Annotated in this window: 47 protein-coding genes (1 of these 47 running past the window's edge); 27 read left to right on the top strand and 20 right to left on the bottom strand. The window is 62.1% G+C overall.

Annotation, left to right across the window (positions count from 1 at the left end):
• A protein-coding gene (locus DES43_RS08700; protein ID WP_035026129.1) for a universal stress protein crosses the window boundary here: on the bottom strand, nucleotides 1–634 show its 5' portion. Its footprint begins 200 nt before the window's first position; 634 of the gene's 834 nt are visible here — the first part of the coding sequence; the start codon lies at nucleotides 632–634; the stop codon falls past the left edge of the window.
• 72 nt (nucleotides 635–706) lie between these two features.
• Nucleotides 707–1,447, bottom strand: coding sequence for a competence/damage-inducible protein A (locus DES43_RS08695; protein ID WP_035026230.1), 741 nt, complete (start codon nucleotides 1,445–1,447; stop codon nucleotides 707–709).
• A gap of 186 nt (nucleotides 1,448–1,633) precedes the next feature.
• Here DES43_RS08695 and wrbA point away from each other — a divergent pair, with 186 nt between their 5' ends.
• On the top strand, nucleotides 1,634–2,233 hold the full coding sequence (gene wrbA, locus DES43_RS08690) for an NAD(P)H:quinone oxidoreductase type IV (RefSeq protein ID WP_035026231.1): 600 nt from the start codon (nucleotides 1,634–1,636) through the stop codon (nucleotides 2,231–2,233).
• A gap of 81 nt (nucleotides 2,234–2,314) precedes the next feature.
• Here the strand turns inward: wrbA and DES43_RS08685 are convergent, their stop codons facing one another.
• From DES43_RS08685 to DES43_RS08665, 5 genes are all read right to left on the bottom strand, one after another.
• On the bottom strand, nucleotides 2,315–2,554 hold the full coding sequence (locus tag DES43_RS08685) for a DUF2188 domain-containing protein (RefSeq protein WP_035026131.1): 240 nt from the start codon (nucleotides 2,552–2,554) through the stop codon (nucleotides 2,315–2,317).
• A 75-nt stretch (nucleotides 2,555–2,629) separates the two neighbouring features.
• The gene (locus tag DES43_RS08680) at nucleotides 2,630–3,730 is read right to left on the bottom strand and encodes an NADH:flavin oxidoreductase/NADH oxidase (protein WP_035026133.1); all 1,101 of its coding nucleotides are present in this window, start codon (nucleotides 3,728–3,730) and stop codon (nucleotides 2,630–2,632) included.
• Between the two features lie 136 nt (nucleotides 3,731–3,866).
• Nucleotides 3,867–4,445 (bottom strand): DoxX family protein, encoded by a 579-nt coding sequence (locus tag DES43_RS08675; RefSeq protein WP_035026135.1) that lies wholly within the window; start codon nucleotides 4,443–4,445, stop codon nucleotides 3,867–3,869.
• A 606-nt stretch (nucleotides 4,446–5,051) separates the two neighbouring features.
• Entirely contained in the window at nucleotides 5,052–6,218 is a 1,167-nt protein-coding gene (locus DES43_RS08670; RefSeq protein WP_035026137.1) for an alpha/beta hydrolase, read from the bottom strand.
• A 122-nt stretch (nucleotides 6,219–6,340) separates the two neighbouring features.
• Complete coding sequence (locus DES43_RS08665; RefSeq protein ID WP_425352078.1) at nucleotides 6,341–7,429, bottom strand: alpha/beta hydrolase; 1,089 nt, start codon at nucleotides 7,427–7,429, stop codon at nucleotides 6,341–6,343.
• A 203-nt stretch (nucleotides 7,430–7,632) separates the two neighbouring features.
• On the opposite strand from DES43_RS08665, the gene ilvA reads away from it, so the two are divergent.
• Together ilvA and DES43_RS08655 are read left to right on the top strand one after the other, a co-directional pair.
• Nucleotides 7,633–8,889, top strand: a complete 1,257-nt coding sequence (ilvA, locus tag DES43_RS08660) for a threonine ammonia-lyase IlvA (protein ID WP_035026142.1) — start codon at nucleotides 7,633–7,635, stop codon at nucleotides 8,887–8,889.
• Entirely contained in the window at nucleotides 8,886–9,443 is a 558-nt protein-coding gene (locus DES43_RS08655) for a DUF1697 domain-containing protein (protein ID WP_245264686.1), read from the top strand. The genes ilvA and DES43_RS08655 overlap by 4 nt, the downstream gene beginning before the upstream one ends.
• A 27-nt stretch (nucleotides 9,444–9,470) precedes the next feature.
• Here DES43_RS08655 and DES43_RS08650 read toward each other — a convergent pair whose 3' ends face one another.
• The 8 genes from DES43_RS08650 to DES43_RS08620 form a co-directional block, all read right to left on the bottom strand.
• The gene (locus DES43_RS08650) at nucleotides 9,471–9,761 is read right to left on the bottom strand and encodes a Dabb family protein (RefSeq protein ID WP_035026144.1); all 291 of its coding nucleotides are present in this window, start codon (nucleotides 9,759–9,761) and stop codon (nucleotides 9,471–9,473) included.
• A gap of 131 nt (nucleotides 9,762–9,892) precedes the next feature.
• Nucleotides 9,893–10,021 (bottom strand): hypothetical protein, encoded by a 129-nt coding sequence (locus tag DES43_RS23160; protein ID WP_280940160.1) that lies wholly within the window; start codon nucleotides 10,019–10,021, stop codon nucleotides 9,893–9,895.
• Nucleotides 10,022–10,062: 41 nt separating this feature from the next.
• Nucleotides 10,063–11,460 (bottom strand): class II fumarate hydratase, encoded by a 1,398-nt coding sequence (fumC, locus tag DES43_RS08645; RefSeq protein WP_035026147.1) that lies wholly within the window; start codon nucleotides 11,458–11,460, stop codon nucleotides 10,063–10,065.
• A 208-nt stretch (nucleotides 11,461–11,668) separates the two neighbouring features.
• Nucleotides 11,669–11,848: a CsbD family protein gene (locus DES43_RS08640; RefSeq protein ID WP_035026149.1), complete on the bottom strand. Its 180-nt coding sequence runs from the start codon at nucleotides 11,846–11,848 to the stop codon at nucleotides 11,669–11,671.
• A 116-nt stretch (nucleotides 11,849–11,964) separates the two neighbouring features.
• A complete protein-coding gene (groL, locus tag DES43_RS08635; protein WP_035026151.1) occupies nucleotides 11,965–13,605 on the bottom strand; it encodes a chaperonin GroEL in 1,641 nt (546 codons plus the stop codon).
• 68 nt (nucleotides 13,606–13,673) lie between these two features.
• Nucleotides 13,674–13,970 (bottom strand): co-chaperone GroES, encoded by a 297-nt coding sequence (groES, locus tag DES43_RS08630; RefSeq protein ID WP_035026152.1) that lies wholly within the window; start codon nucleotides 13,968–13,970, stop codon nucleotides 13,674–13,676.
• 169 nt (nucleotides 13,971–14,139) lie between these two features.
• A complete protein-coding gene (locus DES43_RS08625) occupies nucleotides 14,140–14,652 on the bottom strand; it encodes a CAP domain-containing protein (RefSeq protein ID WP_342585383.1) in 513 nt (170 codons plus the stop codon).
• A 335-nt stretch (nucleotides 14,653–14,987) separates the two neighbouring features.
• The gene (locus DES43_RS08620; RefSeq protein ID WP_035026156.1) at nucleotides 14,988–16,913 is read right to left on the bottom strand and encodes a TadE/TadG family type IV pilus assembly protein; all 1,926 of its coding nucleotides are present in this window, start codon (nucleotides 16,911–16,913) and stop codon (nucleotides 14,988–14,990) included.
• A gap of 231 nt (nucleotides 16,914–17,144) precedes the next feature.
• Between DES43_RS08620 and DES43_RS08615 the strand changes: the two genes are divergently transcribed.
• Together DES43_RS08615 and DES43_RS08610 are read left to right on the top strand one after the other, a co-directional pair.
• Nucleotides 17,145–18,005, top strand: coding sequence for a TIGR01459 family HAD-type hydrolase (locus tag DES43_RS08615; protein ID WP_035026158.1), 861 nt, complete (start codon nucleotides 17,145–17,147; stop codon nucleotides 18,003–18,005).
• A 9-nt stretch (nucleotides 18,006–18,014) separates the two neighbouring features.
• Nucleotides 18,015–18,989, top strand: coding sequence for a bifunctional riboflavin kinase/FAD synthetase (locus DES43_RS08610; RefSeq protein WP_035026161.1), 975 nt, complete (start codon nucleotides 18,015–18,017; stop codon nucleotides 18,987–18,989).
• Between the two features lie 8 nt (nucleotides 18,990–18,997).
• Here the strand turns inward: DES43_RS08610 and DES43_RS08605 are convergent, their stop codons facing one another.
• Nucleotides 18,998–19,552 (bottom strand): HdeD family acid-resistance protein, encoded by a 555-nt coding sequence (locus tag DES43_RS08605; protein WP_035026163.1) that lies wholly within the window; start codon nucleotides 19,550–19,552, stop codon nucleotides 18,998–19,000.
• Nucleotides 19,553–19,718: 166 nt separating this feature from the next.
• Here DES43_RS08605 and DES43_RS08600 point away from each other — a divergent pair, with 166 nt between their 5' ends.
• The 3 genes from DES43_RS08600 (at nucleotide 19,719) to DES43_RS08590 (ending at nucleotide 24,558) form a co-directional block, all read left to right on the top strand.
• On the top strand, nucleotides 19,719–20,528 hold the full coding sequence (locus DES43_RS08600) for a MipA/OmpV family protein (protein ID WP_035026165.1): 810 nt from the start codon (nucleotides 19,719–19,721) through the stop codon (nucleotides 20,526–20,528).
• Between the two features lie 232 nt (nucleotides 20,529–20,760).
• On the top strand, nucleotides 20,761–23,715 hold the full coding sequence (gene ileS / locus DES43_RS08595; RefSeq protein ID WP_035026167.1) for an isoleucine--tRNA ligase: 2,955 nt from the start codon (nucleotides 20,761–20,763) through the stop codon (nucleotides 23,713–23,715).
• A 177-nt stretch (nucleotides 23,716–23,892) separates the two neighbouring features.
• Nucleotides 23,893–24,558: a hypothetical protein gene (locus DES43_RS08590; protein ID WP_035026236.1), complete on the top strand. Its 666-nt coding sequence runs from the start codon at nucleotides 23,893–23,895 to the stop codon at nucleotides 24,556–24,558.
• 24 nt (nucleotides 24,559–24,582) lie between these two features.
• Here DES43_RS08590 and DES43_RS08585 read toward each other — a convergent pair whose 3' ends face one another.
• Nucleotides 24,583–25,029: a nucleoside deaminase gene (locus DES43_RS08585; protein ID WP_035026169.1), complete on the bottom strand. Its 447-nt coding sequence runs from the start codon at nucleotides 25,027–25,029 to the stop codon at nucleotides 24,583–24,585.
• Between the two features lie 77 nt (nucleotides 25,030–25,106).
• On the opposite strand from DES43_RS08585, the gene DES43_RS08580 reads away from it, so the two are divergent.
• The 11 genes from DES43_RS08580 (at nucleotide 25,107) to lpxK (ending at nucleotide 36,852) form a co-directional block, all read left to right on the top strand.
• Nucleotides 25,107–26,951, top strand: coding sequence for a pseudouridine synthase (locus DES43_RS08580; RefSeq protein WP_035026171.1), 1,845 nt, complete (start codon nucleotides 25,107–25,109; stop codon nucleotides 26,949–26,951).
• A gap of 1 nt (nucleotide 26,952) precedes the next feature.
• Complete coding sequence (gene rsmD, locus DES43_RS08575; RefSeq protein WP_035026174.1) at nucleotides 26,953–27,504, top strand: 16S rRNA (guanine(966)-N(2))-methyltransferase RsmD; 552 nt, start codon at nucleotides 26,953–26,955, stop codon at nucleotides 27,502–27,504.
• 68 nt (nucleotides 27,505–27,572) lie between these two features.
• The gene (locus tag DES43_RS08570; RefSeq protein WP_035026176.1) at nucleotides 27,573–28,943 is read left to right on the top strand and encodes a M16 family metallopeptidase; all 1,371 of its coding nucleotides are present in this window, start codon (nucleotides 27,573–27,575) and stop codon (nucleotides 28,941–28,943) included.
• Between the two features lie 3 nt (nucleotides 28,944–28,946).
• On the top strand, nucleotides 28,947–30,293 hold the full coding sequence (locus DES43_RS08565; RefSeq protein ID WP_084496470.1) for a M16 family metallopeptidase: 1,347 nt from the start codon (nucleotides 28,947–28,949) through the stop codon (nucleotides 30,291–30,293).
• On the top strand, nucleotides 30,290–31,135 hold the full coding sequence (locus DES43_RS08560) for a patatin-like phospholipase family protein (RefSeq protein WP_035026178.1): 846 nt from the start codon (nucleotides 30,290–30,292) through the stop codon (nucleotides 31,133–31,135). The genes DES43_RS08565 and DES43_RS08560 overlap by 4 nt, the downstream gene beginning before the upstream one ends.
• A 109-nt stretch (nucleotides 31,136–31,244) precedes the next feature.
• Complete coding sequence (locus DES43_RS08555) at nucleotides 31,245–32,588, top strand: TldD/PmbA family protein (protein ID WP_035026241.1); 1,344 nt, start codon at nucleotides 31,245–31,247, stop codon at nucleotides 32,586–32,588.
• Nucleotides 32,575–33,402 carry a 3'(2'),5'-bisphosphate nucleotidase CysQ gene (locus tag DES43_RS08550; RefSeq protein ID WP_035026181.1) on the top strand — a complete coding sequence of 276 codons (828 nt, stop codon included), beginning with the start codon at nucleotides 32,575–32,577 and terminating at the stop codon, nucleotides 33,400–33,402. The genes DES43_RS08555 and DES43_RS08550 overlap by 14 nt, the downstream gene beginning before the upstream one ends.
• Before the next feature lie 73 nt (nucleotides 33,403–33,475).
• The gene (locus DES43_RS08545; protein WP_035026184.1) at nucleotides 33,476–33,718 is read left to right on the top strand and encodes a DUF4170 domain-containing protein; all 243 of its coding nucleotides are present in this window, start codon (nucleotides 33,476–33,478) and stop codon (nucleotides 33,716–33,718) included.
• A gap of 2 nt (nucleotides 33,719–33,720) precedes the next feature.
• A complete protein-coding gene (locus DES43_RS08540) occupies nucleotides 33,721–34,509 on the top strand; it encodes a lysophospholipid acyltransferase family protein (RefSeq protein ID WP_035026187.1) in 789 nt (262 codons plus the stop codon).
• The gene (gene waaA / locus DES43_RS08535) at nucleotides 34,506–35,822 is read left to right on the top strand and encodes a lipid IV(A) 3-deoxy-D-manno-octulosonic acid transferase (protein WP_035026190.1); all 1,317 of its coding nucleotides are present in this window, start codon (nucleotides 34,506–34,508) and stop codon (nucleotides 35,820–35,822) included. Before DES43_RS08540 ends, waaA begins: the two co-directional genes overlap by 4 nt.
• 1 nt (nucleotide 35,823) lies before the next feature.
• Nucleotides 35,824–36,852 carry a tetraacyldisaccharide 4'-kinase gene (lpxK, locus tag DES43_RS08530; RefSeq protein WP_035026194.1) on the top strand — a complete coding sequence of 343 codons (1,029 nt, stop codon included), beginning with the start codon at nucleotides 35,824–35,826 and terminating at the stop codon, nucleotides 36,850–36,852.
• A gap of 5 nt (nucleotides 36,853–36,857) precedes the next feature.
• On the opposite strand, the gene DES43_RS08525 is transcribed toward lpxK, so the two are convergent.
• Both DES43_RS08525 and mutL read right to left on the bottom strand, forming a co-directional pair.
• A complete protein-coding gene (locus tag DES43_RS08525; RefSeq protein ID WP_035026196.1) occupies nucleotides 36,858–37,094 on the bottom strand; it encodes a DUF2093 domain-containing protein in 237 nt (78 codons plus the stop codon).
• A gap of 62 nt (nucleotides 37,095–37,156) precedes the next feature.
• Complete coding sequence (mutL, locus tag DES43_RS08520) at nucleotides 37,157–39,010, bottom strand: DNA mismatch repair endonuclease MutL (protein WP_035026199.1); 1,854 nt, start codon at nucleotides 39,008–39,010, stop codon at nucleotides 37,157–37,159.
• Nucleotides 39,011–39,217: 207 nt separating this feature from the next.
• Here mutL and DES43_RS08515 point away from each other — a divergent pair, with 207 nt between their 5' ends.
• The 3 genes from DES43_RS08515 (at nucleotide 39,218) to DES43_RS08500 (ending at nucleotide 43,496) form a co-directional block, all read left to right on the top strand.
• The gene (locus DES43_RS08515; RefSeq protein WP_051520518.1) at nucleotides 39,218–40,786 is read left to right on the top strand and encodes a trimethylamine methyltransferase family protein; all 1,569 of its coding nucleotides are present in this window, start codon (nucleotides 39,218–39,220) and stop codon (nucleotides 40,784–40,786) included.
• 28 nt (nucleotides 40,787–40,814) lie between these two features.
• Nucleotides 40,815–41,288, top strand: coding sequence for a DUF3828 domain-containing protein (locus DES43_RS08510; RefSeq protein ID WP_035026201.1), 474 nt, complete (start codon nucleotides 40,815–40,817; stop codon nucleotides 41,286–41,288).
• Nucleotides 41,289–41,447: 159 nt separating this feature from the next.
• A complete protein-coding gene (locus DES43_RS08500) occupies nucleotides 41,448–43,496 on the top strand; it encodes an NADH:flavin oxidoreductase (protein WP_035026248.1) in 2,049 nt (682 codons plus the stop codon).
• Between the two features lie 27 nt (nucleotides 43,497–43,523).
• On the opposite strand, the gene DES43_RS08495 is transcribed toward DES43_RS08500, so the two are convergent.
• A complete protein-coding gene (locus DES43_RS08495) occupies nucleotides 43,524–43,862 on the bottom strand; it encodes a protein tyrosine phosphatase family protein (RefSeq protein WP_035026204.1) in 339 nt (112 codons plus the stop codon).
• 214 nt (nucleotides 43,863–44,076) lie between these two features.
• On the opposite strand from DES43_RS08495, the gene DES43_RS08490 reads away from it, so the two are divergent.
• From DES43_RS08490 to DES43_RS08470, 5 genes are all read left to right on the top strand, one after another.
• Entirely contained in the window at nucleotides 44,077–44,418 is a 342-nt protein-coding gene (locus DES43_RS08490) for a RidA family protein (protein ID WP_035026207.1), read from the top strand.
• A 346-nt stretch (nucleotides 44,419–44,764) separates the two neighbouring features.
• Nucleotides 44,765–53,353 carry a glycoside hydrolase family 94 protein gene (locus DES43_RS08485; RefSeq protein ID WP_133674988.1) on the top strand — a complete coding sequence of 2,863 codons (8,589 nt, stop codon included), beginning with the start codon at nucleotides 44,765–44,767 and terminating at the stop codon, nucleotides 53,351–53,353.
• A gap of 274 nt (nucleotides 53,354–53,627) precedes the next feature.
• Nucleotides 53,628–55,409 (top strand): glucan ABC transporter ATP-binding protein/ permease, encoded by a 1,782-nt coding sequence (locus DES43_RS08480; RefSeq protein ID WP_035026209.1) that lies wholly within the window; start codon nucleotides 53,628–53,630, stop codon nucleotides 55,407–55,409.
• A gap of 65 nt (nucleotides 55,410–55,474) precedes the next feature.
• Nucleotides 55,475–56,227 carry a heme ABC transporter permease gene (locus DES43_RS08475; RefSeq protein ID WP_035026210.1) on the top strand — a complete coding sequence of 251 codons (753 nt, stop codon included), beginning with the start codon at nucleotides 55,475–55,477 and terminating at the stop codon, nucleotides 56,225–56,227.
• 42 nt (nucleotides 56,228–56,269) lie between these two features.
• On the top strand, nucleotides 56,270–56,959 hold the full coding sequence (locus DES43_RS08470) for a D-lyxose/D-mannose family sugar isomerase (protein ID WP_035026212.1): 690 nt from the start codon (nucleotides 56,270–56,272) through the stop codon (nucleotides 56,957–56,959).
• Nucleotides 56,960–57,671: the final 712 nt, after the last annotated feature.

Below are 57,671 nucleotides of genomic sequence, written 5' to 3'. Positions count from 1 at the left end.
CATGTCGCGCCAGCGCGGCGGCGATACGCGCGCCCGCCGCGTCGGGGCTGTCGTCGGCATTGGCGGGCGGGTCGATCACCAGTATATCGGTCTGATCGGCTTCGATAAGGAAGGGCAGGGCATCGAAGGTGGCCCGCGATGCTTCCTTGCTGCCGTTCCAGGCAAGAAGAACCCTTCGGAACGATGAACTGACCGGCCCGGAATGCGGCACCATGAGAACGGGCCGCCCGGCTTCGTAGACAAGGCTCTCGACGTCGGTCCCATCGTCGCTTTCCACGTCGCGCTGGGCCGCGACGACCAGATCGGCGGCACGGATGCTCGGCATGCCCGCCAGCGTTCCATCGCCTGAGAAGCTTTCCAGCGTGCGCCATTCGAAGGAGAGACCGGCCTCGTCGGCGCGATCGTTGAACGAGCCGCGAAGTTTCAGCGTCGTTTCCTTGTTCAGTTCGGTGGAGACCTGAATGAAGTCGGTATCGGGAAAGCCCGCTGCCGCTGTGTAGGGCACCGGGAGCACTTCGGCATGCACACCAACGAGATGTGCCTCAAGGCGAACGGCAAGCGGTATCGCGCAATCGAGGACGCGCGCGAACTCCTGCTCCCCCTGCAATATGGCAGCGATGGTCCTGAACGGCATGGCCTAACCCTTTCCGGCAAGGAATTGGCCGATACAAACGCGCCGAGCCAGTTTCCGGTTCCGTTTCAGCCTTCAGTTCGTTGCATTGAGCCCGGCCACCATGGCCTCGACATCCTTTCGCGCTGCATCCAGCGCATCCTGTGAGCGTGCGCGAACGACCAGTTCGGTCCAGAACTTGCCTTCGCCGAATTTCGGGTAGGAGCCGATGATGGTGAGCGGATGCTCTTCCTGTATTTGCGCAAGCGGCTCTCCGATGACTCCCTCGCCAAGCGGGCATGGCACCGTTGCCGAAAGCATCCTTGTCCCCGTCCTGAGCGTGGGCACAACCTGGTCGAGCATGGCTTGAAAGATGGACGGAACGCCGGCCATGACATAAACATTGCCGATGCGGAAACCGGGAGCGACCGAGACAGGGTTTTCGATATGCGCCGCGCCGCGCGGCATTCTGGCCATCCGCTTGCGGGCCTCGGTGAACTCCATGCCGCGTTTCGCATAGTGGGCGCCGAGCATGGCATAAGCCTTGTCGTCGTACTCGCATGGCACGCCGAATGCCCTGGCGACGGAATCGGCGGTTATATCGTCATGTGTCGGACCGATGCCACCGGAGGTGAACACATAGGTATAGCGCGCGCGAACGGCGTTCAGCGCCGAGACGATTTCCTCCTCCTCGTCCGGCACGATCCGCACTTCCTTCAGATCGATGCCGACGGCCGTCATGATGTCGGCAAGATGGCCGATGTTCCTGTCCCTGGTGCGGCCCGACAAGATCTCGTCACCAATCACAAGCATGGCGGCGGTGACGATCCGGGGCATGAGCGACTCCTGCATCAGTGTTTCATGGATCAATACCTCTTTGCCCGCGAGCGCGCAAAGGTACAGAAACAGTGAACGGTGTGTCGGCTTTGCTGTGCTTTTCCGTGAACGAAAGCTGCCCTAGGTTCCTTTTGCTATTTCAGGCGGGCAAGGTGTCCGTATGTCGCAATGGTGGAGATGAAGAAAATGGCGAAGGTGCTTGTCCTCTATTATTCGAGCTGGGGTCACATGGAGCAGATGGCCAAAGCCGCTGCCGAAGGCGCGCGGGAAGCCGGCGCCGATGTGACCATAAAGAGGGTTCCCGAACTCGTCCCGCTGGAGGTTGCGAAGGCGGCTCATTACAAGCTCGATCAGGACGCGCCGATTGCCAAGCCTCTCGAACTGGAGAACTATGACGCCATCATCTTCGGCGCCTCCACCCGTTACGGTGCGATGGCCTCGCAGATGAAGAATTTCCTCGATCAGACCGGCCCGCTCTGGGCGAAGGGCGCGCTCGTCGACAAGGTCGCTTCCGTTATGGTGTCGACCGCCACGCAGCATGGCGGGGCCGAGATCGCGCTTCTGAGCACGCAGGCATCGCTCCAGCATCACGGCATGATCATCGTGCCGCTCTCCTATGCCTATCAGGGCCAGATGGGCAATGACGTGGTTCGCGGCGGAGCGCCTTACGGCATGACCACGACCACCGAAGGTGACGGGTCGCGCCAGCCTTCCGCACAGGAGCTGGAAGGGGCCCGCTTCCAGGGCAAGCGTGTGGCGGAAATCACAGCCAGGCTCCACGGCTGAAGCCAGGGCCCGGCTGAAAATTGGAACGGGCGGCCGATGGCCGCTCTTTTTTAGAGGAAGATGCCGCGGAAGCGGCAATGATTACTCCGAAACTTCGGTTTCCGGCCTGTCGCGACCGTCGGACAGTTCCTCATGCCATTTCCCGGAACTGTCCTCATACTGGATGCCGTCTGATGTACCGGCAATCTGCTGTTCCTCGGCGGCACGCGCGGCAGCCCTGACAGCCGCCTCGCGGCTTGGGAAAGTTTCCGAATAGGTGGAGCCGACCTGATAGGCCCAGCCTCCGTCGTGCTCCACGATGTTGTAGACGACCCTGGTCATCCCCGTTCTCCGTATAGCGCCTGTTGAAGGGACCGATGGAAAACGCGGATGGCAGCCGTTGGTTGCCTCGTTTCGTCAGGAGGGGACCATCCAGTGCCGCATCGTGGTGACGGAGCGCTGTAGCTGCGGTGCCGCCGGTATTTTGGCACCCAGCGCAGCGGCGGCGCGCCAGCCCCAGCGCGGATCGGCAAGGAAGGCGCGACCGAGCGCGACAATGTCCGCGCGGCCTTCGGCAATCACCCTTTCCGCCTGTTTCGGCTCCGTTATGAGGCCAACGGCGCGAACGGGAATGCCGGCTCCCCTGCGCACGGCTTCTGCCAGATCAACCTGATACAGGGGGCCGGAAGGAAGTTTCTGCAATGGCGAATTGCCGCCGCTCGAGCAGCAGATGTAGGAAATCCCTTCTGCCTTGAGCGCTTTCGCCACCTCGACCGCCTCGTCGACGTCGAAACCGCCATCCACCCACTCCTTCACCGACAGGCGCATGCCCAGCATGAGCGTCGGGGCAGCTTCGCGTACGGCGCGCGTGACCTCCAGCGCCAACCGCATGCGGTTTTCCAGGGAGCCTCCCCAGCGATCCTCGCGCCTGTTCGAAAGCGGCGACAGAAACTGGAAGATCAGATAGCCATGCGCGCCATGGAGCTCGATGAAGTCGAAACCGGAACGTTCGGCTCGCTTTGCCGCTTGCGCAAACCGTTCCACAACTTCCCGGATTTCCTCTTCCGTCAGCGCGTGAGGCGTCTGCCAGCCCTCGTCGTAGGCAAGGGCGGAGGCCGACACGACCGGCCAGGCATCCTCTCCCGGCTGTAGCGGGCCGCCGCCTTCCCATGGCCTGCGGCATGACGCCTTGCGGCCGGCATGGGCAATCTGCGTACCGAACTTCGTTCCGGGCACAGCGACGCGTCTGGCAGCGTCCAGAGCGCGTTTGGCAGCCGCTTCGTTCGCTTCCGTATAAAGCCCCATGCAGCCGTGGCTGATGCGTCCGCGCCGTTCGACATTGGTCATCTCAACGGTGACCATGCCGGCGCCGGACATGGCTAGGTTCATCCAGTGCTGGAGATGCCAATCCGTAGCGCATCCGTCGATGGCCGAATACTGGCACATGGGCGCCACGGCGATGCGGTTGGGCAGATCGAGATCCCCGAGGCTTATGGGCTGGAAAAGAGCTGCTGTCATGAAGGGCTCCGGGGAAACTCCTGAGTTTTGTATGCGTTTGGCGCGGCTGCGCAATCGGGATGCAGGTTCACAGACCTGTCAGGTGGCCACGTCCGGCCACAACGAACTCCTGGCATCCGGAAATCGGAATATTCGATCAGAACTCGCGTTTGATGAAGAGCCGGTCCACCGAAATCCTCCCGCCGCCAAAAGCGGCAATCAGGGCGGCTCCCGCGGCCCAGAACGTCGAATTGAACTCTGCCTTCGACTGGACCTGGTGCAGGAATGCGGCTCCGCCATCCGACAGCAGCCGCGATTGTCCTTCTGCCGTCAGATAGTGGAGATTGTCTTTCAGGAAACTCACGCCTTCTGCGGTGAGAAAGGCGTCACCGTAGGGATGGGTGATATGAAACCATATGGTCACAAGCAGCATGACGGCATTGGCAAGGGCGATCGGGCGGGTGAAAAGGCCGATGGCAATCATGGCCCCGCCTACGAACTGCATGATGGCCAGCAGGGGCGAAAAGAACCAGCCCGGATACATGCCGATGCTTTCCACAAAACCCGTCTGGGCCATCGGCGAGATGATTTTCGGCCAGCCTTCGACCATCAGAAGACCGCCGATGACAAGCCGGAATGCCGCCCATCCATAGGGCTGCGCGAAACCGCGATAAAAAGGCCCCATGAAGGGCAGAAACAGGCTGTTGTCATCGGGAAAGGTGGATGTAGTGGACATGGTGCGCAGGTTCCTGAGGCGCAAAGCGTAAGGCTTTGGCAGTTTCTTTGACAACTGGGCCGGGGCTGTCGCCTCGCCAAACGCAGACAGATTGACCAAGACCAGCCGCAACAGTCAACCTGTCGCCGTGACGGCACTCCAATGAAATTCGCTGTTCCAGCAGACGAGGGTGCGCTCCCGCATTGTCTGCGTGACCGGGCTGGCGAAGCGGATTTATCCAGCTCAACAGATTAGTGGTGCAACACGGTTGACGAAAGCCGAATAAGCCGTGAGAAACGTCACGTGCGGACGTGGCGAAATCGGTAGACGCAGCAGACTTTAATTTGGAGTGCCCGCAGGGAAACCTGCGGAGTAGAGCCGCTCAAAGTCGGGGAACGCTAACGGGCAAATGCCCCAAGCCAATCCCGAGCCAAGCCCTCCTCAGAGGGAAGGTGTAGAGACTGGACGGGTGGCGCCTAAAGCCTTTGGGCCATGGCGAAGGGACAGTCCAGACCACGAACGCCGAACGGCGGCGGCGAAAGCCGAAGTGGTACGAAAATCTGCTTCTCTTTGAGAGTACGGGTTCGAGTCCCGTCGTCCGCACCATCGAGACGGCCCTGTCGCGCTCTAACCCCCGGTCGCTATCGACAGGACCTTGAACGGCGTGGTGATGACGATGTCCGCCACGGACCCCACCGCCTGTCCGATATCCTTGCCGATCGTGCTCATCGGACTGCCGAAATCGCCGCTGTCCGCGGCCGACAGGCCGGCGTTCATCCGCAAGCCTTCACCCAGCAATTCGACGAGGAACGGATTGTCGGCGAATTTGGCGTGGTTGAGCCTGTCGCCGGAACCCGCCTGGGTCAGATCAGCCACGATGACACCGAGGCTGGCGAGGTCGGCGGCGTCGCTATAGTCGCCCACGCGCGGCTTGTCGCCCGAAATGAAGGTCGAAAGCTGGAGAGCGCGATCGTCATCGGACAAAAGGATCGCGAACGGCTTGTCGGGCTTGCCGTAGCGCTCCATCTGCTTCTTGAACACATCGACATCGATGTCGGGAGAGGCCAGAATGACATTGCCGAGCTTGCCGCCCAGATCGCGGTCGCCGCTGATGGCCAGCTGGCGCAGCGTCTCCATCGTCACCCAGGTTCCCATGGAGTGCGCGATGATATCGATGCTTTTCGCCTTGCTGCCGGCCAGCATTCTCAGCGTCGCCTCCAGATCGTCGCGGGCTGCGTTGGCGCTTTCCTTGTCATAGAGATAACCGGTGGTCTTGGCCGCAGAGGCCCACGAGAACAGAACTGGCGTGCCGACATATTTGGTATCGTGAACGATCTGCGTGATACGGTAGATGCCGTCATCGAAGCCATTGTTGAAGCCATGCACGAAGACCAGAACACGCTGACCTTCATGGCGCACAACATCGGCGTTGACGGCTTGCGCGAATTGTTGGCGCTCCTTGAAGAAGCTCACACGGCGGGCGGTGAAATGTTTGGCCGGATCGGCCTGGGCGCGCCCCTTGGCGCGTTCGATCCTGCCGGTCTCGTGAATCTTCGGAACCGTGATGTCGACCGATGCGTAGGCGATGTTGGGCGAGCGGTCGCCGCCATAGACGATGCGCGGCTGGTCTACAGACTGGCGGCGGGTGGTGGCGACGAAGATATCGAGCTCGGCCGAAATGTCCGCGGGATTGGCCGGGAAAGACGATACATTGAGCAGTTCATGACGGCCGGGGCTGGCGCATCCGGTGATCAGAACGGCAAATGCTATCGCGAACAAAGCCTTGAAGCGCACTTTACCATTGCTCCTGAAACCGGTTCCGGAGGCAGCGCACGCCGCCGCCTGGCATCGGTAATCGAATATAGGCAGAAGCCGGGCCGGTCCAGCCCCGCCGGTTTCCCGCGAGGCTTGCGCCGCTAAAGCCCCGTGGCGGCCTGCCGGGTCACCAGCCTGATACGGTCGGTGATTTCCCGATCACTGGCAAAGCCGTCATCCTCGCGCAGGCGCTGGCCGAGCATCCGCACCATCACCGGATTGTCTGCGAACTTGGTGTGGTTGAACGAATCTGCGCCCTTTGCCGTCGACAGGTCGACAACCGTCACGCCATAGTCGGCCAGCTCCTTGCCGGCATCGGCATAGTCGCCCACGCGCGGACGCGAGCCCGCGATCATCCCGGACAGGCGCAATGCCCTGTCATCCTTGGAGAGAAGCAGGATGAACGGCTTTTCCGGCTTGCCATAACGGCGCATCTGGCTCTTGAACACATCCACATCGATGTCGGGCGATGCCAGAACCACGTCTCCCAGCTTGCCGCCGAGATTGCGGTCGCCGGTGATGGCGAGCTGGCGCAACGCTTCCATGGTCACCCATGTTCCCATGGAGTGAGCGACGACATCGATGCGTCGCGCGCCGCTCTGGGCCAGCAGGCGCAGCGTGACTTCCAGCTGGTCGCGGGCAACGCTGGCGCTTTCCTTGTCGTAGACATAGCTGGTGGTGGAGCCGCCGGACGCCCAGGAAAACAGCACGGGCGTGCCGGGATAGCCGGAATCATGCGCGATCTGCGTGGCGCGGTAGACGCCAGCATCGAAGCCGGTGTTGTAGCCGTGGACGAAGACCATGACACGGCCGCCGCGGGCAGCGACGTCGGCGTTCAGTGCCTGCGAGAATTGCGGCCCCGTATCGTAGCCAACCGCCCCGGAAGCCATGAAGTATTTGGACGGATCGTCGGATTTTCCGCGCTTTCGACGCTCGATCTGGCCCACCTTGTGCTCGCGCGGAACGGTTACGTTGATGCGTGCGAAATTGAGGGTGCTCGAACGCTCGCCCTCGAAAACCCTGGAAGGATCGTCCGAACGCTTGCGCGTCGAGGCGATAAAGATCGAGTGATTGCCGGCAATATCGGTCACCGACACGGGCACGCGGGCGCTGCCGAGAATTTCGTCGGTCCTGTTGGAGGTGCAGCCGGCGATGGCCAGCGAAAGCACTATGGCAAGCAGGGGCTTCAGATTCACTTTGGTTTTCCGTCAGCATGCGGCGTACGGCTGATGTTCGCCTGACCGCGAGCTACTCCTCCACCCGCAGAGTACGGCGGAAGTAAGTCAATGCCCGCATTGATGAATGCATTGTCTGTTTGCGACAGCTTCGGTGTTGCCAAAAAGCCAAATTCGCGGCAGGAACACATGCGCATTCACGACATCGGGATCACGCCATGACAAGCTTCGCCGACAGGGTTGCAACCGCTGCGGAAGCGATAAGGGAGATTTTTCCCCAGACTCCCCTGCAAAAGAACGACTACCTGTCGCAGAAGTATGGCGCGCGCATTTTCCTGAAGCGCGAGGATCTGACACCGGTGCGGTCCTACAAGATCAGGGGGGCGCTGAATTTCTTCAGAAAAACCCTTGCGGCCGGAAACAGGGCCGACCTGTTCGTGTGTGCGTCGGCAGGCAACCATGCGCAGGGATTCGCTTTCGTATGCCAGCATTTCGGGCGCAGGGGCGTCGTCTTCATGCCGGTGACGACACCCCAGCAGAAGATCGACAAGACCCGGATGTTCGGTGGCGAGTTCGTCGAGATAAGGCTGGTGGGCGACTTTTTCGACGATTGCTACCATGCAGCTCTGGAGTTCACCGAAACCGCCGGCGCTCACATGGTGCCTCCCTTCGACCACAAGGACATCATCGAGGGGCAGGCGACCGTCGCTCAGGAGATCATCGAGCAGACGGGCAAGGGCAGGGCGCCCGATATCGTCATGCTGCCGGTAGGCGGTGGCGGGCTGGCCGCCGGCGTGAGCCAGTATTTCCAGACGATCGGCCAGGTGCCGCAGTTCATCTTCTGTGAGCCGGCAGGCGCGCCGAGCCTTTCCCGCAGCCTCTCGGAGGGCAAGCGGGTGAAGCTGGCCTCGGTTGACAATTTCGTCGACGGCGCGGCGGTGGCCGAGATCGGCCGTGAGAATTTTCGTCTGCTCAAGGATTTTTCCGCAGGGGCGACCCGCCTTGTGCCGGAGAACCGCCTGTGCGCGACAATGATCGAAATGCTCAATGTGGAGGGCGTCGTTCTCGAACCCGCTGGAGCGCTCACCATCGATGCACTGAAGGATTTCACGAAGAAGGACATTCGCGGCAAGACCATCGTAGCCGTGGTGTCGGGCGGCAATTTCGATTTCGAACGCCTGCCGGACGTGAAGGAGCGTGCGCTGCGCTTTGAGGGGTTGAAAAAGTATTTTATCATCCGCCTGCCGCAACGTCCCGGCGCGTTGCGGGACTTCCTGCAGATGCTCGGGCCCGACGACGACATTTCCCGCTTCGAGTACCTGAAGAAGTCGGCTCGCAATTTCGGTTCGGTACTGATCGGCATCGAGACGAAAGACAAGCGCAATTTCGCCCTGCTCAAGGCGAAGTTCGATGCGGAGGGCGTGCAATGTCAGGACATAACCGACGACGAAACCCTGGCGAACTTCATCATATGAACGACAACATGGATGGCGACGTTTTCGTCGTCCTGTTTCGAGGTGTCGGCGGCGCAACGCAGTTGCCTGTTGCAAAACTGCGTGATGCCCTTGCCAGGGCGGGGTTTCGCAACGTCTCGACCTACATCAACAGCGGCAACGCGGTGCTGGCTTCAGAGACGGGAAAGGCGCAGACGCAGGAACTTGTCGCGGAAGTTGTGCGGAACGATCTGGGGTTCGAGAAGGACATCATGCTGGTCAGCCGCAGCGAGTGGCAACGGATCATCGACGACAATCCGTTTCCCGAAGCGGCCGGACGGCCAACGACACTTCATGTGTTCGTGCTGAGAGACACGCCCGGACAGGAATCCGTTGCAGCCCTGAAATCGCGCGCTGTCGGGGAGGGTGTCCACGTTTCCGGAAACATCCTCTATCTGCATGTTCCCGACGGTTTCAGCGCTTCCAGATTGCCGCCCATGATCGACCGCACCCTGAAAACGGCGTCGACCGCCCGGAACTGGCGAACGGTTCTCGCTCTGGGAAAAATGGCGTCCGAAACCGGGACATCGGAATGACTGCTGGGAAATGGCTGCGGAGCGGGATCAGCCCGCCGCGACCACATCGGCGGAAAAGCGCAGTTCGCGCATGGGCCGCACCATGGCGGTCGTCTCGGAGTAGATGGGGTCGGCCTTGAAGGCGTGCAGCGCGGCCTCGTCCTCGAATTCGGCATAAACGACGATATCGATCTCGTTCCCGAACAGATCGACCTTGCGGTTCACCGTCACTTCGAAGTGGCTGGAATGCGGAATCCGGCCAAGATTCATCAACCCTTCGCGCACGGTGTCGACGTCCATATCGGGCTTGACGGTGAAGAACACGATGTGCCGGATCAATTCGGCCTCCTGAAGGGTGATATGGAAAAGGCTGAGGCTGCGAAAAGCAGCCGTCTGGCACGCCCTTTTGTTCCGGAAGCCCTCGCCGCGTCAACCGGCAGGATGTCGCGCCGTCTGCCTGAAGCTGCGACTCAGCCGGTGACCATGCGAACCACGTCGTTCATGCCCCTGACCCCCATGTCGATGTAACGGCCTCCATTGTAGAGGCCGTCCCAGATCAGGAAGCAGGCAATGATCACGATCACGATGACGTAGCGCATGGCGTCACACTAGTCGAAACCGTGATCTCCCGCCAGAGCGCTCAGCCGGGATGCGTCATGTCCTCGGGCCGCACGATGCGGTCATAGTCCTCGGCGCTCACCAGACCGGTTGCAAGAGCTTCCTCGCGCAACGTGGTGCCGTTCTTGTGCGCGGTCTTGGCGATTTTCGCGGCCGCGTCGTAGCCGATGGTCGGGGCGAGCGCGGTGACCAGCATCAGCGAACGCTCCAGCGACGCCCTGATGTTGTCCTCGCGCGCCTCGATACCCGCCACGCAATTGTCGGTGAACGAGACGGAGGCATCCGCCAGCAGCTTGACCGACTGGAGGAAATTGTAAGCCATCAGCGGATTGTAGACGTTCAGCTCGAAATGACCCTGGCTGCCGGCGAAGGTCAGCGCCGCATTGTTGCCGAACACCTGCACGCAAACCTGCGTCAGCGCCTCGCACTGTGTCGGGTTCACCTTGCCGGGCATGATGGATGAACCGGGCTCGTTCTCGGGCAGGGCGAGCTCGCCAAGGCCGGCGCGCGGGCCGGAGCCGAGGAAGCGGATGTCGTTAGCGATCTTGAACAGCGAGGCGGCCACGGTGTTGATGGCGCCATGCGAGAACACCATGGCGTCGTGGGCGGCAAGCGCCTCGAACTTGTTGGGGGCCGAGGTGAAGCCGAGCCCGGTGATGGCCGCGATCTTTTCCGCCACCTTCTCGGCAAAGCCGACCGGCGCATTCAGCCCGGTGCCGACGGCGGTGCCACCCTGCGCAAGCTGCATCAGCGCGGGCAGAGTCGTCTCGATACGCTCGATCCCGTTCTTCACCTGCTGGGCATAACCGGAAAATTCTTGACCGAGGGTGAGGGGGGTTGCATCCTGCGTGTGGGTGCGGCCGATCTTGACGATATGGTCGAATGCCCTGACCTTGGCCTCAAGGGCGGTGTGCAGGTGTTTCAGCGCGGGCAGCAGATCGTGAACGATACGCTCGGCGCACGCAATGTGCATGGCCGTCGGATAGGTGTCGTTCGACGACTGGCTCATGTTGACGTGGTCGTTCGGGTGAACGGGCTTCTTGGAGCCCATTTCGCCGCCGAGCTTTTCGATGGCCCGGTTGGAGATCACCTCGTTGGCGTTCATGTTGGACTGGGTGCCCGAACCCGTCTGCCAGACCACCAGCGGGAAGTGGTCGTCGAGCTTGCCGTCGATGACTTCCTGAGCGGCCTCCACGACCACAGCGCCGAGCTTGGGGTCGAGCCTGCCCAGTTCCATGTTGGCTTCCGCGGCGGCGCGCTTGACGATGCCGAGCGCCCGCACGATGGAGGCCGGCTGCTTTTCCCAGCCGATCCGGAAATTGCCGAGAGACCGCTGCGCCTGCGCACCCCAGTAACGATCGGAAGCCACCTCGATCGCGCCGAACGTATCGGTTTCGGTTCTGGTGTTCTTTGTGCTCACGGGCCGGTCTCCTGAACAAGCGAATTGAGATGGCACCGGCCTAACGCTTTGCCCTTCCTGCTTCAAGGGAAGATTGCGGAAGCCCCACGCCCTAATCGTTTGAACTTTCAGCCGATGGCCGAGGCTATTTCGCCGCGACCTGCCGAATGAGGAAAAGGCGGCTCGTTCAGCCGCCTTTTCCTGCTTCCAAGCCTGTGTTCGACCTGCCTCAATTGGCTTTGCGGACCTTTTCCTTGACGTCGCCGGCGGCCTTCTGGATCTTGCCCGCCACTTTTTCCGCCTTGCCCTTCAGTTCGGTCTTCTTGCTGCCCGTCACTTTGCCTGCCGCTTCCTTGACTGCGCCCTTGGCCTGCTTGGCAACGCCTGACACCTGATCCTTGTTCACCATGTTCGCATCTCCCGGGTTGAACTTGCCCGCATCAACGGCAGTTCGGCGACTTGGTTCCGGAGGCAAAAAGAAAAGGGCGGCCGAAGCCGCCCTTTCCAATCCGGTGCGGAGACTTCTTAGAAGTCCATGCCGCCCATGCCGCCCATGCCGCCGGGCATTGCCGGAGCAGCAGCTTCCTTCTTCGGAGCGTCGGCGATCATGGCCTCGGTGGTGACCAGCAGGCCGGCAACCGAAGCGGCGTCCTGCAGGGCGGTGCGAACGACCTTGACCGGGTCGACGATGCCGAGCTGGATCAGATCGCCATACTCGTCGGTGGCTGCGTTGTAGCCGTAGGTCGCGCTCTTGTTCTCGAGGATCTTGCCGACGATGATCGAGGCTTCGGCGCCCGCATTGTTGGCGATCTGGCGAGCCGGAGCCTGAAGGGCGCGGCGAACGATGGCGATGCCGGCGGCCTGGTCGGCGTTGGCGCCTTCGGCCTTGATCGCCTGGGTGGCGCGCAGCAGGGCGACGCCGCCGCCGGGGACGATGCCTTCCTCAACCGCAGCGCGGGTGGCGTTCAGGGCGTCGTCAACGCGATCCTTCTTCTCCTTGACCTCGACCTCGGTGGAGCCGCCGACGCGGATGACGGCAACGCCGCCGGCCAGCTTGGCCAGACGCTCCTGGAGCTTCTCGCGGTCGTAGTCGGAGGTGGTCTCCTCGATCTGGGCCTTGATCTGGCCAACGCGGCCCTGAATCTCGGCCTTCTTGCCGGCGCCGTCGACGATGGTGGTGTTTTCCTTCTCGATGCGGACCTTCTTGGCGCGGCCGAGCATGTTGATGCCGACGTTCTCAAGCTTGATGCCGAGGTCTTCGGAGATGACCTGACCGCCGGTGAGGATGGCGATGTCTTCCAGCATCGCCTTGCGACGGTCGCCGAAGCCCGGGGCCTTGACCGCAGCGATCTTCAGGCCGCCGCGCAGCTTGTTGACCACCAGCGTGGCCAGAGCCTCGCCTTCGACGTCCTCGGCGATGATGAGCAGCGGCTTGGAGGTCTGAACGACAGCCTCGAGAACCGGCAGCATGGCCTGGAGGTTGGAGAGCTTCTTCTCGTGAAGCAGGATGTAGGCATCCTCGAGCTCGGCAACCATCTTGTCGGGGTTGGTGATGAAGTAGGGCGACAGGTAGCCGCGGTCGAACTGCATGCCTTCGACGACTTCCAGCTCGGTCTCGGCGGTCTTGGCTTCCTCGACGGTGATGACACCCTCGTTGCCGACCTTCTGCATGGCCTCGGCGATCATCTCGCCGATTTCCTTCTCGCCGTTGGCCGAGATGGTGCCGACCTGAGCGACTTCCTCGGAAGTCTTGATCTTCTTGGCCTTCTTGACGAGGTCGGCGACGATTTCGGTCACGGCCAGATCGATGCCGCGCTTCAGGTCCATCGGGTTCATGCCGGCGGCAACGGCCTTATGGCCTTCCTGAACGATGGCCTGCGCCAGAACGGTCGCGGTGGTGGTGCCGTCACCGGCCTTGTCGTTGGTCTTGGAAGCGACTTCGCGAACGAGCTGGGCGCCCATGTTCTCGAACTTGTCTTCGAGTTCGATTTCCTTGGCGACGGAAACGCCGTCCTTGGTGATGCGCGGCGCGCCGAACGACTTGTCGATGACGACGTTGCGGCCCTTGGGACCGAGGGTGACCTTCACCGCGTCGGCGAGGATGTTGACACCACGCAGCATGCGCTCGCGGGCATCACGGGAGAACTTTACGTCTTTGGCAGCCATTGCTTACTCCTGGGCCTGTGGCCCGAAATTCGGATTGCAGTGATTGTTTGAGAATGGGACCGGCAGGATCAGCCGATGATGCCCATGATGTCGGATTCCTTCATGATCAGAAGGTCTTCGCCATTGAGCTTGACTTCGGTGCCCGACCACTTGCCGAACAGGACGCGATCGCCGGCCTTGACGTCGAGGGCAACGAGCTTGCCGCTTTCGTCGCGGGCGCCTGAGCCCACAGCCACGATTTCGCCTTCCTGCGGCTTTTCCTTGGCGGTGTCGGGGATGATGATGCCGCCAGCCGTCTTCTCTTCGGACTCGACCCGGCGAACGACCACGCGGTCATGAAGCGGGCGGAACTTCGTCTTTGCCATTTGATTTCCTCGGTCACAATGATGAGAAAGAATTCCCTCCGTCCGGCGCTGCCGGACCTGTTAGCACTCCGTAAGGCAGAGTGCTAACGAGGCATGAGATAATCAGCCCCCTGCACCGTGTCAAGGAGGGAGGACCGTTTCATGTTCGGGCCGGAAAATAACGTCTGGTCTAGCTGGCGAGAATCATCGCCCAGTATCGCCATTCGGGCCGGTCGGGGTGGCTTGCCCAGGCAAGGCCGAAGCGATTGAAACGGGCGTCCAGCATATTGCGGCGATGCGGAGGCGAATTCATCCACATATCGATGGCGCGCGCGGCGTCCATGCGGCCTTCCGCGATGTTTTCAGCCGCCGCGCCCCCGATGCCGTTGCCTTTCACCCTTGCAGTGAAACTTTTGCCGATCCCGGTCGTATGGTTCATCTTGCCCGATGCCGCCATGTAATGGGCCTGCTGGAGCGCGGCCTGCTCGAGCTGGCGATCGGCTGACAGCATGGACAATCCCTGGGCCTTGCGGATTTCAGCCATGGAACGGCTTGCAGAGGCCGTGGCACCGCCGCCGGCGCCCTGCCGGGGCAGGGAACCGCATCCGGCCAGTCCCGCCAGCGCCAGCGCGCCCGCGCCGGTGATGAGATTTCGGCGCGTGGGGCAGGGAAGTCTGGGGGCGGAAAAAGCGGAACGGGACATGCTCATGGTGCCTGATAGGCTTCTGATCGTGGCTTTTAGCGGGCAATGGGCAAAATTCGGTCCGGATGCCGCCTCGTGCCCCGCAGGCTTTGATGGGAATTGCCCATTTGCCAGCCGCAGCGCACGGCACACTGAACCTGACCGTCCTGCGTTGCTGCGATCAGGGACGTGCCGATATTGTCCGGACGGCCATGGCGATGCCGGTGTCCGGCCATTGGACATGGCATCTGTGTCGTAAACCGCCGAGGTGCTGTCAAGCGATGCGTTGACTGTTCCAAAACAACGCAACAGGCCCGGAGCGTTGCAGCATCCGGGCCTTGCTTCATCGATGACGATCAGCTTGTGATACGCAGGTTGGACAGCTCGTCGGCGATTTCGCGGAACGCGTTCGACAGATCGTTGCCGGAAGCATTCCAGAACAGCTTGGCCGGTTTGGACGGATCGTCCGGATCGCGCCGGTTGCGCGAGTCGGAGGAGCAATTCTTCAAGCCGGCGATCTGATCCCGCACCTTGGAATCCTTCTTTGCCTCGGCTTCGAGGTCGAGCCCCACAGTCATGATCATTACGCCCGAGGATTTGGCGTTCTGGCACAGGACCTGAAGCTTGTCGTTCATGGCCTTCGAATAGTTTTCGTTCGTGTACAACGTCTTGTTGAAGCTGCTGCTCAGGCCCAGGAACAGGCGGCCATAATCATACGGTTTACTGTAGGGAAGGAGGAACCCGTAATCGCCGTAAATCGATCTGACGCTGTTGTTGTCGACGGCGGCGGAGGTCGATCCGTTGAGCCTGCGGACGCTGTTTGGTGTGTAGTAGGTGTTCGCGCCATCGGTCAGCACGATCACCACCTTGTCGTTACCGCGGTCCGTCTCGGGCCTTCCTTCGGTGAAAGGCTCTCCGCTGGAGAGCACGCGCCAGCCCCATGCAAGGCCGCTGCCCACGCTGGTGCCGCCGAGCGGTTCCATGGCGGAGATGGCATCCTTGATCTGCTTCATGCCGGCTGAATTGGTGACGTCGACCAGAGGCGTGATCGGCTGGGTGGTGCAGTTGGCGTTGGGTCCGTTACCCTGTCCCATCTTGTGCGAGCCATAGGGCGCAACATAGCCATATTGCGTGCCGGCCGTATTGCGCATGTCGAAGTACTTGCGCATATCGTGCGGTGCGCGATTGCTGTTGCTGTTGTTTTTTTCCGATGGATCCCAGAACAGCGTGTTTTTCGACGAATCCGAACTGCTGACGATTTTCGTGATCCAGTCGTTATAACCGCTGCTGGAATCGTCGGGATAGAACATCGGAACAAACAGCGTTGCAGGGTTTCCTTCGCGCGGACGTTCGTCGGTGAGGTCGTAGGGATGCGGCCTCTGCTCAACGCAACCTTCCCACTCCGCATAGGGCAGCGTCTCCTTCCTGGCGCTGTCCTTATAGTATTTCAGCTCGTTGAAGAGGCTGAAGCGGGTAACGATCTGGTTTTCCTGCTCTTTCCAGTCACTGCCGCTTTTGATGTAAACGTCGTCCTTCCTGACTATTTTCCGGTTCGTCCAGCTGAACGTGAAAGACGACCAGTTAAAATTCTCATGATGGATGGGCGACACTCCCCGCGTATCCATCCAGGACGAATCCTTGTTGGATTTGCCGACATTGACCGAGGAGGCGAAAGGTATCACCGCGAACTGGATGGGCTTTTCCAGCTGCCTCACGCTGTCAGCCTGATTGACCATCGTGGTGATCAGCTCGTCAGCGGCCTTTTTCAGCAGCTCCATGCGCGTCAGGGGTGAACCGCTGCCCTTTTCCTTCATCGAACCGGAGTTATCGAGCACCAGTGCGACTTCCAGCGTGTTCTTCAGGCGCACCTCGGAGCAGGTCCTGAAGTCGAAGTCATGAGATTCCCTGCCCATAAGCATCGCTGAAACGGGCAGGAAATAGGGTGAATAGTTCAGAGTGGCGCACATCTCCATGGTGCCGCCGCCGACCACCTGGCTCGGAAGCCGGACGCTGAGACTGCTCCTGGCGGGAGACACATGGCGCAGATTGGCGAAATAGAAGTCGTTCGCGTAGGCGATTGCCTGTGCGTCGGTTATTCCTGTCTGAAGTTCGCGGGCCGTGGCGATGTTGGCCGTATCGAGCGCGTTTTGCGTGTCGAGCCGTTGACGCGACATTTCTGAGTAGTCGACGGCAAGCGCCACCGCACCCATCAAAGGCGCCATGATCAGGCCCGTAATCATGGCATAGTTGCCGCGCCTGTCGGACAGGAATTTCTGCAACATCTGGCTATAGCCCCCGCTGCCAAATCAACGTATCGGGATGACCATCGCAGAAACGGTTAAATTTCGCGTTTGCAGAATCGACCAAAAATGAAGCCGGTTTTTCAGGCGGCATTAACCAGTCATGCCGGCGCCGTAACAGGAATGCTGATGACAGCACGCGGCGCATCGGCTAATCCGGGCGCTCGAAGCCATCACCCGACGATCTCCCAAGCCACGGACGTGCCAGCCGACATGACGGTTCCATTTCCCATCATTTCCTCGCTCGAAGTCATATCGGGCCGCTACGCCGCGCTGCTTTGCGATGTATGGGGCGTGGTTCACAACGGCGTCGAGCACTTTCCGCAAGCCGCCGCGGCGCTTGCGGCCGCGCGTGCACGCGGCGTGGCGGTCGTGATGATCACCAATTCGCCGCGGCTGGGAGCGGACGTCGCCACGCAGATGCGGGCCATCGGAGTTCCGGAGGGAACTTATGACAGGCTGGTCAGCTCCGGCGATGTCACCCGGGATCTGATCGCTGAAGCCCCCCGCCGGATTTTCCATATAGGACCGGATCGGGACACCAATATCTATGACGGCCTCGACGTCGAACTGGTGGAGGATTTCGAGGCGCAGGCCGTGGTCTGCACCGGGCCGTTCGACGACGAAACCGAGACCCCGGAAGATTACCATGAACTGCTCGTGCGGCTGCGTTCACGCAACCTGCCGTTCATCTGTGCCAACCCGGACATCGTGGTGGAGCGCGGCGACAGGCTGATCTGGTGCGCAGGCGCGATCGCGCGTGACTATGGACAGATGGGCGGGCGTACGCTGATTGCCGGAAAACCCCATGCGCCGATCTACAAGGCGGCGCTGCGGGCTGCCGCCGAGGTTGCCGGGCGCGATCTTGAGCGCGGCGAGGTTCTTGCGATCGGCGACGGCATGATGACCGACATCAAGGGCGCGGCCGACAATGGCATCGATGCGCTTTACATTTCCGGGGGCATCCACGCCCGCGATTATGGCGACCCGCTCGCACCCGACCCGCGCAAGCTTAAGGAATTTCTGGAAAAGCATGGCTACGCCCCGGTGGCGGTCATGCCCCGGCTGCAATAGGGCCTGCACATGCTTGCGCGTATTGCCGGAGATGTGCCGCTGCCCGCCCACCTGCGCGGCGGCGTTGTGGCGATCGGAAACTTCGATGGCGTTCACCGGGGGCATCAGGCCGTGCTCGAACGTGCGCTTCAGGAAGCGCAAAAGCGCGGTGTTCCGGCGCTCGTTCTTACATTCCATCCCCATCCCCGGAAGTTTTTTCGCCCGCAGGTGCCGCTGTTCGTCCTGACGCCATCGCAAATGAAGGCGAAGCTGCTGGACAGGCTCGGCTTCGCAGCAGTGGTCGAGCAGGAATTCACATCCGGATTTTCCACCAAGTCGGCAGAGGATTTCGTTGCATCGATCCTCCGGGACAATCTCGGCATTTGTCACGCCGTGACCGGCTTCAATTTCCATTTCGGCAAAAACCGCCAGGGCGGGCCGGCTTTCCTGATGGATGCCGGCGAGAGATATGGGTTTGGAGTGACGCTGGTCGATGCGTTCCGCGATGAAGGCGCGCAAATCATATCGTCGAGCCGCATTCGCGAATTGCTGGCGCAGGGCGACGTGGAGCAGGCAGCCGGGCTGCTCGGCTATCGCTTTACCGTATGCGGAAAAGTCATCGACGGACAGAAGCTCGGTCGAACGCTGGGCTTTCCCACCGCGAACATGTGCCTGCCGTCAGAGGTCGAACTGCGCGAGGGCATTTATGCCGTGAGATTTCGCCGCGCCGACGGAAGTCTGCATGACGGTGTCGCCAGTTTCGGCCGCCGTCCGACCGTTGACGACAACGGGGCGCCGCTGCTCGAAACATTCGTGTTCGATTTCTCGGGCAATCTCTATGGAGAGGTCTGTGAAGTTTCGTTCTTCAGCTATCTGCGCGGTGAAGAAAAATTCGACGGTCTCGAATCGCTCGTCGCGCAGATGAAGCGCGACGAGCAGGAGGCCAGGGCGGTTCTGGCAGCTGTACGGCCGCTATCGGAGCTCGACGCGGCCATAAGCTTCTGAGCTTGCCGCTACTTCTTGATGGCTAGACCGAAGGCGATGAAGGCCCAGCCCTGGAAGATCAGGTCAACGGCCAGGAACAGGCCAAGCACCCACAGGCTGTTCACCGGCCAGCCGAAGGCAATGACCAGACCTGCAAGGATGGTGACCACACCGGCGGTGACGATCCAGCCGGAACCCTTCTGTTCCCAGTTCTGATAGCCGACCCAGGCGCGCAAAGCTCCCGATGCGACCAGCGAAACCGCCAGCAGGAAGGTAAGTGCGGCGGAGGCAAGGACGGGATTGTAGAAGGCGAAGATGCCGGCCAGCGCGTAGAGCAGACCGCTGGCGAGCCACAGGAAGAACCGGCCCCAGGTTTTCACGCCAAAGGCATGTATGATCTCCACAATGCCCGAAAACAGCATCAGCCAGCCGACGACATAGACCGATGCCACCGTCGCGACAAACAGGTTGGCGAACGCGATGCCGCCGAGAATGAGGAGCAGCACGCCAAGCGCCACGAACCATCCCCATTTGCCGCGAACCTCGTCGGTAATCTCGTTAAGTGTCTTGCTTTCCAAACTCATGGTAACTCTCCTGATTGAGAACCCGTCCGTGCCGGTAAGCTAGTGTAGCCGATGCATAGCGTCCAGCGTGTTGTGTCATTATAAGGTCGGGAATTTAAAGCAAATTTTACCAAACTTCGCGCAACAGTTGTCTCAACTCCCATATGTATTGCGTTGACGGTGAGACATGCGTGCGTTGAAATCCACATCCGCCCTGGCGGTTTTGATCGCTTTCGGCATTCCCGCAACTGCCATGGCAGGGGAAGGCATCCGCGGATGGCTCTCCGGCGACTGGTACCTGACGGTCGGGGCGACCATCCTGACCGCACCCGACTTCGAGGGCAGCAAGAAATACATGCTCAGCGCCACGCCGATTATTTCGCTGGGCAAGGCCGGGAATCCGGTGCGCTTTTCCTCGCGCAACGACAATATCTCGCTGGCGCTGGTCGATCAGGGTGACCTGCGGGCCGGTGTCGCCGGAAAATTCCTGTGGAAGCGCGACAATGACGAGGATGCCATTCGCGGACTGGATCCGATACGCTGGGGCGGCGAGATTGGCGGCTTCTTCGAATTCTATCCGCTGGACTGGGTGCGTATGCGCGCAGAAGTGCGTCAGGGGGTCCGTGCCCACAAGGGCGTCGTTGCCGATATCGCGGTCGATGCATTTCACGATGTGACACCGGAAGTGCGCATCTCGGGCGGGCCGCGCGCATCCTTCGCGTCCTCGAAATATTTCGACGCCTATTATGGCGTCAGCGCGGATGAGCACGACAGAACGGGTATCAGCGAATACGATCCGGGCGGCGGAGTCCGTTCGCTCGGCATAGGTGGCGCGGTAACATGGAAGGTGTCCGATCCTGTCACCACCAGCGTCTTCGGTGAATACTCACGTCTCATGGGACCGGCGGCCGATTCCAGCATCGTGCGCGAGCGCGGTTCCCGCAATCAGTTCACGATGGGTGTTTCGGCCACCTATCGCTTCGACTTTACGATGTAGCGGCTTTATTCCTGGCCGTTCATGAGTTAGAAGCGCGGCCATGACACGCCAGCCGCGCCAGGTCGCGTTCGCGATACGAATTACCAGCCCGGTGTTCCGGGCAGGGTGAGGTGAAACTTGCCTGCCGGAGCCGCCGGGAACTGTGGCGCGCGCAACCCGCGCATTTTCCAGAAGAAATTGTGAATTTCAGCCCCGGAGTCCATTACGACCGGGCAACCGATATGGCGAACCGATGACCGATACAGTCGATACGATCGATTATTCCAGGACACTCTATCTGCCGCGGACGAATTTCCCGATGCGCGGCGGACTGCCCGAGAAGGAGCCGCAGATCGTGGCCCGCTGGCAGGAAATGGACCTTTACAGGCTGCTGCGCGAGGATGCCGCCGGCCGGCCGAAATATGTGCTGCATGACGGCCCGCCCTACGCCAACGGCACCATCCACATCGGCCACGCGCTGAACAAGATCCTCAAGGACGTCATCACCCGCTCGTTCCAGATGCGTGGCTACGATTCCAACTATGTTCCGGGCTGGGACTGCCACGGCCTGCCGATCGAATGGAAGATCGAGGAGAAATACCGCGCCGCCGGCAAGAACAAGGACGAGGTGCCGATCAACGAGTTCCGGCAGGAATGCCGCGAGTTCGCTCAAGCATGGATCGACGTGCAGACGCAGGAGTTCCTGCGACTCGGCGTCATCGGCGACTTCAAGAAGCCCTATACGACGATGAATTTCCACGCCGAGGCGCGCATAGCCGGCGAGCTGCTGAAATTCGCCATGTCAGGCCAGCTCTATCGCGGCTCCAAGCCGGTGATGTGGTCCGTGGTCGAGCGCACCGCGCTGGCCGAGGCCGAGGTCGAGTATCAGGATTATGAGAGCGACACGATCTGGGTGAAATTCCCGGTGATTGCGGCAGCGGGGGTTGGCGGCGAAACAGGCGATAAGAAGCTGGCTAAACTCATGGGGACCTCTGTCGTCATCTGGACGACCACGCCATGGACTATCCCCGGAAACCGCGCGGTTTCATATTCACCGCGTGTGGCCTACGGCCTCTATGAGGTCACGACGGCAGAGAATGACTTTGGTCCGCAGCCTGGCGAAAAACTAATTTTCGCTGACGCGTTAGCCGAGGAATGCTTTGCCAAAGCGAAGCTTGGATACAAACGACTTCACGATGTTTCCGCAGACGAATTGTATGAGCTTGAGCTCTCCCACCCGCTTCGCGGGCTTGGTGGTGGGTATGAATTCACCGTTCCGATGATTCCCGGCGACCACGTCACCGACGATGCCGGTACGGGCTTCGTGCATACCGCGCCGGGGCACGGCCGCGAGGACTTCGATGCATGGATGGACGCGGCGCGCGACTTGGCTGCGCGCGGCATCGACACCGCCATCCCCTTCGCGGTTGACGATGCCGGCTTCTTCACCAGGGATGCGCCGGGCTTCGGGCCGGACCGCGAAGGTGGGGCTGCGCGCGTCATCGACGACAACGGCAAGAAGGGCGATGCCAACAAGGCCGTGATCGAGGCACTGATCGCCAAGAACATGCTGTTCGCGCGCGGGCGGCTCAAGCACTCCTATCCGCATTCGTGGCGTTCGAAGAAGCCGGTGATCTTCCGCAACACGCCGCAATGGTTTGTCTATATGGACAAGGACCTCGGCGACGATACCACGCTGCGCTCAAGGGCTCTGGCTGCCATCGACGCCACGCGCTTCGTGCCGGCGGCAGGGCAGACTCGCCTGCGCGCCATGATCGAGGACCGGCCCGACTGGGTGCTTTCGCGCCAGCGCGCATGGGGCGTGCCGATCTGCGTGTTCGCCGACGAAGACGGCAATATCCTGAAGGACGAGGCCGTCAACGCCCGCATTCTCGAAGCCTTCGAGAGGGAAGGGGCCGATGCCTGGTTCGCAGAAGGCGCACGCGAGCGCTTCCTCGGCCCGCGCGCCAACGAGCCATGGCGGATGGTGACCGACATTCTCGATGTCTGGTTCGATTCCGGCTCCACCCACACCTTCACGCTGGAGGACCGCCCCGACCTCAAATGGCCGGCCGACGTGTATCTGGAGGGTTCGGACCAGCATCGCGGCTGGTTCCATTCCTCGCTGCTGGAAAGCTGCGGCACGCGGGGCAGGGCGCCATACGACACGGTCGTCACCCATGGCTTCACCATGGATGAGGACGGCCGCAAGATGTCGAAGTCGCTCGGCAATGTCGTCGTTCCGCAGGAGGTGATGGCGAAGTCGGGCGCCGACATCCTGCGCCTGTGGGTGATGACGACCGACTACTGGGAAGACCAGCGGCTCGGCAAGAACGTGCTGCAAACCAACATCGATGCCTATCGCAAGCTGCGCAACACGGTCCGCTGGATGCTGGGCACGCTTGCCCATGACGAGGGCGAGGACGTGCCGCTGGCCGAGATGCCGGAACTGGAACGGCTGATGCTGCACCGGCTCGCCGAACTCGATGAGGTCGTGCGCTCCGGCTACGACGGCTTCGAGTTCAAGCGAATCACCCGCGCGCTGCTCGACTTCATGGTGGTCGAACTGTCAGCCTTCTATTTCGATATCCGCAAGGATTCGCTCTATTGCGATGCGCCTTCCAGCCCGAAGCGGAAGGCGGCCGTGCAGGTTGTGCGCCATCTGTTCGACTGTCTGGTGACGTGGCTGGCTCCTATGCTGCCATTCACCATGGAAGAGGCGTGGGGCGAACGCTATCCGCAGGCGCGTTCGGTGCATCTTGCACAGTTCCCGGAAATTCCGGCTGGCTGGCGCGACGATGAACTGGCCGCCAAATGGCGCAAGGTGCGGCAGGTGCGCAGCGTCATCACCGGTGCGCTCGAACTGGAGCGGGCCAACAAGACGATCGGTTCGTCGCTGGAGGCGGTCCCCGTCGTCTATGTAACCGACGAAGCGCTTCGGCAGGTTGTGCGCGACATCGACCTTGCGGAGATCAGCATCACCAGCGATCTGGTGGTTTCGGGTGAAGACGCGCCTGCCGGTGCTTTCACCTTGCGCGAGGTTCCCCGTGTCGCAGTGGTGATCGAAAAGGCCGTCGACCGGAATTTGCGCAAATGCGCGCGTTCCTGGCGCTATACGGACGATGTCGGCAGCGATTCCGCGTTCCCGGATGTGTCGGCGCGGGATGCCAGCGTGCTGCGGGAACTGCAGGCGCTCGGGCGTATCTGATCGTGGCACAGGGCAGCGCGTAGCCGCTACGCGTTGCCCTCGCATCAAGGTTAAGGTAAAGACCACGGTTCCGGCCGACAAATTGTCGCCGGATTTACCATTACAAGGGCATGTTGGAATTCCGACAATGTCCGGCCGGCATCAATCAGGGGGCCGCTCTAAGTGAGTTTTTTCGGCATGACTGACAAAAACCGTGGCCGCGCGGCGTTGCTGGCTTCGCTTTCCGCTTCCGGTCTCCTGCTCGCCGGCTGTGTCTCGTCGCCGACCTACGGCACCGACAAGACAGCCACGGAGCAGCTTGCGACGGACCTGAGCAGCGCGCTGACCTTTGCGCCCCCGAAGCGCGAGCAGATCGACTACAAGCCGCGTCCCGAGCTCGTGAAGCCCGCCGCCGGTCAGAAGGGCAATCTGCCGGCGCCGCAGGACAGCGTCGTTCAGACGGCCAGCGGACAGTGGCCGGAATCGCCCGAGCAGCGGCGGGCCCGCATCCGTGCGAATGCAACCGCCAATCAGGACAATCGCTTCTACGAGCCGGAGATCATCGATGACCTGCCGTCACAGGCCGCATCTGCCTCCGTGCCTGTCGCGTCGGACAAGTTCGACGTTCGCGAGAATGCCAATGCGCATGTGACGAAGCGCGCCGATGTGCAGAAGCGGCTTGCCCAGTCCCGTCAGGGCAATCCCACCACGCGTCGCTATCTGAGCGAGCCGCCGCTGGATTACCGCGTGGCATCCAACACCGCCCCGCAGGACGAACTGGGCGAGGACGAATATGTCAAGGAACGCCGCCTGAAGCGGGCCGCCTCCAAGAAGGGCGGCATGTTCGACTGGCTGCCCTGGTAGCGGTTTCGTTCAGGATACGGCAGTTTAGCGTCGTGTCCTGAAGAATTCCTTCAACAAGGACGACGCTTCGGATTCTGCCAGTCCCGAATAGATGTCGGGCGTATGATGGCATGTCGGTTGCGAGAAGAACCGCACGCCCGACACGACCGCTCCTCCCTTCTCATCGGTTGCGCCGAAATACAGCCTGCGCAACCGCGCAAAGGAGATCGCCGCCGCGCACATGGTGCAGGGCTCAAGCGTCACATAGAGATCGCAGCCGCACAGCCGCTCGGCCGTCAGATTCGCCGCTGCCTCGCGAATGACGAGCATCTCGGCATGGGCTGTGGGATCGGAGCATTCGCGGGTACGATTGCCGGCGGCGGCTATGACAGCGCCCTCGCAAACGAGCACCGCACCGATCGGTACCTCACCGCGCTTTTGCGCTTCCTGTGCCTGCTCAAGCGCAAGGCCCATGAAGTCCGTCCGCCTCATTCAAGCTGCTCTCCGATTATCCCCTCGCAAGCCGGGGTCTCTCCTGCTATCTAGCGCGCCAAACGAGCAAACACCACATGACCGAAGACGACAGAAAAAAACGCAAGCCCGGTGCGAAATCCGCGGGCAACCGCGAGCGCAGGCCGGGCGCCGGCAAGCCTGCGGGCAAGGGCTTCGCCAAGCGGCCGGACGGGGAATTCCGCCTGAAGCGCAAATTCGACGCCGCCGGGCGCAGCGATGAACCCGGAAAATCCGGGGGCAGGGAACGGCCCAAACGGGATTTCGACCGGGATGACCGGCCCAAGCGCGATTTCAGCCGTTCCGACCGGCCGCAGCAGGCCGAAGCCGGAGCCGAACGGCCGTTCCGCAAGGGGCCCCGGCCCGAGGGCAAACCGTTCCGCAAGCGCGAGGGCGACGATCGCCAGTTCCGCCCACGGGACGGAGATGCCCGTCAAGCCGAGCCGGGCGACAGGCCGCAACGCGATTTCCGGCAGGACAGACGCCCGCGCGGGGATGGAGACTCACCGCGGGGCGAAAGCAGGTTTGGCAAGGGGCCGAAGCCCGGCGGCAAGCCGTTCGCGAAGCGGGAGGATGGCGACAGGCCGTTCGCGCCGCGCGCGGAACGTGGGTTCGCTCCACGCAAGGACGAGCGCGGGGAGCGCCCGAAACGCGACTTCGCAGGCTCGGGCAAGCCCGCCGGCCAGTTCAAGCCGCGTCCGCGTCCTGCGGTCGCGGAACAGCAGGATGGCGAGCGCATCGCCAAAAGGCTGGCGCGCGCAGGCATTGCCTCGCGCCGCGATGCAGAGGAACTGATTGCCGCCGGCCGCGTTCGCGTCAATGGCGCGGTTCTCGAGTCGCCTGCCTTCAACGTGCAGCCGAACGACGTGATCCTCGTCGATGGCGTCGAGATACCACCCATCGAACGCACGCGCCTGTTCCTGTTCCACAAGCCGGCAGGTGTCGTAACCACCAACCGGGATCCCGAAGGGCGCAAGACCGTTTTCGACGTGCTGCCCGCCGATCTGCCACGCCTGATGACGGTCGGGCGTCTCGACATCAACACCGAGGGCCTGCTTCTGCTTACCAATGACGGCGGGCTGGCGCGCGTTCTGGAACTGCCTGCCACCGGATGGCTTCGGCGTTACCGTGTACGCGTTCATGGCAAGGTGGATGAGCAGGCGCTGGCCGATCTCAAGAACGGCATTGCGGTGGACGGTGTTTTCTATGGTGGGGCGGAAGCTTCGCTGGAACGTGTCCAGGGCACCAATGCATGGGTGAACATAGGCTTGCGCGAGGGCAAGAACCGCGAGGTGCGCAATATTCTGGGCGCGCTCGGCCTTGAGGTCACGCGCCTCATCCGGATCTCCTATGGCCCGTTCCAGCTCGGCGAGCTGCCGGAAGGCCATGTGCTCGAAATCAAGGGCCGCACGCTGCGCGAGCAGCTTGGCGAGCGGCTGATCGAGGAATCGGGCGCCAATTTCGATGCGGAAATCGCCAGGCCGTTTTCCAACAAGCCGGTACGGCAGCAACCTCGCTCCGACGACAATTCCGCTGAAGCACGGACACCTGCACGGAAATCGTCGCGGCTCGATATAGGCGAAGGCGGCCTCATCAAACGGCGAAAAATGCGCGAGAACAGCCGGGATGAGGCCCTTGGCAAGCTTTCCACGCGTCCGAAACCCGGGTTCGGCGGCAAGCCGGCACGCAAGGACGAAGGTGGCAGGGAGGGCCTGCGCAAAAAGGAGCATCCTCCGCTCGAGCCGCCGGGCCAGCGCAAGACCAATGTATGGATGGCGCCGGGCGCGCGCCCTGCGCGCGAGCGCGAAGCCGGCACCGATAAGCGCGATGCCAGCCCGCCGCGCAAGCCGACAGGTCGCGCAGGCCCCCGGGGTGGCACGGGCAAGGGACCGAAGAGGTCGTAGAATGCGGATCGTGGGTGGCGAGTTTCGCGGCAGGCCACTGGCGACGCCGCGCTCCGATTCCATCAGGCCGACCACGGACCGCACGCGTGAGGCCGTGTTCAACGTGCTGGCCCATCGCTTTCCCGACAGGCTGGAAGGCGCGCGGGTGCTGGACCTGTTCGCCGGCACCGGCGCTCTGGGGCTGGAAGCCTTGTCGCGTGGCGCGGCGCACGCCGTCTTCATCGAGGAATCGGCGGAAGGGCGAGGGCTGATACGCTCCAATGTCGAAACTTTCGGGCTCACCGGCCGCACCAGAATCTTTCGCCGCGATGCGACGGCGATCGGCGATATCGGCACGTTGTCTCCATTCGGGCTGGTCTTTGCCGATCCGCCTTATGGGAAATGCCTGGGCGAGCGCGCGCTGCAAAGCGCCCGCGCGGGCGGGTGGCTGGAACCGGGGGCCTTGTGCGTCGTCGAAGAAATCGCGTCCGTTCCCTTCGATCCGGGTCCGGACTTCTCCGTCCTCGATGAACGCGGCTATGGCGATACGGTGATCCGCTTCATCGCCGCCTGACTTCCGCCGCGTTCAGCCTCCACACCCGCAATCCCTGTGATTTGGATCGTCATCAACCGGAGCCTGCAATGACACCCACCGGAAACCGGCTGTGCGCGATGTTTTTGGGAGTGTGGCTCGGCTTCGGCGTGCTTCCGGCAGCAGCCGACACACAGGTGGCCGGAGAAACGAAAATCTCCAGCTTCACGCTGGGCAACGGCATGGAGGTTGTCGTCATACCGGACCACAGGGCGCCGATCGCCACACATATGGTGTGGTACAAGGTTGGCAGCGCCGACGAGCCGCCCGGAAAGTCCGGGATTGCCCATTTCTTCGAGCATCTGATGTTCAAGGGCACCACAAACCATGCCGCCGGCGAGTTCGACCGTGCGGTTGCCGAGATCGGCGGCAACAACAACGCTTTCACCTCCTACGACTACACCGCCTATTTCGAGACGGTGCCCGCCGATGCACTGGAACAGATGATGGCGTTCGAAGCGGACCGGATGCGCAATCTGGTGCTCAGCGACGAGGTGATCGCCACCGAGCGTGATGTGGTCCTCGAAGAGCGCCGCTCGCGCATCGACAACGATCCCAGCGCGCTTCTGGACGAGGAGGTCAGCGCCACGCTGTGGCAAAACCAGCCCTATCGCATTCCGGTGATCGGCTGGATGCAGGAAATGAAGCAACTGAACCGTGCCGACGCACAGGCATTCTACGACCGCTACTACACGCCGAACAACGCCGTTCTGGTGGTCGCCGGAGATGTCGAGGAAGAGGCCGTGAAAGCCATGGCCGAACGGACCTATGGCAAGGTCGCGCGCGGCCCGGACCTGCCGCCGCGCGAGCGCCCGGTCGAGCCCGAGCAGAACACGAAGCGCACCGTGACGCTGAGCGACCAGCGGGTGAGCGTGCCGAGCTTTTCCGCGCAATGGGTCGTCCCGTCCTACAGCACGGCCGAGCCGGGCGAGGCCGAGGCGCTCGACCTGCTGGCCGAGATACTCGGCGGCGGGGTGCGCAGCCGGCTCTATCAGGAACTGGTCGTCAAGCAGCGGATCGCGGTCAGCACCGGCGCTTCCTACAGCGGCACAATGCTGGACGATACGAGTTTCGCCGTCTATGGCGCGCCGGTCGGGCAGGCTGCTCTTGAGCAAGTGGAGACAGCGGTCACACGGGAGATCGCCCGGATCGCCGACGAGGGCGTGACGGCCGACGAGCTTGAAAGCGCCAAGAAGCGGTTCGTGCGCGCCACGATCTTCGCGCGTGACCGGCAAACGGCGATGGCCAATATATTCGGCAGCACGCTGGCGACCGGCGGATCGGTCCGGGACATCGAGGAATGGCCGGGCCGCATCGAAAAGGTCACTCCGGAGCAGATCAAGACGGCAGCAGCCCGCTATCTGGTGCCGTCGCGCTCGACAACCGGCTATCTTCTTCCGCAGGCAAAGGGCGGGAATTGAACCATGCAGAAGTTTTCCACCCCGCTGCACGATGCCGCCATCCAGCTTGTCGCGGCGCTGGCCTGCCTGCTGGTTTTCGCGCTGCCTGCCCGATCCGGCGTAAATATTCAGGAAGTGCATTCCGAAAAGGGCATAACCGCCTGGCTGGTCGAGGATTATACGGTTCCCATCGTCACGCTGCGTTTCGCCTTCGAAGGCGGCAGTTCGCAGGATCCCGCCGGCAAGGAAGGGCTAGCCAACCTGATGAGCGGGCTGTTCGACGAGGGTGCGGGCGATCTGGAGAGCGATGCTTTTCAGGAAAAGCTGGACGATGTCGGCGCGGAAATGCGCTTCTCGAGCTCGCGCGACGCGATCTATGGCGGCATGCGCGTGCTGGCCGAAGACAGGCAGGTCGCGTTCGACCTGCTTCGCCTTGCGATAGGACAGCCGCGCTTCGACCAGCAGCCGATAGACCGCATTCGCAGCCAGATCGTAACCGGCATAGATGCCGCCGAACGCGACCCCAACGCGCAGGCGAGGAAGCAATGGATGCGCGCGATCTATGGCGAACATCCTTATGCACGGCCGGACGAAGGCACGAGGCAAAGCCTGGCCGCGATTGCACCCGACGATCTGCGCGCTTTCCGGAAATCGCAGTTCGGCCGCAGCGGCCTGCATGTCGCCGTGATCGGGGCGGTCGATGCGGAAACTTTGAAAGCCGATCTCGACCGCCTGTTCGGCGACCTGCCGGAACAGCAGGACCTGAAACCCGTCCAACGGGTCGATCCCAGGCTCGGGCAGGAGATCGCAGTGGCTTACGACCTTCCGCAAACCTCGATCCAGATGGCGTTTCCCGGTATCGAGCGCTCCGATCCGGATTTCTATGCGGCGATGCTGATGAACGAGATACTGGGCGGGGGAACCTTCACCTCACGGCTATTCGCGGAGGTCAGGGAAAAGCGCGGCCTGGCTTATTCTGTCGATTCGATCCTTTCCAACCGCCGCTATTCCTCATCGCTCGGGATAAGCACCGCAACCCGCTCCGACCGGGCCTCCGAGACGATCCGCATTATCCGCGATGTCGTCAGGCAGATGGCCGATGATGGCCCGACTGCGGCGGAACTCGAAGCCGCAAAAAAATATCTGATCGGCGCGTATGCGATCAATAATCTGAATTCATCGGGCGCTGTGGCCAGCACGATGGTCGAACTGCAACTGGCCGGTTTGGGCAGGGATTACATCTCGCGCCGGCCCGCGCTGCTGGGAGCGGTAACGGTCGACGATGTGACAAGAGTTGCCAGGCGTTTGCTGACCGCGGAGCCGGCTGTTCTGCTCGTGGGTCCCGACGTGAAGAAGGCGGACGCGCAATGAGCCCGAGCTTCGGCATCGCTTTTGGAGGTGGCGGAGCACGAGGGCTGGCCCATATCCATGTCGTCGAGGCTTTGGACGAGCTGGGTATCAGGCCGGTGGCCATCGCCGGATCATCCATAGGCGCGATCGTCGGGGCGGCGATGGCGTCAGGAATGAGCGGTCGCGACATCCGCCACTATGCGCGTTCGATTCTCTCGCACCGCTCCGAAGTTGCAAGCCGCATCTGGCAGGCGCGCCCCGACAGCCTCGCGGACCTGATGAAGGGCGGCCTTCACGTCAGCCAGTTCAACGTCGAGCGCATCCTCAGGGCGTTCCTGCCTGAAACCATTCCCGATACGTTCGAGGCGTTGCAGATTCCCCTCAAGGTGACGGCCACGGACTATTACGGCCACAGTCAGGCGGTTCTGGAGAAAGGCGACCTGTTCTCTGCCATTGCCGCGTCTGCCGCGCTCCCGGCCGTATTCAGGCCGGTGGTGCGTGACGGCAGAATGCTGATCGACGGCGGCATCTACAATCCCGTTCCGTTCGACCTGATCGACCATGAAGCCGACATCGTTGTTGCTGTCGACGTGATTGGCGGGCCGGTCGCGAACGGAACCCGCAACCCGTCCACCATCGATCTCATGTTCGGCGCGACCCAGTTGCTGATGCAATCGATCATCGACAACAAGCTCACCCAGACACGCCCGGATATTCTGGTGAGGCCGCCGGTCTCGAAATTCCGGGTGCTTGATTTCCTCAAGATCGATGCGGTGTTGAAGGAAACCGCTGCCGTCAAGGATGAGCTTAAGCGCAAGATAGATGAAACCCTGAACGCCAGATACGAGCCGCAACGCCATTGATTGCGGCTTAATACCCGTCGACAGGCCCTTCGCCATTGCGAAAGCGGGGCGTCGACAATAGATGGAGGCACAGGGTTTGCATTTCCTGCGGCCCTCACAGGAATTCGACATGACTGACAAGATCGATGCCGCGAAGCTCACGGACCGCGTTTCGGCGCTGGTCGAGGCGGCGAAGAAAGCCGGAGCCGACGCTGCCGATGCGGTGGCAATACTCAGCCGCTCCACCGGGGTAACCGTACGTATGGGAAAGGTTGAAGGCACCGAATCTTCGGAAAGCGAGGATGTCTCCCTGCGGGTGTTTGTCGGCAAGCGCGTTGCCAGCGTTTCCGCGACGGCGGCATCAGACCCCGCAACTCTCGCGGAACGCGCGGTCGCCATGGCAAGGGTATCGCCGGAAGATCCTTATCAGAGCCTCGCCGACACATCGCTTGTTGTGCGCGAACCGGTGGACCTCGATCTGTTCGACACAACCGAAGTGCCGGCCGACAGGCTGAAAGAGGATGCGCTTGCAGCGGAGGCTGCTGCCCTTGCGGTGAAGGGCGTCACCAATTCGGGCGGAAGTGGCGCAAGTTCCGGAATGGGCGGGCTTGTGCTCGCCACGTCGGCCGGCTTCGTCGGCCACTATGCGGCAACCCGCTTTTCCCGCTCGACCAGCGTGATCGCCGGGGAGGGCACCGGCATGGAGCGCGATTACGAATACTCCTCACGCCAGCATTTTTCCGATCTCGATTCACCTGAAGAGATCGGCCGCAAGGCAGGCGAGAGAGCGGTGAAGCGCCTGGGTGCGCGCAAGGCCGCGACAGGGCCTGTCGATATTATCTGCGATCCGCGCGTGGCGCGTGGCATTGCCGGCCACCTGGCCGGCGCGATCAATGGCGCGGCCGTTGCCCGAAAGACCAGCTTCCTGCGCGATATGATGGGCCTCCAGGTCGCCAATGCCGCAATTACCGTGACCGACGATCCGCTGCGCCGGCGCGGGCAGGCTTCGCGGCCGTTCGACGGCGAGGGGGTCGGCGGTGAAAAACTCGTGATGGTCGATCAGGGCGTGCTGAACCACTGGCTGCTTTCGACGTCGGCGGCGCTGGAGCTTGGACTCGTCACCAATGGACGCGGCTCGCGCCACGGTTCCTCCGTTTCCCCGTCCTCCACGAATTTTGCGATCGAGGCGGGAACCGCGACACCGCAGGAGCTGATAAGCGGATTGAAGTCCGGCTTCTATGTCACCGAGGTCTTTGGCCAGGGCGTCAATATGGTCACCGGCGAATACAGTCGCGGCGCTTCCGGATTCTGGATCGAGAACGGCGAGCTTGCCTATCCGGTGGCCGAAGTGACCATCGCGTCCAACCTGAAGGACATGTTCCGCAACATGATCCCGGCCAACGATCTGGATCGCGACTTCGGGACTGCTGCGCCGACCCTGCTCATCGAAGGAATGACACTTGCCGGAAGTTGACGCACGAAGTCTGCCTTCGCCGGAAGAAGATCTGGCCCTTCTGCGCGACGCCGCGCGCGAGGCCGGGCGCATAGCCATGGGTTATTTCGGCAAGGACCCTCAGGTCTGGATCAAGGAGGGAACATCGCCGGTCAGCGAAGCCGACTACGCGGCCGACCGGTTCCTGCGCGAAACGCTGCTGGAGGCCCGCCCCCGCTATGGCTGGCTGTCGGAGGAAACCGTCGACGATCCGGGCAGGCTGAAGGCGCCGCGTACCTTTGTGGTCGATCCCATTGACGGAACGCGCGCATTCATCGCCGGCAACCCGACCTGGTGCGTCAGCGTGGCGGTGGTGGAGCAGGGCAGGTCGCTGGCCGGCGTGCTCGATTGCCCCGCCAGGAACGAGGTTTTCTGGGCCACCCGTGGCGGCGGAGCTTTTCTGGATGGAAGACGACTGGATGTCGCAACGACAGAGTCGCATCCGTCGATAGCCGGACCGAAGTCGCTGATCGACAGGCTCGACCCCGGCCTGATCGCGCAGAGCAGGCGCGTGGACTATGTGCCCTCGCTGGCCTACCGGCTGGCCATGATCGCGGACGGGCGCATCGATGCCAGTTTCGTCAAATCGGATTCGCACGACTGGGACCTTGCCGCCGCGGCGCTTATCCTTGAGGAAGCCGGCGGCACTCTGCTCGATTCCGGCGGGGATACGCCGCGCTTCGCGATGGAACGGATCCGGCATGGGGAACTGGTGGCCGGCAGCGGCGAGCTTCTGCGGAAGCTTTTCCATGTGATCGCCGGTCCCGAAGATGTACAGGCCCAAATGCCGGTTTAGGTGTTGGTACAGGTTTCAAAATCTGCCGGTTTGGATTAGACCAAGCGCGGTGATTTTCAGCTAGAGGACGGATATGAGCAGCGGTGACGACAAGCAGCTTCTGCATCTGGTGTTCGGCGGCGAACTCAAGGAGCTTGGCAGCAATGAGTTCCGGGACCTCAATGCGCTGGATATAGTGGGCATCTATCCGAACTATCAGAGTGCCCATGCGGCGTGGAAGGCGAAGGCGCAGGCAAGCGTCGACAATGCCCATATGCGCTATTTCGTTGCGCATTTGCACAGGCTGCTCGATCCGCAGAACAAGGCCGACGCTTGAGCATGAAGCAGGAAACCGCACCGGTGCGGGCTGCACAGGCTGCCTCCGGTGACAAGCGCCAGACGGCGTCCAAACGACTGTGGCGCCGCATTCGCCAGCCGTTGGCGCAGTCGCGTTTTGCGAAATCCGCGGTTGCCACGCTGCTGGCGCAGGCGTTGCGCTTCATCCGGCTGACGAACCCGCTGACCCGCGAATCCACGGCAATTGCCGGTGGCGAGTATGGGCATCTTGAGCCCGGCATCATCGCCCTGTGGCATGGCCAGCACCTGATGGCGCCGGTGTTCTATCCAAAGGGCCGGCCGCTGGTCGCCATGGTTTCGCGCAGTGCCGACGCGGAACTCAATGCGCTGGTCGTCGAGAAGTTCGGGATCGAAGCGGTTCGTGGGTCCGGCGGCCGCGAAAGTGCCCGCCATCTCGATAAAGGCGGCGCCAAGGCGTTGATTGCCCTCAAAAAGTCGCTGGTTGCGGGCAAGAACGTCGCCATGATTGCAGATATTCCGCATGGTACGCCACGCGATGCCGGACTCGGCATCGTCCTGCTTGCCCGGCTTTCGGGTCGTCCGATCCTGCCCGCCGCCATCGCCACCAGCCGCCGCAAGGTGCTCGAACGGAGCTGGGACAAGACAACCATCAACCTTCCATTCGGCCGTTCCTCGATTGTCGTGGGCACGCCGGTTTTCGTGCCAAAGGATGCCGATGATGCCGAAATGGAATTGAAGCGGCAGGAGGTGACGGCCTCCCTGAACGCGGCGACGGCCAGGGCCTACAGCCTCGTGGACGCGACGGCATGAGCGAGCGGGCCGCCCGAACCTTGCTGACTCTTTACCGTTATGCCGGCGCGGCAGCCTATCCGCTGATGGGCCCCTATGTCGCGTGGCGCGCTTCCAAGGGCAAGGAAGACAAGGGGCGCACGCGCGAGCGCTACGGTTTTGCCGGCCATGAGCGCCCCGAAGGGCCCCTGATCTGGGTCCATGCCGCCAGCGTCGGAGAAACAATCGCCGTCGTGCCTCTCGTTCAGACCATACTCGGCTATGGGGTCAACATCGTTCTGACCACAGGCACCGTCACCTCGGCCAGGGTCGTGCGCGAAAGGCTCGGCGACAGCGTCATCCACCAGTATGTGCCGCTCGACCTGAAGCCGGCCGTGAGCCGTTTTCTGGACCACTGGAGCCCGGATCTGGCCATTATCGCGGAGTCCGAAATCTGGCCGATGACCATTCTGGAGCTCGGAGCCCGCAATGTGCCGCAGGTTCTGGTCAACGGGCGCATGTCGGACCGCTCTTTCGCTTCATGGAAGAAGCGGACGAGCCTTGCCGAGGCGTTGTTCGAGAATCTCGCACATGTCGTGGCGCAATCCGAGATCGATGGCGAGCGCTTCCGCGCTTTGGGCGCGCGCCCTGTAACCGTCTCGGGCAACCTGAAGGTGGATACGCTTCCACCCCCGGTTGACGAGAAGACGTTGCAGGCGGTCAGGCGCCAGATCGGCAAGCGGCCTACATGGGCCGCCGTCTCCACGCACGAAGGCGAGGAGAAGATCGCTGCTGAAATTCATGCCGCCTTGCGCAAACGTCACCCCGGCCTCCTCACCATCGTGGTGCCGCGCCATCCGCCGCGTGCCGATGAACTGGCGGAGCAAATCCGTTCCATGGGTCTCAGGCTGGTTCGCCGCAGTTCGGGCGAGCCCGTCGCCGCCGATACCGACATCCTTCTGGGCGATACGATCGGCGAGATGGGACTCTATCTGCGCCTCACCGAAATTGCCTTCGTCGGCCGGTCGCTGACGGGAGCCGGTGGACAGAATCCACTCGAACCGGCGATGCTGGATACAGCGATCCTCTCCGGAAAGAACGTCCAGAACTTTCGCGATTCCTACAAGAACCTTCTGGAGCGCGGTGGCGTGAAGCTGGTGCGCGACCGCAACATGCTGGCCGGTGCGGTCAACTACCTGCTTCTGAACGAGGAAGCGCGGCGCAACATGATCGCAGCGGCATCTGCAACCGTGAACGATATGCGCGGCGCCCTTGCAGCGACGATGAAGGCGCTCGAACCCTTCATCCATCCTCTGGTCGTGCAGGCTGGCCTGCGCCGGGCAAGCAAGGGCTGAAATGGCCAGTGAAGCGCCGCCCTTCTGGTGGGAAAAGCCGGATTGGCGCGCTTTTGCCCTTTCGCCTTTTTCGGCGATCTATGCATCCGTTGCGGCTCGGCGGCTGCACAGGGCTCCGCGTGAAAAAATCCCCGCGCCGGTGCTGTGCGTAGGCAATTTCACCGTGGGCGGCACAGGAAAGACGCCCGTTGCGATCGCACTGGCCGGACAGGCTCGCCAGATGGGCTTTTCACCCGGCATTCTCTCCCGTGGGCATGGCGGCGGCTTTTCCAGTCCGCACATCGTCGATGTTCACCACGACGCCGCAAGGCATGTCGGCGACGAGCCGCTGCTTCTTGCCGAACATGCGCCGGTTGCGGTGTCGGCAAACCGCGCTGCGGGCGCGCTTCTGCTGCTTGAGCGGCATGGCTGCGATTTCCTCATCATGGATGACGGTTTCCAGAGCGCGCGCATATATATCGATTATGCGCTGATGGTGGTGGATGCGCGCTACGGGCTGGGCAACGGCCGCGTCATTCCGGGCGGGCCGCTGCGCGCAAGGGTCGTCGATCAGCTTGTGTACAGTAATGCGCTGTTGCGAATGGGAGAGGGGAGCGCGGCAGATACGATCGTGCGGCAAGCCGCACGCGCGGGAAAACCCGTGTTCGACGCAAGGGCACGCCCGCGCGAGGCCGGGCGCTTTGCCGGGCGGCGTTTTCTTGCGTTCGCCGGTATAGGCCACCCCGACAAGTTCTTCGATACGGTATCGAATGCAGGCGCCGCAGTAGTGCAGGCGCGCCCGTTTCCCGATCATCATTTCTACGGCACCGACGAACTGGAAGAGCTTCTGGCGACCGCAAAAGCGGAAGATCTGGAGCTGGTCACGACGGCAAAGGATGCGGTGCGGCTGCGCCATGGTGCAGCGAGCCCGGAATTTCTGGACCGGCTGAACGTGCTGGAGATCGAAACCGTGTTCGATCAGGAACTTGCCCCGGCCAGAATCGTCAGGGAAACAGTGGAAAGCTGGAAACTGCGCCGCCTCAAAGGCTAGGCAGGTTACTTCTCGCGCTCGCGCAGTTGCGGCTTCATTTCCAGTTCCCGCTCGAAGGAAATCCTGGCGCTTGCGTAAGGCTCCTGCCGCTCGACGCTCCAGTATCTCAGTTCGTCCAGCGTGATGTGCTCACCAGTCACGGAGCAGCGAACATAGGAGCCGGGGCTGGTGACCTGAAAGTCGCCATCGAGATAGCGGATGCGGGCCTCACGGCTGCCGGGACCATCAAAGCGGTTCATCATGGAAGCGTACCAGGTTCAATCGATATGTCATCGCCGCAAAAAGCGGCAAGGTCAAGGTAGGGTCAGCGCCTGCCGAACAGGCGCTCAATGTCGGCCAACCGAAGCTCGATATAGGTCGGGCGGCCATGATTGCATGTGCCGGACCCCGGCGTCGCTTCCATCTGCCGCAGAAGGGCATTCATTTCTTCCGGCTTGAGCCGGCGACCCGAGCGCACCGAGCCATGGCAGGCCATGGTCGCGGCAATGTGGTGAAGCCGCCCGGTCAGCGTTTCCGTGGTGTCATGGTCGGCGATCTCGTCGGCAAGATCGCGCACAAGCTGCTGAACGTCGACTTCTCCGAGCATGGACGGCGTCTCGCGCACGGCCACCGCGCCCGGACCGAACCGCTCCAGCCGCAACCCGAAACGGGCCAGCGTTTCGGCATGTATGGCGAGGCGCTCCGCATCGTCCTGCGGCAAGTCGACGATTTCCGGCAGGAGCAGCATCTGGGAAGGCACGGCACGCGAATGCAGCGCGGTCTTCAGTTCTTCATAGACCAGCCGTTCATGCGCGGCATGCTGATCGACGATGATGAGCGAATCCTGCGTCTGGGCCACGATGTAATTTTCGTGAACCTGAGCGCGCGCGGCTCCGAGCGTCAGGCTTTGCAATGCGCCATCCGCTTCCGCCTGGCTGGCGCGCATGTCGGCGCTGGTCGCTTCGGCCGGCGCAAACGAAGTCTGTCCGGTTTCGGTGAAGCCGCCGCCGGCACCGGATGACCTCATGTCGAGAGGTCTGTATGGAGAACTTTCCAGATCGAAGCCCGTCATGGGCCGGGGCGACGCAGGCGTTGCCGTAAAATGGGAACTGGAGCCGTTCCCGGACCCGCTCCCCGGACGGAAGGCCGCCATCATCCCGGATGCGCCGGTTGTTGCCGCGCGGATGCCTGCATCCGCCAACGCCTGACGTATCGCGCCCACAATGAGGCCGCGCACCAGTCCGGGATCGCGGAACCGCACATCGGCTTTCGCCGGATGCACATTGACGTCCACCGTTGACGGATCGAGCGTCAGGAACAGCACGGTCACGGCATGACGGTCCCGCGGGAGCACGTCCGCATAGGCGCCCCGTATCGCGCCGGCGAACAGCTTGTCGCGAATGGGCCGGCCGTTGACATAGGCATATTGCTGGAGCGCATTGGCGCGTGTGTAGGACGGGATCGATACATATCCTTCCAGCCGAACACCCTCGCGCATGGCATCGACAGGAATCGCGTTGTCGGCAAACTCCCTCCCCATGACCTGCGCGATGCGCTCCAGCCGGCCTTCATGCGTGTCGCCGGTCGCCGGCAGATCGAGCGTGGAGCGGTCGGCACCTGCCAGTGTGAAGCGCACGGTGGGGAAGGCTATGGCGATGCGCCGGACGATGTCGCTGGTCGCCGTGCTTTCAGCGCGCTCCGTCTTCATGAATTTCAGCCGCGCCGGCGTGGCGAAGAACAGGTCGCGTACCTCGACCGTGGTGCCGCGATTGGCGGGCGCCGGGCGCACGGGAGTGATGCGGCCGCCCTCGACGCCGATCTCGGCCCCGCTTTCGCTGTCCCGCGCGCGCGAGCGGATCGACAGGCGCGCGACGGATCCGATCGAGGGCAGGGCCTCGCCGCGGAAACCCAGCGAGCGAATGTCATGGATGTCGTCGGCGAGCTTGGACGTGCAGTGGCGGCCTATCGCCAGCGGCAGTTCCCGCTCGCTCATGCCGGACCCGTCGTCCGTCACGCGAATGAGGTTGAGCCCGCCGCCGCCGGTGACGATCTCGATGCGTCCGGCACCCGCATCGAGCGCGTTCTCCACGAGTTCCTTCACCACCGATGCGGGGCGTTCAATCACCTCGCCGGCGGCGATCTGGTTGATCATCGTTTCTGAAAGCTGGCGGATCGGCATGGCTTCACATTAGCCGGATTCTGCCTGTCAGCGAAAGCGATGCGAACAGCTATCCCCCGGTCAAACAGGAGTGGGAGGACGAGCGCGCCGATGCCTTTCACATAATAGAAACTCATGCGAAGCGTCATGATTTTCAGGCGTTACAGCTTTCCTGCACGGCGCTAGCATGACGAGGATGGAATGCGTACCAGGTCTGGAGGGGAGGATATGGTTACCGCCGAAACCGCTATCGACAAAATTGCGCAACCTTCTCGCCGCGAAAGAGGCGGGCGCAATGCAAGGCGCGAGCAGCGCGCGCATGGGGCGCAGGGAATGGGCCGTCCCTTTATCGTGCGCGGCATCCCTCCTTACGACATCATGGCGGAGGAAAACCTCGTCCGCATCGAGGAGACGGCGGATCGTATTCTTGCGGAAATCGGCATCGAATTCCGCGACGATCCGGTGGCCCTGGAGCTATGGCGCAGGGCCGGAGCGGAAATCGACGGCGTTCTGGTGAAGTTCGAGCCCGGCATGCTGCGCGAGTTGCTCGCGACCGCGCCGGCCGAGTTCACCCAGCATGCGCGCAATCCGGCACGTTCAGTGCGCGTCGGCGGCAACAATGTCGTGTTCTCGCCAGCCTATGGCTCGCCCTTCGTCATGGATCTCGACCGGGGCCGCCGCTACGGCACGATCGAGGATTTCCGCAATTTCATCAAGCTCGCCCAGTCGTCGCCGTGGCTGCATCATTCGGGCGGCACAATCTGCGAACCGGTGGATGTTCCCGTCAACAAGCGCCATCTCGACATGGTCTACAGCCATATAAAATATTCGGACCGGGCCTTCATGGGCTCGGTGACGGCAGAGAGCCGGGCCGAAGATTCCATCGAAATGGCGCGGATCGTCTTCGGTCGCGATTTCGTGGATCGGAACTGCGTCATCCTCGGCAATGTCAACGTCAACTCGCCGCTCGTGTGGGATGGCACGATGACGCTTGCGCTGCGCGCCTACGCCCGGGCCAATCAGGCCGCCGTCGTCGTGCCTTTCATCCTTGGCGGAGCAATGGGGCCGGTGACGAATGCGGGAGCCATCGCGCAATCGCTGGCCGAGACCATGGCAGGCTGTGCGCTTACGCAGCTCGAGCGGCCGGGGGCACCCGTCATCTTCGGCAATTTCCTGTCATCGATGTCGCTTCGCTCGGGTTCCCCCACGTTCGGCACACCGGAACCGGCTGTCGGCTCCATGGTCGTCGGCCAGCTTGCCCGGCGTCTCCGGCTGCCGTTGCGCTGTTCCGGCAATTTCACCACGTCGAAGCTGCCTGATGCGCATGCGATGAACGAGGGTACGATGTCGATGCTGGCCGCGGTCCATTGCGGGGCAAACTTCATCCTGCATTCAGCCGGGTTCCTCGATGGCCTGCTGTCCATGTCCTACGAGAAATTCGTCATGGACGCCGATTTCTGCGGCGCGCTCCACACCTATCTGGATGGCGTGAAGGTCGACGACAACCAGCTTGCGCTCGACGCCTTTCGCGAGGTTGGCCCCGGCAATCACTTCTTTGGGTCTGCCCACACGCTGGCCAATTACGAGACAGCTTTCTGGGATTCTGAAGTTGCTGACAACGAACCCTTCGAGAAATGGGAGGCGGCGGGCTCGGCGGATGCGGCCACACGCGCGAACAGACGGTGGAAGAAGATGCTGGCAGAATATGAAGCACCGCCGCTGGACGAAGCGATCGATGAAGCGCTTATCGATTTCATGGCGCGCACCGGGGACGCGATGGAGGATGCGTGGTATTGACGGGCAGCTTCGTCCCAGGAGGATCGTGATGAGAGTGCCTTTGCTTGTCCTTGTCCTGACCATCGCCGCTCCCGTGGCGGCCATGGCGGGGCCGGCGTCGGATGCCGTGAAATTCTTCTACACGCAGGGGCGGTTTGTCGGCGATCCCGATTACCGCGACCGCTTTGTCGAACCCGTCAAAAAGCTTTTCGACCAGAATGACGCGGCACTCGCCAGTTCGGACGGCGTTCCCTGCATCGATTCCGACCCCGCGCTCGACGCGCAGGACTTCGACGACGGCGAGCTTGCCCGGACGCTGAAACTCGCCGAAGCCCTGAATGGGGATCGGGCAGAAGTGACAGCCACGTTCAGCCTTTTTCCCGGCGAACAGGACGCGAGCCGCGAGATGGTCTGGTCGCTGAAGAACGTCGACGGCAAATGGAAAGTTGCCGATATCGCTTCAAGAACAAATGGCTGGAAGCTGAGCGAACTCGAATGTTTTGCCGGGGATGCCACCGAATAGAGCAATTCCAGCAAAAGTGCGCAGCGGTTTTGCGTTCGGAATTGCGTAAAAACAAAAGGTTAGAGCGTTTCTGCGATTCGAGGAAAAGCAGAAATGCTCCAGGAGCGCATTCCGCCACATAGCCGCCAACACAGCCAGCATCGCATACCGGGAAAGACGATGGCCAGCCAGGACCCTCTGCTTCAGCCTTATCAGCTCAGGCATCTGACGCTGAAGAACCGGGTCATGTCGACGAGCCATGAGCCGGCTTATTCGGAAGATGGAATGCCCAAGGAGCGTTACCGCCTATATCACGCGGAAAAAGCGAAGGGCGGCATGGCGCTGACCATGACGGCGGGCTCGGCAATCGTCAGCAGGGACAGTCCGCCCGCTTTCGGTAACCTGCATCTCTATGACGATGCGATCGTGCCATGGCTCGCCGAGATGGCAGACGCCTGCCATGAGCATGATTGCAAGGTGATGATCCAGATCACCCATCTCGGCCGCCGCACCGGCGGCTGGAACAAGGGCGACTGGTTGCCGGTGCTTGCACCATCCCCGGTGCGGGAGCCCGCGCACCGTTCCTTTCCCAAGGCGATCGAGGATTGGGACATGGAACGCATAGTGGCCGACTATGCGTCCGCTGCCCAGCGTTGTCAGGCGGCCGGGCTCGATGGAATCGAGCTGGAAGCATATGGCCACCTGATGGACGGGTTCTGGTCGCCCGCCACGAACCATCGTCAGGACGAGCACGGCGGGCCGCTCGAAAACCGGCTGCGCTTTACCTTCATGGTGCTCGACGCAATCCGCAAGGCGGTGGGAAACGGGTTTGTGGTCGGCATAAGGCTGGTGGCCGACGAGGATTTCGCCACCGGCCTTTCCAGGGAAGAAGGTGTGGAGATAGCCCGGCGGCTGGCAGGGTCCGGCCGCATCGATTTCCTCAATATCATCCGCGGTTCCATCGAGACGGATGCCGCACTGACAAGGGTCATCCCGATCACGGGCATGCGTTCTTCCCCGCATCTGGATTTTGCCGGAGAGGTGAGGGCGGCAACGAAGTTCCCGACCTTTCATGCGGCGCGCATCGCCGACGTCGCCACGGCGCGCCATGCCATCGCCCAAGGCAAGCTCGACATGGTGGGCATGACGCGCGCTCACATCGCCGATCCGCACATCGTCAGGAAGGTGATGGCGGGGCGCGAACACGAAATCAGACCATGCGTCGGAGCAACCTATTGTCTCGACCGCATCTATGAAGGCGGCGAGGCGCTGTGCATCCACAATGCGGCGACCGGGCGCGAAGCCTTCATTCCGCATATCATCCGCAGGACGGAAGGGCGCCTGAAGAAGATTGTCGTTGCGGGAGCGGGCGCGGCCGGGCTGGAGATGGCGCGGGTGACGGCCGAGCGCGGCCATGCGGTCACGGTTCTGGAAGCTGCCGGCGAGGCAGGCGGGCAAATAAGGCTCGCTGCCCAGAACCCCCGCCGCAAGGAACTGATCGGGATCGTGGATTGGCGGCTTGCCGAACTTGACCGGCTGGGCGTTGAAATCCGTTACGACATATGGGCCGGGAAGGAGGATGTTCTGGCGCTGGAGCCGGATGTCGTCGTGGTCGCGACCGGCGGCCTGCCGCAGAATCCGCCTCTGGAAACCGGCGACGGCCTTGTCACCTCAAGCTGGGACATCATGGCCGGTGCCGTCAAGCCGGCTGAAACCGTTCTGCTGTTCGACGACAATGGCGGCCATCAGGGCATGGGAACCGCGGAGCTGATTGCCAGAGCGGGCTCGAAACTGGAACTGGTTTCGCCCGAACGCTTCTTCGCTCCGGAAATGGGTGGCATGAACCATGTGCCCTATATGCGCAGCTTCCATGAGAACGGCGTCACCGTGACCATCAATACGCGGCTGAGGTCGGTGCGGCGGGACGGAAACCATCTGGTTGCCACGCTCGGCTCCGATTTCTCCGACAGCTGGAGCGTTGAGCGGCGTGTCGATCAGGTGGTGGTGGAGCACGGCACCGCGCCGCTCGACGAGCTTTACCTCGCGCTCAGGCCCCTGTCGCGCAATCGGGGCGCCGTCGACTACGAGCGACTGGTGAAGGGCGGGGACATCTTTCCCGTGCGCAATCCCGACTCGAACCTCGTTGTGTTCCGGATCGGCGATGCGGTCGCCTCGCGAAATATCCACGCCGCGATCTATGACGGCATCCGCTACGGTCTCCGGATCTGACAAGCGCGTGTCGGGCCGGAAGCCCACTCAGCCCCTCGATTGCTGAATGGCAAGGAAGAGATTGGTGCAGCGTCCTCCGGAGCGGCAGTAGGCGAGGACCGGCGTGGGAAGCTCTTCGAGAGCCCTGGCCTGATCCGCGACATTGTCGGCTGTCATCTGTCCGCTGACGACGGGAATGTAGCGATAGGTCATCCCGGCGGCCTCGACGGCGGCGCGCACCTCGTCCTGCGCGGGCTGATCGACCTGCTCGCCGTCAGGTCGATTGCAGATCACGCTCCTGAAGCCTGCGGCCCTGATTTGCGCCACGTCGGCGGGAACAATCTGTCCGGTAACCGAATAGTCTTCGCTGATCTGGCGGATTTCCATGAATATCTCCGGGCGAAACAAAAGCCACGCGGATGCGGCAGTTGACGCCTACATGCCAAAGCTGAAGGTGGCAGACAAGACATGGAATTCCTCCCGGCAATGTTTTTGCAACATTTCCGTATCCGGGATCCGGGTCGCTATTGCCGGGATTGAATGTGCTATCTACAGAGGTCTTGCCCCATGCAGGGCATGGCATTTCGGGAAGGAAGACAGAATGAGCATCCGCCGTTTGGAAGTTGGCCCACGCATGAGCGATATCGTCGTTCACGGCAACACCGTCTACCTGGCCGGTCAGGTCGGCGAGGGCGATACCGTCGAGGCCCAGACACGCGATATCCTTGCCACGGTCGACCAGCTTCTTGCACAGGTCGGCTCCGACAAGACAAAAATCCTGCAGACGATCATCTGGCTGGCCGACATGTCGACCTTCGCCGAGATGAACGCGGTCTGGGATGCATGGGTGGCGCAGGGACATACGCCTGCGCGGGCTACCGGCGAGGCAAAACTGGCCAATCCCAAATACAAGGTCGAGATGATCGTAACGGCCGCCATCTGACTACGGCTTGCATATTGCGCGCCCGGTTTTCGACCGGGCGTGCAATGACATTGCCGGAGACGAGTTCACGCAGTTAAGCGGGTTCGTTAAGGGTTGTTGCAAAGCTTTATTGAAGCCAGACTCCTGCGCTTGCCGGACAGCGCGTAAAACACGAAAAAGCCAGAATTCTTTCCTTTCGATCCCGTGGCATGGCTTGTGGGGTCGATGGCTTGTGCGCGCCTGGGGGAAGGGGATGGCGCAGTAAAATCCCTGTGGGCCGTACTATGCAACCATTTGCATTTAAAACGGTTTATGGTTGCAGCGGCCCAGTCGAATCCGTTGTCGTTTCTCGCCTTGTGGATTTTTAATGAATATTCAGTCCAGACCTGACAGTCTCGAAGCCAAGCCTGCCGCCATGCCTCTGGCAGGGGAGCTCCCGATCAGGGCGCAATTCTATCAGGAAGACAGGCTGCGGCTGCTTGGCAAGCAGATGGCGGACGGCGATACGCGGAGCCTGGAGGGGCTTGGAGCCTTCGATTTCCAGAGCCGTATCCGCGAAAGCGCAGCCCGGATCCTGGAGATTTACCGCTCCACAAACGCAGCGCAGGCCAAGGGCGAACCGATCACGCCGGCTGCGCAATGGCTGCTCGACAACAACTATCTGGTCGAGGAAACGATCTACCAGATCAAGCGCGACCTTCCGCGCCGTTTCTACAGGCAGCTTCCCACGCTCAGGCTCGGCGACGGCACCTCCGTGCCGAGAGCCCTTGCCATCGCATGGGCCTATGTCGCGCATTCGGACAGTTCGGTTTCAGCACAGACCTTCAAGGCGATCGTGGAGGGGTTCCAGTCGGTCGAACCGATGAAGATCGGCGAGATCTGGGCTCTTCCGTCGCTGCTTCGCTTCGTGCTGATCGAGAATCTGCGCCGGCTTGCCTTGCGGGTCGAGCGCGCGCGCAAGATGCGCCTTGTCGCCAACGAGGTGGCCGACCGTGCGCTGGCTTCGGCCGATGGCGGCGAGCGCGAGCAGATGCTGAGCCGGTACAGCGCCTATGCGCGCGACACGACTTTCGCCACGCAGCTTCTCTACCGGCTGCGCGACGGTTCGCAGAACGCCGGCAGGGCGCTCGAATGGCTGGAAGGCGAGCTCGAAAAATCCGGCTCGGACGCCGAGCAGATCATCATGGCCGAGCATCAGACGCTTTCGGCCGGCAATGTCACCACCGGCAACATCATCAGGGGCCTGCGCCTCATCAACGACGTGGACTGGACCGTCTGGTTCGAGGGCGTCAGCCGCATCGATGAGGTGCTGCGCGAAAAAGCGGACTATTCGGCGCTCGATTTCGCCTCCCGCGACCAGTATCGCACGGCCATCGAGGAACTGGCGCGCGGATCAGGCCATTCGGAACACGAGGTAGCCGCAATCGCGGTCGAGATGGCCGCGAAATCTGCCGGCCGGCCGGAAATGGCCGACACGCCGTCCGATGTCGGCTTTTATCTTGTCGGTCCATGTCGCGAGACACTCGAAAAAGAGATCGGCTATCGGCCGCTTTTCGGCTTGTCGCTGAAGCGCTCGTTCCGCAAGGCGGGCTGGCTGGGCATCGCAGTTCCGGTGTTCGCGCTGACTGCGCTGCTGCTCTACATGAGCGGCAACGCGCTTGCGGTGCTGGGCCTGCCGGTCGGGGCCATTGCGCTCATGCTGGCGCTGTTTGCCGTACCGGCCAGCGAGGGCGCGCTCGGTTTCTTCAACACGGTGGTGCTGCTTTTCCTGAAGCCCACGCGCCTGATCGGATATGATTACAAGGACGGGATACCGGCCGGCGCGCGGACTCTCGTCGTGGTGCCTTCTCTGATCGGCTCACGCGACGACGTTGAGGAGAATATCCGCAACATCGAGGTTCATCATCTCGCCAATGTTTCCGACGAGCTTTATTTTGCGCTGCTTTCCGACTGGCCGGACAGCGACGCCGAACTGAATCCGGCAGATACGGAGATTCTCGATTTCGCGCGCGCTGAAATCGCGCGTCTGAACCTGCGTTATCCTGCTGTGGGCGGCGTACCGCGCTTTCACCTTCTCCACCGGCGCCGGCTGTACAATCCTTCGCAGGGCGTGTGGATGGGCTGGGAGCGCAAGCGCGGCAAGCTGCACGAGCTGAATCTGCTTCTGCGCGGGGATGGCGACACCACCTTCCTGCCGCTGGACGCTCCGCTTCCGGACAATGTCGTCTATGTGATGACACTGGATGCAGACACGCGCACCACGCGCGATGCGGTGAGCAGGCTGATCGGCAAGCTCGCGCATCCGCTGAACCGTCCGCACTACGATGCGGCAACCAGGAAGGTCACGGCGGGCTATACCATCCTGCAACCCCGCATCACGCCGTCGCTGACCACCGGCGACGAAGCCTCGTTCTTTCAGCGAGTGTTCTCCGCGGACCGTGGCCTCGATCCCTACGTCTTCGCCGTTTCCGACCTCTATCAGGACGTATTCGGCGACGGCACCTTCACCGGCAAGGGCCTCTATCACGTCGATTCCTTCGAGGCGGCGCTCAGGGACCGCTTCGAGGAAAACGCCATTCTCAGCCACGATCTCGTTGAGGGGGCATTCGCGCGCGCGGCGCTGGCGACCGATGTCGAACTGGTCGAGGATTATCCGACCCGCTATTCGGTCGACGCATCGCGCCAGCATCGCTGGGCCCGTGGCGACTGGCAGCTTCTAAGCTTCATCCTCAACCCGCTTTCGGGCGTTCCTGCCCTTTCGCGCTGGAAGATGGTCGACAATCTGCGCCGCACGCTCACCCCCATCTTCTGGGTGATGGCGGCAATCGCGGGCTGGACATTGCTGCCGTTCACGCAGGCCGCGCAATGGCAGGCGCTGCTGATCCTGACCCTGTTCATGGCGCCAACCTTCAACATCGTGAATGGCCTTTGGCCCCGGAACCGGGATTCGACGCCACGCGGACATTTCTCCGCACTGGCGCGCGACATTGCCTTCGGAACGGCCATGGTGGCGCTGCGCGTGGTGCTGATGGCCCACTCTGCGTGGATGATGGGCGACGCCATCATCCGCACGATCTACAGGCTTTTCGCATCCCGCAGGAATCTGCTCGAATGGCGCACGGCATCGCAGGCGCACAAGGGCGGGGCCAACGATCTCGGATCCTATTATTCGGCCATGTACGGGGCGGTGATCATAGGCGTCGTCGGGCTCGCCATTCCGGTGTTCGCAGACTCCACCGGTGCCTTCGTCGCCTTCTTCTTCGCTTTGTTCTGGATCGGTTCGCCGGCATTCGCCTGGCTTATCAGCCGTTCGGCCGAAACCGAGGACCGGCTGCATCTGGCACCGCGCGACATGCATGCGCTGCGCATCGCGGCCCGCCGTACATGGCACTATTACGAAACCTTCGTTACCGAAGAACACCACCATCTGCCGCCGGATAATTTTCAGGAGAGTCCGGCACCTGTGGTGGCCCCGCGCACGTCGCCCACCAATGTCGGCGTTTATCTTCTGTCTGTCGTGTCGGCGCGCGATTTCGGCTGGATCAGCATGGCCGATGCCGTGTCGCGCATCGAGTCGACGCTTTCGACCATCGAGAACATGCCGCGCGAGCGCGGCCATCTGTTCAACTGGTACGACACGAAAACGCTCAAACCGCTGCATCCGCTTTACATTTCAGCCGTCGACAGCGGCAACCTTGCCGGTCATCTCGTGGCCGTTGCCGCCACTTGTGCCGAATGGGCGGAAGCGCCTTCGGTCCATCTTCATGGCGACTTCGAGGGCGTGCTCGACGTGGTCGCCATCCTCGACGAAAGCCTGGACGAACTGCCGGACGACCGCCGCCAGTTGCGGCCGCTGCGCCAGCGTCTGGCCGACCGGCTCGACGGCATGCGCCGGGCGGTGCAAACCATCAAGGAACAACCCGAGATGGCGTCCATCCGCACGATCAATCTGTCGGTGCTGGCGGGAGAAATCCGCAAGCTGGCGGCGGCGATGCATGCCGAGGTCGGTTCCAGCCGCTCCGAGGTGGTGGCAGACTGGGCAATTCGTCTGGAAGCGACATGCGAAGCCCATTTGCATGACTCGCACAGCGACGACCGCACTGCCGAGGAATTGCGCACGAGGCTGCTCAAACTGCGCGAACGTGCGCGCCGTTTCGCATTCGAGATGGATTTTTCATTCCTCATGCGCCCGGAGCGGAAGCTGCTTTCAATCGGTTACCGGGTGGAAGAGCACCAGCTTGACGAAGCCTGTTACGACCTCCTGGCATCCGAGGCCCGGCTGACGTCCCTGTTTGCCGTGGCCAAGGGCGATCTGCCGACCGAGCACTGGTTCAAGCTTGGACGGCCCATCGTCGAGATAGGTTTCCGGGGCGCGCTGATGTCGTGGTCCGGCTCGATGTTCGAGTACCTGATGCCTCCGCTGGTGATGAAGGAGCCACAGGGCAGCCTGCTCAACCAGACGAGCAATCTCGTCATCAAGCGCCAGATGCAATATGGCCGTTCACGCAACGTGCCATGGGGAATTTCCGAAGCTGCCTACAATGCCCGCGACCGGGAACTGACTTACCAGTACACCAATTTCGGCGTCCCGGGGCTCGGTCTCAAGCGCGGACTTGCGCAGAACCTGGTCATAGCACCCTATGCGACCATTCTGGCCGCGCAGTTCATGCCGCGCGAGGCGGTGGAAAACCTGAAGCGGCTCAGGAGCATTGGGGCACTCGGGCGCTACGGTTACTACGATGCCGTGGATTTCACTCCGCAGCGTGTCCCGGAAGGTGCAGGCCATGCCGTGGTTCAGAGCTATTTCGCGCACCACTCCGGCATGTCGATCGCGGCCGTCGCGAATGTGGTCTACGAAGGACGGCTGCGGGACCGCTTCCATTCCGACCCGGTGATCGAATCCGCCGAACTCCTGTTGCAGGAAAAGGCGCCCCGCGAAATTCCCGCCGACACCGTGCGCACGGAAGCGGAGGAACGTCCGCTTGTCGACGAGCAGGAGGCGCAGAGCCTCGATACGCGCATCATCGCGGATCCGGCAACGGCCCTGCGCGCGACAAGCCTGATGTCTACCGGCCATTATTCCATGATGGTTACGGCGACCGGATCGGGCTACAGCCGCTGGGGCGACCTTGCCATCACACGCTGGCAACCCGATCCGGTCGAGGATCGCATGGGCACCTATATCTTCCTGCGGGACGTCGACAGCGGCGAATGGTGGTCGGCAACCGTGGAACCGAAGCAGGCACCGGGAGAGGTCGCGCAGACCTATTTTTCGGACGACAAGGCCACATTCGCCAAGAGCGTGCAATCGTTGCGCTCGGAGGTGCAGTGCATCGTCATTTCGGAAGGCCACGGCGAGGGACGACGCGTAACCCTCCACAACGACGCATCGAGCGACCGTTACATCGAGGTGACTTCCTTCGCGGAACTGGTCCTCGCTCCGGAAGCCTCGGACAATGCCCACCCCGCGTTCTCGAAGATGTTTGTCGAGACGGAAATTGCCGACAACAACGGGGCGATCTTCGCCCGCAGGAGAAAGCGCGACCAGCGCGAACCCGATATTGTCGCGGTGCATTTCGTCACGGACCCGACCGGTCTGGCCCGCGATACCGAAGCGGAGACCGACCGCCGCGCTTTCATCGGCCGCGGGCGCACGATTGCCGATCCGGCCGCCATGGCCCCGGGTGCGCGGCTGGCGGGACATGCCGGATTTACGCTCGATCCGATCGTCGCATTGCGGCGCAAGGTGCGCGTTCCGGCCAACAAGAAGGTTTCGCTGACGTTCTGGACCTGTGTCGGGGCGAACAGGGAGGAGCTCGATGACGCCATCAACCGTCTCGACCATCCCGAAAGCTTTGCCCGTCAGGCGATGCTGTCATGGACCCGCTCGCAGGTTCAGACCCGCCATCTCGGATTGTCGCTGGCAGATGCGGCGACAGGACAGAGCCTTGCGCGCTATCTGATCTACCCCGATCCGAACCTGCGGCTGCCTTCGGAATCGATTGCGAGCGGCCTCGGCAAACAGTCAAGCCTGTGGCCGACGAGCATTTCCGGGGATTATCCGATCTTCGCTATTCGTATCGACGATCTGGCCGACCTTGAAATCGTCGCGCAGGGCCTTCGCTATCAGGAATATATGCGGGCGCGCGGCCTTACCGTGGACCTGGTCATCGTCAACGAGCAATCCTCCTCATATGTGCAGGATTTGCAGCAGGCTATCGACTACCTTTGCGAAAACGCCCGTTTGCGCGGTTCGGAACTGGGGCCGCGCCAGCATATATTCGCCGTGCGCCGCGATCTCATGGACGAGCCGACCTATCGCACCCTGCTGACGTCGGCGCGCGTGGTGCTCCACACGCGCAACGGTACGATCAGCGACCAGATCGAGCGCGCCGAGATAACGGCCTTGCAGGCGCGCGAAACCGCGAACGGCATCGCCCGGACAACCCCGCCGCCTCGTGGCGCGGAGGTGCCTGTCGCGGCAGCAGCACCGGCAAAGTACAAATCCGCCGATGGCAAGGGGCTTTCCAACTGGAACGGATTTGGTGGCTTCGAAGAAGACGGGCGCCGCTATGTCGTCCGGCTGACCGGCCGCAAGGTAACGCCCCAGCCGTGGATCAACGTCGTTTCCAACGAAAGCTTCGGCTTCCACACATCGGCGGAAGGCGCAGGGTTCACCTGGAGCCGCAACAGCCGCGACTACCAGCTCACGCCCTGGTCGAACGACCCGGTGGTCAACCGTCCGGGCGAGGGCATCTACATCCACGATCTCGACAGCGGCGCCAGCTTTTCCCCGGTCGCCGCGGTGGTGCGCGATGCGGCGGTTTCCTATGAAGCCGTTCACGGGCAGGGATTTTCCACGTTCCGTGCACGGCGCGGCGCCATTGAAATGGAACTGACGCATATCGTGGACCCTGCCGATCCCGTGAAAGTGTCGCGGCTGCGTATTCGCAACTCCGGTGCTTCCGTCGCCCGGCTTCGGGTCTATGCCTATGCCGAGTGGGTTCTCGGCTCACACCGCTCCCGAACAGCTGGAACAATCATACCGTCGCAGGACGAGAAAACGGGCGCGCTGCTCGCCACCAACCCTTACAATCTCGATTTTGGCGGCCGGGCGGCTTTTCTCGCCTCGGATGACCGCCCCGATTCTGTAACTGCACATCGCGAGGAATTCATCGGACAAGGGGGCTCCAGCGAACGACCCCAGGCTGTTCTGGCCGGGACTGTGCTCTCGGGTCGCGTCGAGGCCGGTGACGATCCCTGTGCCGCGCTGGCGCGCGATGTCGAGATTCCGGCAAACCGCGAAACCACCCTGCTATGGCTTCTTGGCGATGCGGAAAGCATGATCGAAGCCTCGGCTCTCATCGAGCGGCACCGTGCGATCGATTTCGACGAGCGCCTTGCCGGGGCGGAGAGAGAATGGCGTGGTTTCCTCGATACAATTCAGGTCGAGACGCCGGACAAGACGCTCGATTTCATGGTCAATCACTGGCTGCCGTACCAGAGCCTGGCCTGCCGTATCCGTGCCCGCTCTGCCTTCTATCAGGCAAGCGGCGCCTTCGGGTTCCGCGACCAGTTGCAAGACACGCTGGCTCTGCTCGCGCACGATCCGGGCCTTGCGCGTGCCCAGATACTGAACGCAGCCGGGCGTCAGTTTCCCGAAGGCGATGTGCAGCACTGGTGGCTGCCGCGCACGGGAGCGGGCGTGCGCACCATCATCTCGGATGACGTGGTCTGGCTGGCTCATGCCGTCGCCCATTACGTGGAGGTGACGGGCGACCGGAAAATCCTCGACGAGAAGCTGCCCTTCATCCAGGGCGAGAAACTCGGCGATCACGAGCATGACGCCTTCTTCCTGCCCGAAACCTCCGGCGAGAGCGCGTCGCTGTATGAACACTGCGCGCGGGCGCTCGATCTTGCCGTCAGGCGCAGCAGTCCCGGCGGACTGCCGCTCATTCTCGGTGGCGACTGGAATGACGGTATGAACAGCGTTGGCGATGAGGGCAGGGGCGAAAGCGTGTGGCTGGGCTGGTTCCTGCTCAGGACGCTTGCCGATTTCGAACCTTTCGCAAAGGCTCAGGGCGACGCCAGGCGCATGAAGGCATGGCAGGCCCATGCCGCCGTGCTCAAGCGCGCGCTGGAGAACAGCGCATGGGACGGCCAATGGTACCGGCGCGGCACTTTCGACGACGGAACCCCGCTTGGTTCCCGCGAGTCGCAGGAGTGCCAGATCGACTCGATAGCCCAGTCGTGGAGCGTGTTGTCAGGCGAGGGCGATCCCGCCCGCTCACGTACGGCGATGGACAGTGCGGGCGAAATGCTCGTCGACGAAGGGAACAGGATTCTCAAGCTGTTCACGCCGCCTTTTGCCGACTGGGAGAAAGACCCCGGCTACATCAAGAGCTATCCGCCCGGCGTGCGCGAGAATGGCGGCCAGTATACGCACGCGGCCACGTGGTTCGTCATTGCCCTGGCCGAGATGGGGCGCGTGGACGAAGCCTATCGGTGCTTCTCCATGCTCAACCCTGTCAACCACGCGCTGGACGAAGCATCCGCCGAGCACTACCGCGTCGAGCCCTATGTGGTCGCCGCCGATGTGTATGCGGCCGACAAGGCCGGCCGCGGCGGCTGGACATGGTATACGGGCTCCGCGGGCTGGCTCTACCGTGCCGCCGTGGAGGCGATACTCGGAATCCGCAGGCGTGGCGATGCGATCGAGATCAATCCGCGCATTCCCTCTCACTGGGATGGCTATACGGCAAGGCTTTCCCTCGGCGGTGGAAGGCAGACCATCCGGGTGCAGCGCGGCGCAGGTACATCCACGGCGGTGCTGGCAGTGAATGGCAAAAAAGTGAAGGGTGCCTCGTTCCGCCTGGAAACAGGTGAAACAGATGTCGTGGTGACATTGCCGGCTAACGGTGCAGGCGGCCGCGCCAGCCCGGCCAGAAAGCGATAAAAGGCGGCAAAGGACCGCCGATGTGCCTTCGTCCTGTCGTTTCCCGCTAAAATTGCGGCAGTCCTTTTCGGGATTGCCGCAATTTTGCCTTACGATGGTCATTTTGCCTTTCAACTCAAACCGTTAGCCGATCACGGCAGATTTCCGCCCGTAGCCATGTTTTGTTCGCATGAGGGGAACTGACGCTGTAAGTGAGCATTGTTCTGGCTCGCGTCTCTTCATACGTTTCCAGATATGGTGCATTGCACAATGAACGGTTTCGCGGAGTAATCGAGTGTCCCTTCTGCAAGTCTACTGGAGAGCGCTCGGCTATCTGGCCGCCGACAGGAAGCGGGTCGCGCTGATCTGCGGCGCGAATGTCACCCTCGCCATGGTGGCTATTCTCGAGCCGATCATGTTCGGGCGGGTCATCGACGCGATTTCGGAGCGCGTGAACGTGGTTCCGCCGCTCGTTGTCTGGGCCGGGCTCGGCGTCTTCAACATCATCGCCTTTGTGCTGGTGGCGCGCGGAGCGGATCGCTTCGCCCACAAACTGCGCGGCGAGGTCCTGTCGCAGTCGTTCGAGCGTGTCATCAACATGCCGCTCGCCTGGCATCATATGCGCGGCACCTCCAACTCCCTGCATACGCTTCTGCGTGCGGTGGAAACCCTTTTCACGCTGTGGCTGGAGTTCATGCGCCAGCACCTTTCCACCGCCGTGGCCCTCATGCTGCTCGTCCCGACCGCTCTGACGCTCGATCTTCGCATGTCGATCGTGCTGCTGATGCTGGGCGTCGTCTACTTCGCCGTCGGCCGTCTGGTCATGCGCAAGACGCGGGACGGGCAGGCGAATGTGGAGCGCCACTACCATAAAGTCTTCGCGCATGTATCGGACTCCGTCAGCAACGTCGCGGTGCTTCAGAGCTACAACCGGATCGGACATGAGACGGCAGCCTTGAAGCGTTTCGTCGGCGAATTGCTGGATGCGCAGTATCCGGTGCTCGACTGGTGGGCCCTGGCCAGCGCCATGCATCGCCTGTCCTCCACCATTTCGATGATGGTCGTTCTGCTGATCGGCTCCTATCTGGTCATGCAGGGTCAGTTGCGCATCGGCGACGTCATTGCCTTCACCGGTTTTGCGGCCCTGCTGATCGCCCGGCTCGACCAGGTGTCCACTTTCGTCAACCAGATATCGGAAGCGCGGGCGAAGCTCGAAGAGTTCTACCGGATGGAGGACTCCGCCCTTGAGGTCAGGGAGCCTGCCGGATTGCGCGAGATCGGCAAGGTCACCGGCCATGTGCGGTTCGACAAGGTCAGCTTCGAGTTCCCGAACTCGGGCCAGGGGCTGGACGAGGTTTCCTTCGAGGTCGCCGCCGGGCAGACTGTCGCCATCGTCGGGCCGACCGGCGCCGGCAAGACCACGCTTATCAATCTTCTCCAGCGCGTCTTTACGCCCCAGCACGGCCGGATTCTCATCGACGGGGTCGACACACGCACCGTGACGGCCCGTTCTGTGCGCAACTGCATCGCCACCGTGTTCCAGGATGCCGGTCTGCTCAACCGTTCCATCGAGGACAACATCCGCATCGGGCGGGCGGACGCGACCTATGAAGAGATACATGCCGCCGCCCGCGCCGCCGCCGCACAGGACTTCATTCTTTCGAAGGGCGAGGGCTATGACACGGTCGTCGGCGAGCGCGGCGGACAGCTTTCCGGCGGCGAGCGCCAGCGCATCGCCATTGCCCGCGCTGTCCTGAAGAATGCGCCGATACTCGTTCTCGACGAAGCGACGAGCGCGCTCGATGTCGAGACCGAGGAACGGGTGAAACAGGCCATCGACGAGCTGCGCCGCGGACGCACCACATTCATCATCGCGCACCGCCTCACCACCGTTCGCGACGCCGATCTTGTGGTGTTCATGGACAAGGGCAGGGTGATCGAAATGGGCGGCTTTGCCGAGCTCTCCCTGCGCAACGGACGTTTTGCGGCTCTGCTGCGCGCCGGCGGGCTTCTCAACGACGAAGACGTTCGCCGCCTGTCGCGCATTTCCGCAGTGGAAGACAACGCCGCGGCATAAGGCGCGCCCCGCCAGCCATCGCAGGCTGTTGCTTCGCGGCGGGGTGCAAGGTTATGTAGTTTGTCATGACCGTTTCCCGCACCCGCCTGTCCAGCTGGCTGGACCTTGCCAATCCAACCCGGTTTGTCGGCTTCGCCGACAAGGTCGTTCCGTGGCTTGCGGGCGCGGCCTGCCTGATCCTCGCAGCAGGGCTCTATATGAGCTTCAGCGCTCCGGAGGATTACCAGCAGGGCAGCACCGTGCGCATCATGTACATTCATGTGCCGTTCGCGTGGCTGTCGATGATGTGTTACGCGGTGATGGCCGCCGCAGCGCTCGGCACGCTGGTGTGGCGGCATCCGCTGGCGGACGTATCTCTGAAATCGGCAGCTCCCATCGGGGCCTGCTTCACCGCTCTGGCGCTGGTTACCGGCTCGATCTGGGGCAAGCCCATGTGGGGAACCTGGTGGGTGTGGGACGCCCGCCTCACCTCGGTTTTCGTGCTTTTTCTCATGTATCTGGGCATAATTGCCCTTACGCGCGCGCTGGAAGACACCGGCAAGGCTGCATGGGCTGCCGCGATCATCACCCTGATCGGCTTCGTCAACATACCGATCATCAAGTTCTCCGTGGACTGGTGGAACACGCTGCATCAGCCGGCTTCCGTGTTCCGCATGGACGGTCCGACCATCGACGGCAGCCTGCTCCGCCCGCTTCTGGTTATGGCGGTCGGTTTCACACTGCTGTTCTTCGCATTGCACATGATGGCGATGCGCACCGAGATCCGCCGCCGGCGGATCGCGTCGATGCGCAAGCTGGCGGCACGGGGTGCACGCTGACCTTCGGACGAACGGCTGGTTGAAACACGGGCGGGAGGGATCATGAAGCGCTCGAGAGTGAACGAGATCATCCGCGAGGGAGACGCCTTTATCCGATCGTTCGGCTATGTCATGCCGCCTTTCGCCTATTGGTCGCCCGCAGAAATGCAACGGCGCGGAACAGAATCCGCCGGTGTCTTCAATGCACGGCTGGGCTGGGACATCACCGATTACGGGCAGGGGAAGTTCGACGAGCTCGGGCTCTTCCTCTTCACGGTCCGCAATGGCCGTTTCGAGGACATGAAGAAGGGCGCCGGCATGCTCTATGCCGAGAAGATCATGATCTCTCGCAAGAATCAGCTCTCGCCCATGCATCGCCATGTCATCAAGGCGGAGGACATCATCAATCGTGGCGGCGGCAAGCTGGTGCTGGAGCTGTTCATGCCGGACGGTGACGGCGGAATCGATCCCCGCGCCGAGGTGTCGGTTCCTGTCGACGGCACCATGCGCAGGCTTCCAGCCGGAGGACTTCTGAAGCTCGACCCGGGTGAAAGCGTGACTCTGCTACCTGGCGTCTGGCATGCGTTCTGGGGCGAGGGTGGCGACGTTCTGATCGGCGAAGTTTCAACGGTGAACGACGATCTCACTGACAACATCTTCCGTGACCCGATAGGTCGCTTCTCGGACATCGAGGAGGATGTCGAGCCGGTTCATCTTCTGGTTTCCGACTACGAACGCTGGCTGGGGCGATAAGCGCCAGCCGTAGTCGTCCCGATGTCGGCATGGCGGCGGGAAAGCGCAGAGCGCTGACGCAGCGTCACGCCATTCGCTGTCTGATGACAGATTGCCACAAACGGAAATGAAGTTGCAGACCGGGTTGGAGTGGCAGTGGCAGGTGGGACTTCATAAGGATCATAGGCGACGCTGTGCCTGTTGTCGTTCGCTGACGTCGTACCAAAGCACAGAAAATTCCGCAGACGATGTCCCATATAGGGCATCCATGAAAGTCGCATAAGATAGATTATGGAACACGGAGGCGGTTTCGGAGCTGTTGCTTTTTTTCCCCCAAGCCGCAGCTTATCCTATTCGGCAGTATCCCGGTAAACGGCGGTCTCAGTGTTGCAGTCTGCCGTTCATCGCTCATAGCCAGAAACGCTACGCAAGCACCCGACCGGGCGTAAGCTGGTCAGGGTTGCGCAGCCCGGTCGGGTGCGACTCATTCGAACTCCCTGGCTTTAGCTTTGAGAGCTTGTTGTGGAGTCAATCACAATGACCTTGACATTTTAGTTCTTGCTTTGTTCCTTGCTTTGGCCGCCAGCCGACTAGGAACACATGCTGACCAACGTAAACGCTCCATCAGTTCCCGTTGCTGTTGATTTCCGCTGAGAGCTGACCCGGGATTTTCGCCGAGAAGTGACCCGCCTTCATGTATGGTTTGGGTCTTAGGTTTTGGTCAAGGGGCGGC

Source organism: Aquamicrobium defluvii, assembly GCF_004363725.1.
In the GTDB taxonomy this organism is placed as follows: Bacteria; Pseudomonadota; Alphaproteobacteria; order Rhizobiales; family Rhizobiaceae; genus Mesorhizobium; species Mesorhizobium defluvii.
Note: the sequence above shows the minus strand (reverse complement) of the source record. Positions and strands in the feature narration are given on the sequence as shown.

Bases quoted from the DNA above. Each gene is read 5' to 3' on its own strand.
- DES43_RS08565 (WP_084496470.1), top strand. From the start codon at position 28,947: ATGCAGAAGTTTTCCACCCCGCTGCACGATGCCGCCATCCAGCTTGTC.
- DES43_RS08600 (WP_035026165.1), top strand. From the start codon at position 19,719: ATGCGTGCGTTGAAATCCACATCCGCCCTGGCGGTTTTGATCGCTTTC.
- DES43_RS08540 (WP_035026187.1), top strand. From the start codon at position 33,721: ATGAAGCAGGAAACCGCACCGGTGCGGGCTGCACAGGCTGCCTCCGGT.
- DES43_RS08500 (WP_035026248.1), top strand. From the start codon at position 41,448: ATGGCCAGCCAGGACCCTCTGCTTCAGCCTTATCAGCTCAGGCATCTG.
- DES43_RS08640 (WP_035026149.1), bottom strand. From the start codon at position 11,848: ATGGTGAACAAGGATCAGGTGTCAGGCGTTGCCAAGCAGGCCAAGGGC.
- DES43_RS08580 (WP_035026171.1), top strand. From the start codon at position 25,107: ATGACCGAAGACGACAGAAAAAAACGCAAGCCCGGTGCGAAATCCGCG.
- DES43_RS08470 (WP_035026212.1), top strand. From the start codon at position 56,270: ATGAAGCGCTCGAGAGTGAACGAGATCATCCGCGAGGGAGACGCCTTT.
- DES43_RS08570 (WP_035026176.1), top strand. From the start codon at position 27,573: ATGACACCCACCGGAAACCGGCTGTGCGCGATGTTTTTGGGAGTGTGG.
- DES43_RS23160 (WP_280940160.1), bottom strand. From the start codon at position 10,021: ATGCGCTACGTCATCGTGATCGTGATCATTGCCTGCTTCCTGATCTGG.
- DES43_RS08555 (WP_035026241.1), top strand. From the start codon at position 31,245: ATGACTGACAAGATCGATGCCGCGAAGCTCACGGACCGCGTTTCGGCG.
- wrbA (WP_035026231.1), top strand. From the start codon at position 1,634: ATGGCGAAGGTGCTTGTCCTCTATTATTCGAGCTGGGGTCACATGGAG.
- DES43_RS08560 (WP_035026178.1), top strand. From the start codon at position 30,290: ATGAGCCCGAGCTTCGGCATCGCTTTTGGAGGTGGCGGAGCACGAGGG.
- DES43_RS08605 (WP_035026163.1), bottom strand. From the start codon at position 19,552: ATGAGTTTGGAAAGCAAGACACTTAACGAGATTACCGACGAGGTTCGC.
- DES43_RS08475 (WP_035026210.1), top strand. From the start codon at position 55,475: ATGACCGTTTCCCGCACCCGCCTGTCCAGCTGGCTGGACCTTGCCAAT.
- DES43_RS08485 (WP_133674988.1), top strand. From the start codon at position 44,765: ATGAATATTCAGTCCAGACCTGACAGTCTCGAAGCCAAGCCTGCCGCC.
- DES43_RS08525 (WP_035026196.1), bottom strand. From the start codon at position 37,094: ATGATGAACCGCTTTGATGGTCCCGGCAGCCGTGAGGCCCGCATCCGC.
- DES43_RS08490 (WP_035026207.1), top strand. From the start codon at position 44,077: ATGAGCATCCGCCGTTTGGAAGTTGGCCCACGCATGAGCGATATCGTC.
- groL (WP_035026151.1), bottom strand. From the start codon at position 13,605: ATGGCTGCCAAAGACGTAAAGTTCTCCCGTGATGCCCGCGAGCGCATG.
- DES43_RS08655 (WP_245264686.1), top strand. From the start codon at position 8,886: ATGAACGACAACATGGATGGCGACGTTTTCGTCGTCCTGTTTCGAGGT.
- groES (WP_035026152.1), bottom strand. From the start codon at position 13,970: ATGGCAAAGACGAAGTTCCGCCCGCTTCATGACCGCGTGGTCGTTCGC.
- DES43_RS08495 (WP_035026204.1), bottom strand. From the start codon at position 43,862: ATGGAAATCCGCCAGATCAGCGAAGACTATTCGGTTACCGGACAGATT.
- DES43_RS08545 (WP_035026184.1), top strand. From the start codon at position 33,476: ATGAGCAGCGGTGACGACAAGCAGCTTCTGCATCTGGTGTTCGGCGGC.
- DES43_RS08515 (WP_051520518.1), top strand. From the start codon at position 39,218: ATGGTTACCGCCGAAACCGCTATCGACAAAATTGCGCAACCTTCTCGC.
- DES43_RS08585 (WP_035026169.1), bottom strand. From the start codon at position 25,029: ATGAGGCGGACGGACTTCATGGGCCTTGCGCTTGAGCAGGCACAGGAA.
- rsmD (WP_035026174.1), top strand. From the start codon at position 26,953: ATGCGGATCGTGGGTGGCGAGTTTCGCGGCAGGCCACTGGCGACGCCG.
- mutL (WP_035026199.1), bottom strand. From the start codon at position 39,010: ATGCCGATCCGCCAGCTTTCAGAAACGATGATCAACCAGATCGCCGCC.
- DES43_RS08685 (WP_035026131.1), bottom strand. From the start codon at position 2,554: ATGACCAGGGTCGTCTACAACATCGTGGAGCACGACGGAGGCTGGGCC.
- DES43_RS08510 (WP_035026201.1), top strand. From the start codon at position 40,815: ATGAGAGTGCCTTTGCTTGTCCTTGTCCTGACCATCGCCGCTCCCGTG.
- ileS (WP_035026167.1), top strand. From the start codon at position 20,761: ATGACCGATACAGTCGATACGATCGATTATTCCAGGACACTCTATCTG.
- DES43_RS08680 (WP_035026133.1), bottom strand. From the start codon at position 3,730: ATGACAGCAGCTCTTTTCCAGCCCATAAGCCTCGGGGATCTCGATCTG.
- DES43_RS08620 (WP_035026156.1), bottom strand. From the start codon at position 16,913: ATGTTGCAGAAATTCCTGTCCGACAGGCGCGGCAACTATGCCATGATT.
- DES43_RS08615 (WP_035026158.1), top strand. From the start codon at position 17,145: ATGACGGTTCCATTTCCCATCATTTCCTCGCTCGAAGTCATATCGGGC.
- ilvA (WP_035026142.1), top strand. From the start codon at position 7,633: ATGACAAGCTTCGCCGACAGGGTTGCAACCGCTGCGGAAGCGATAAGG.
- DES43_RS08675 (WP_035026135.1), bottom strand. From the start codon at position 4,445: ATGTCCACTACATCCACCTTTCCCGATGACAACAGCCTGTTTCTGCCC.
- lpxK (WP_035026194.1), top strand. From the start codon at position 35,824: ATGGCCAGTGAAGCGCCGCCCTTCTGGTGGGAAAAGCCGGATTGGCGC.
- DES43_RS08625 (WP_342585383.1), bottom strand. From the start codon at position 14,652: ATGTCCCGTTCCGCTTTTTCCGCCCCCAGACTTCCCTGCCCCACGCGC.
- DES43_RS08695 (WP_035026230.1), bottom strand. From the start codon at position 1,447: ATGCCCCGGATCGTCACCGCCGCCATGCTTGTGATTGGTGACGAGATC.
- DES43_RS08610 (WP_035026161.1), top strand. From the start codon at position 18,015: ATGCTTGCGCGTATTGCCGGAGATGTGCCGCTGCCCGCCCACCTGCGC.
- DES43_RS08590 (WP_035026236.1), top strand. From the start codon at position 23,893: ATGACTGACAAAAACCGTGGCCGCGCGGCGTTGCTGGCTTCGCTTTCC.
- waaA (WP_035026190.1), top strand. From the start codon at position 34,506: ATGAGCGAGCGGGCCGCCCGAACCTTGCTGACTCTTTACCGTTATGCC.